Raw genomic sequence first — 57,339 nt, 5'->3', positions numbered from 1 at the left:
GAAATTCGGTCATCCAGGCACCGCCCTGCTTGCCCTTGCGCGGAAAGAAGTCGGCGTACAGCACGGCCAGATACGAGCCGTCACTGTCGGATACCTCATAGGCTTTCACGTCGGGATGATACACCGGGATGGCTTTGTTCTCCTTGAAGGTGATGCCGTACAGGCGGGTAGCCAGTCCGAAGACGCCCTTGATGACGTTCTCCAGCTTGAAGTAAGGGCGCAACATCTCTGCGTCAAGGTTGTATTTCTCCATCTGTAGTTGATGACTGTAATAGGCTGTGTCCCACGGCTCCATCACAAAGTCGGCTCCCTCCTGGCGCTTGGCAATCTCGCTGAGCGCCTCTTTCTCTTCCAGTGCCGTGGGCTTGTAGGCCGCTATCAGGTCGTTGAGCAGCTGGTATACATTCTCCACCTTGGATGCCATGCGGTGTTTCAGCACATAGTCGGCATACGTGTCGTAACCCAAGAGTTGGGCTATCTCGCGACGCAGGTTGATGAGGCGTTGGCAGATGGCCAGGTTGTTCTCATCATTTTGGTGCGTGCACACCGTGTTGCGGGCCATGTACATTTGGCGGCGCAGGTCTCTTTGGGTTGAGTAGGTCATGAACGGCGAGTAGCTGGGCATGTCGAGCGTGAACACCCAGCCGTCCAGATTCCGCTCTTTCGCCGTCATGGCGGCAGCCTCGCGCGCGGTGTCGGGCAGCCCGTCCAGTTGTTTCTCGTCGGTAATGTGCAGCGTGTACGCCTTGTTCTCTTTGAGCAGGTTTTGTGAGAACTGCAGTGACAGCACGCCAGCCTCTTCGGTTAGCTTGCGCAGGTGGTCCTTTCCTTCATCGTCGAGCAACGCACCACTGCGCACAAAGCCATCGTACGACTTCTCCAGCAGCATCTGCTCTTCGGGCGTCAGCTCGCGATGATGCTCGTAAACATGTTTCACGCGCTCGAACAACCGCTTGTTCAGCATCACGTCGTTCGCATGTTTGGTGAGGATGGGACTGAGCTTCTGTGCCAGCTCGTCCAACTGGTCATTGGTTTCGGCCGACAGCATACACGAGAAAACGGTTGACACGCGGTCCAGCAAGTCATAATAATGCTCGCCTTTCGAGGTGTCAACGCGCGCGATGGTGTTCTCGAACGTAGGCTCCTCGGGGTCGTTGATGGTCTTTTCGATGATTTCGTCATCGCGGCGTATGCCCTCCATGAACGCCTCCTCATAGTGTTCGAAGCGAATGCGGTTGAACGGCACGGTGTGGTGGGGCGTGTCGTATTCATTAAAAAAAACGTTGTCGTGTTTTGCTTTCTCTATGCTGTTTTCATCCATACTCGTACAATCTTCTTGATGTGTGATGCAAAAGTACGAAAAATATCAGATACACCTAATTATTATAGGGACATTTAACGAATATTAGACACGCATCCATGGGTTGAGGCACCGTCATAGGGCGTTTTTCCAATCTCATTGAGATTGATGCCCAAACTCATTGAGATTGGAGGTCAAAGTCAATGAGTTTGGTGGTCAAAGTCAATGAGATTGGTGTGGGTGCCGGGCCGGCTTCCGTTTTTGTCGTTATTTTATAGGTTTCATGCCCGTCATCCTTAGACTTTTTACGGATGCGCCATTGCTTGCCAAAGTTTATTTTTTCTTTCCGCTGATGTTCAGCTTGTACATCAGGTGCAGCATGACGTAATGGGGAATGGTGTTGAAGCGTGTCTCGGTCTTGCCTTGTCCGTTGACGTTGTACGACACGCTCTTAAGTTGTTGGAAAAGGTCGTAGGCTTCGAGTTTGGCGCTTAACTTCCCCTTGCAGAACGACTGACTGAGGTAGGCGTTGCACACCCAATCATCGGTGTTGAACGACGGGTCGTCGTATCCTCTGCGGCTGAACATCTTCAGATCCATGCCTGTTTCCAGTCCGAAGCCGAAATGATAAGAGCCCACGATGCCGTAGTTGAAATCGTAAGCGTTGATGGTGTGGAAGTTTTCCCGCCTACTATTGACGTTGCGCCAGCCCAAAGAGCCTACCAAACTGCAGGTGGCATCTTCTTTTTGGTAGTTCAGCGAGAGTTCGTTTCGCGTCCAGTGGTTGTTCACCTTGCTCAGTACGCTCTCGGTATGTCCCTCCACAGCCGTGAGGTCTACGTTGCGACTGTAACGGTATTCCAATTTATTGTCCAGTGTGAAGTATTTGGCACTGTCTAACGGGCAGTTGTAATAGATGTCTGCCGTGCCATCCCAGTTGCCTTTCACATTCTGCGGTTTGTAGGTGTAAACGCCCGTTGTAGGGTTGAAGGTGAAGCCGTTGGCCACGGCGTTTTGTTGCACATTAAGCGTAAAATCCAAGGTTGGCCACTTGAATCGTCTGTTGTGTTGGTCTGCAATGTGAATCATGGCAAAGTAGGTCGTGATGTTTTTGAGATTTGGGTTGCCCAACGAGATCGCCAAGGGGTTGGAGTCGTCGCGCCTGTCGATTTTCGAATACAGGTCAGGCATGTCGATTCTCATTTGGCCATAAGCCCAGATGCTGTATTGATTATAGGTGCCACTCATGTTCAGATTATATGATGTCTTCCATGTCTGTTGACTGATGTTGGTGTTGAGAGCAGTACTCCTGTAGTCTAAACGTTGCTTTTTGTGTTGAACGGGGATGTTGAGACCCATAAAGAATGAGTTCTTGCCACTTTGTTTACGGTAGTCGACGGTTAAAGACAATTCCTGTGTCTGTGTCTTCAAATATCCTTGATAACTGTTGTTGGAGTCCAATGCTCGCCTCAGAGCGTCGCGTGACGAGGGCAGGGTTCCCAATTCGTGTGCTTGCTGTTGCCACTCTTGCAGCTGATCCAGTCGGTATTTTGAGTTGTTGGTGTATTTCATTTGTTGGGTGAAGGCCAATCCCGGAAAGAAAGTCCAGCCACTTGGAAGTTGGTATGTATAGCCCACGAATGCGTTATACTCGTAGCTGTGCGAGGGCGTGTCATCGTATCTGTCGCGTTGATCTTTGGCTGTCGCACTCTGGAGATATTCTAATCGATATTGTTCGAATGCCGTTCGTTTGGTGTTGTCATAGCTGAAATAACCTTGGAAGAAGATGTCGTCTCCCGACTTCAATGGGTAGGAACCATATAGGCGATTGGATGTCTGGAACGAATGACCTTCTCCAAAGCTTTGATTTCGCTGTCTGTTGAGGGCTGCGTCTTGCACTCGACGGCTCCATGGCGTGGTGAACAAGGTGTCAAGAACGGCTTGAGTGTCGCCCCAGGGTGCCGGGTCTTGTTTGAAGGAGCCAGCACGTAGGTTGCTCCAGTTGTCACTTTTGCGGTATGTGAGGGCGTTCTCAACACGTAGCCAGAAGGGTTTACTCATCTGAAATTGGTGTTGGAGCTGGGTCTCGAAATCTTTCGATCTACTGTCTGACACGCTTCTTGAATAGCTGTTGTTGCCTGTGTTGAGGAACGATTCGGAGGCTGTTTGGCTCACATTGTGGCTGTTTTGCCAGGAAACACTGGTCGACACGTTGTCCGTAATCGTGTTTTTATCGTTGCTGGTTGCAAGGTTCAGTCCCACTGTCTTCTGCGTTACCTGTCCATTGGGCATCTTAGTTGGGTCCCAGTCGCCTTTCTCTCCGGGCTTGCGGTCTTCGTTCACGTTGTTGAGGTTGGCGAAGACAGACATCTGTAGTCGTGGGTTGAAATACAGACCGAATAGCTTTGTGGCGTATCGGCTGTTGGTACCTCCGGCTATGTCGGCGTTGGCGATGAAGTTTTTCTCATACTCTTTCTTCAGTTGGATGTCCATAACGTAGTCTTTCTTCTCCACATCCACGCCCAAGGCTTTGCTCTTCTCGGTGCTTTTCTCAAACACCTGCAAGTCTTTCACGGTGTAGCTGGGCAGGTTTTCTATCAGTGTTTTATTGTCTTTCTTGAAGAAATCTTTTCCGTTGAGCGTCAGATAATCCAGCTTTCGGCCATTGATGAAAATCTCTCCGTGGCTGTTGAGCGTGGCTCCCGGCAGCTGCCTAATCAGCGCGTCGAGCATACTTCCCTGTGGAAGGTTAAAGGCTTCGGCGTTGAAGACCAAGGTGTCACCTTTCATCACCATCTTGATTTTGGTGCTTTTCACCACCACTTCGTCCAGCGTATGCTCTTTGTCTTCCATGCGTTTGCGCTGGATGGGCATGTCATCCAGGGCTATGCTGCTCTGTCTACCTTTGAAAAGTAGTTCGTGGTTGATGTAGGTAGTTTGGTAATCGGGGTGCTCTATCTTGAAGATGTAGGTGTCTTCGCTCAGCTTCTTTCGTAGATAGAAGTAGGCATCGGGGTGTATGGCCTCTTTATTCCATGTGACGGTTCGGCAGGTGTCCACCATCACGCTGTCGGAAGTCATGATGGTAATCTTGGCGTCAAGCACGCAGAGATGGGTGAAAGAGTCGACCACACGACCGAGGATGCTTACGGTGCGCTCTTTCTTGTGGCGTGCTGTCTGTGGTAAGGCTTGTGTGAATAACAGCAACAAAGCCCAGCATAGGAGAGATGTTCTTTTCAGGTTCATATATGATTGATGTATATTTTTATTCGGTAGTTCGTTAGGTTAGTCGCTCCAGTGCTGGCACCGTGATGTGTCCTCTGGTGAGTTTTATCAGACCATCGGCCTGCATGGCGTTCAAAGCAATGGATATGTCCAGGCGACTGGCGTTGAGTTCGGTGGCCAGTCTTACCATCTTGATTTTGAAAACCTTTTCTCCCGCGGGTCGCAGCGAGCGGTCTTTGAAGAAGTGGATGATGCGTTGACGGAGGTCAGTAGGTTGAGGATGCCATGGCTGTCGCTGTAGGCGTTGGCTTTGGGTGGTGATGATGTTCAGCAAATTGAGGCGGAACACGATGAGTTGGTTGGTGAGTTGTACGACGTGGGCCTTGCTGATGGACATCGTGTTGCAAGGTGTTATGGCCGTGTAGGTGCGCATGAAATGTTGGTTGAGGCCAAAGAGATGTTCTGGTTCGATGACCTGTGGCGCCCTCAGAGGTTCCGTCAGCGTGTAGCCATGGTCATCGGCGTGTGTCGTGACGCTCATCATTCCATCCAGCAAAAAGGTCAACTGGTGGCATGGCATGTCCTCTCTCACCATCACATCCCCTGCCTGATGTTGCAGGAAAGCAAAAGGAATACTTTCCGCCATGGCCCATAAATCTTGCTGACTGAGTCCTTGGAAGAGGGGAAGGGTGAGGAGTTTGTCGTAGGAGGTCATTTGCTGATTTTGTTTTTCAGCGAGGGTGAGAACCAAACATCATAGCGTCCGTCGGCGTTGGTGTATATCAGATAGACCATCAGGTCAGGATGTCGTTGCAATACTTCTTTTGTCTTGTCCAGTCCTAGCACCATGAATGCCGTGGCATATGCGTCAGCTTTGGCGCATGTGTTGGCCAAGACGGTGGCCGAGAGGATGCTGTGCTGCACGGGATAACCTGTCTTTGGGTCGATGGTGTGTGCGTATTTCTTGCCGTTCTTGTAGTAGAATCGGCGGTAATTGCCGCTGGTCGCCATGGCCTTGTCGGTGACATTGAGCACCGTTTGCAGTTCGTTGTTCGTCTGAGTGGAGTCGTCTGTCGGCTTGGTGACGCCAATCTTCCACGGCAATCGCTTGTCGCTGTTGCCGCTGGTGATGACCTCACCCCCAATCTCCACCATGAAATTCTTCACGTCTTTCGACCGCAATAGTTGGGCAACAGCATCGCATCCGTAGCCTTTGGCAATGCCCGAGCAGTCGAGCATGATGCGTGAATCTTGCTTCTTTACGGTACTTCCCATGACAGATACTTTGTCATAACCTGTGAGAGCCAGCAAACTGTCTATGACTTGCTTGGTGGGTTGTATGCCAGACTTGAAGCCAAATCCCCATGCATTCACCAAAGGAGCCACGGTAATGTCGAAGGCTCCGTTGGTATCTTTCGACACTTGCTTGGCTAAGTCGAACACTTCGACGAACATTTGGTTGAGTTGAACGGGGATGTTGCGGTTGATTTTTGAGATGATGGACTGTTCTTCAAAGGTCGAGAAGGTCATGTCTACCTTGTGAAGTTGCGCCAATATCTCTTTGTGTAAGTCCTTGTTCGACTGGTAAGTAATATTGTATGTGGTGCCGAAGACTTGTCCTGAGTTGTGTTGGTACGGCATGCTCTGCTGTTGACGGATGATGATGACCGAACCAACGATGAGGAAAAGGAGGAAAAACAGCTTGAGCAACTTCTTCCAACGCAATGGGTTGGAAGGGACAGTTTTGCGCTGTTCGTCAAGTGGAGCGTTGCTGCGATCCCGCTGGTCTTTGTTTATTTCGTGTGAATTGCTTTGCCTATCATTCATACTTATACTGTCATTAAGTTCAAACTAACTTGTCATTCTTTCGGCCAGTGCCGCTTATTCGCTCTTCATTGCCTTGGAAGATGATGGAAGAAGCACGCTTCTCATCCCTTGTCTACCATTCAATGATTACGTTAAATGTTCCACCCAGAGGCGTTCCACTGTACTTTCCAAAGCCTGGAACGTACCAAGGATGACCCGCTTCGTTCTTGGTATTGGCAAGACGTCGCTTGTAACGAACGCTCCATCCCAAACGAAAAGGCCCCCAAATTTTGGCATCTACGCCTACAACCCCTTCCATCCAATGAAACTGGTTGTCGATGTCAGTCAGATCAAAAGGAATCTGTGTTTTCCAAACGGGGTCGTTGAGGCCCGGATGTGTTACCGAGTATTTGAACTTGCTGTAACCATATCGCACGCCAACATACAGTCGGTAGTCGTCGTTCTTGTTCTTCATCATGTTGAAGTCAACGCCTATTCTTCCGTATGGAGCTTTCGATGTGTAATGCAAGTGCGTGCTCGGATCTTCGCTGTCGGCTTGACCGTAACCCAACTCGACAATGGGGAAATATTTGTTGCGCAGGCTTACTCTTGCGGCTACTTCATACTGTCCGTAGTCGGAAAACTGCATTTGTGCGAGTCCCACCAGATCACCAGAAACGGCAATGTGCCTGAAAAAGGACAGCGTATCTTTGGGTTGGATGACGATGGCCTTGTGCCTTTGTGCCATAACGGCCACTTGTGCCACGAGCAAGAGGCTAATGCAGATAGCTCTTGAAATAGATATAGAAATGTGCTTTTGTAGCATCGTAGTTCACGTTTTCATTGTGTATGACCACAGAGTCGATGGTATGTTTGGAGTAATCCACTCGCTTGATTTGATGGAAGACGGCCGGTGGACAGTCAACCGACTCGAAATGCGGATGATCTTCCTTGGTGATGCGCAGCGTATCGATGAAACTTTGGTTCTGCTGAGTGGTCATCTTGAAATAAAGGATGTCCTCGGGTTGCGCATAACTCATGGGCAGTAGGAAGCTGTCTATGCCGATTGCTTTGTTCAGCAGCACCGTATCGCCGCTCGTAGTGCGTGGAGTGGTGATGGTAAGCGTGTCTTGCAGTTTGGCCACATCACCTTTGAGCTTGTACGAAGTGGTCACCGTGTTGTTCAGCGGACAATCGATTGTAGAGCACGAGGTGATGGCCAATACCATCAAAAGAACGTCAATTATTTTTCGCATCGTATGGTTTTTTCTATCTGGTAATCGTTCCTGCCGGGGTTAGAGCGGCTGATGAGGTCGCCTAAGAAGCCCGCTAAGAACAGTTGGGTGCCAATGAGCATGGTGGTGAGGGCGATGAAAAAGTAGGGCGAGTCGGTGATCAGGCGCATCGGGATGCCGTTCGACAGGGCGTAAACCTTCTCTGCTCCGAGGATAATCACGGCAATCAATCCCACCAAGAACATCAACGAGCCGAGGAAACCGAACACGTGCATCGGCTTTTTACCGAAGTTTGACAGAAACCAAAGGGTGATAAGGTCGAGGTAACCGTTGAAGAATCGGTTGAAACCAAACTTGGATGTACCGTATTTTCGCGCCTGGTGATGCACCACCTTCTCACCAATTTTATCGAAACCGGCACTCTTTGCCAGGTAGGGAATGTAGCGATGCATCTCGCCATACACCTCAATATTCTTTACAACTTCCCGTTTGTAGGCTTTCAGTCCACAGTTGAAGTCGTGCAAGTTCTTGATGCCGCTGATCTTACGGGCCGTGGCATTGAAGAGTTTGGTGGGCAAGGTCTTGCTCAATGGGTCGTAACGTTTTTGCTTATAACCCGAAACCAAGTCGTAGCCATCAACGGTAATCATGCGATACAGTTCTGGAATTTCGTCGGGAGAGTCTTGCAAGTCGGCATCCATCGTGATGACCACGTTGCCTTGAGCCTCCTTGAATCCACAGTAAAGTGCTGGACTCTTTCCGTAATTACGACGAAAGCAGATGCCTCGCACGTGCTCTGACTGACTGGCAAGGCGTTGGATGACGTTCCAAGAGCCGTCGGTAGAGCCATCGTTTACGAAGATAACTTCGTACGAATAGGCGTTTTGTTGCATGACACGCTCAATCCAAGCGTATAGTTCGGGTAGTGATTCTTCCTCGTTGAAGAGAGGGATGACAACGGATATGTCCATAGTATTCTGCAAAAATAACCAAGCATCTTTCCACCATGTGGTCCATCTGTTCACTCATCGTGATATGCTTTTGTGGCCCTTTGGTGTGGATGTTGAATTTGATGTTATGTATAAAATGTTTCGTATCACATGGAAGTAGAAGAACGTTGGCATCAAGACTTTCCGATATTTGTCATGCCGGATGCCGTTGATGCTTTATATTCTTGTATGATTTTTCACTCGTTTCATGCCAATGGCGGCCACGATGACACTCAGAAGGGCGCCAAGCAAGAGGTTTTGCGTCATGAAGACAAAGGCCAGTTCAATGGGTTTCAGCGTGCCCATGAGGTCAACTGTCTCCATGGCTTGCTTGACGTCAACGCCGTTTTGCTGATATACGCCCTCCATGGTCTGTAGGGCTTGATGCATAATCTGAACGAAATGTCCGCCGTCCAAGAACTGGAAATACGCCGTTTGAACCAAAGCAAAGAGCAGGGAAGCGTAGAAGATGCAGTAGCAACCGTATGTCAATCCTCGCGCAAAGGATATGACACCATCGAGTGCATAGTTGCGAAACTTGATGAATCGCCATAGCATGAAAGGGGGCGTGGCCAGCATCAGCAGGCCTCCCAATGCACTCTTGGGTATGTACATCATACTCATGAAACTGGCTGTCCATAACAGTGCCAGCCAAAGTCCGTCAATGCGGGCGAACGCCTTAAGCTGAATCAGTGAGGGTACGTTTATCATTCTATCTGCAAAAGTACGCATTTTATCTCATATATATTGTACGTACATGAGAGATTTTATAGATGGTTCCACGGCGTTGACGTTAAAAATTTCCAATATCTATGCCACGGTAGCCGGCAAAAGTGCGAGCATTGTCGTTCGCAGGGTTCATGTTGTTTGACGATGATTGTTTGACAAGGCATCTGTTGACGTGATTCCTAATATCTTATCCAGTATGTCAAACACCTCTTCGGGGCGTTCGTAAGCAAAGATGTGATAATAATTGTTACCCGTGAGCATGGCCGAGAGATGTGTACGACTCTTGTCGTAAAGGATGAAACAGGGCTTGTGATGACGTTCTGCGTATGCCAATTCATATCCCACGCCCAAGGAAGGTGAGGTGCATTCGGCAATGACCAAGTCGCAGACTCTCAACCACTCTGTGTCCTGAAGGTAGATTTTTTCATCCGCTTCACGACCCTTACTGGTGGTAGACAGTGAGCGGTTGCCGATGTGTTCGGTGAGAACTTTGTGACTTCTTTGGATGTACTCGATGATTTGTTTGTAGAGGTTGGCATCCTCACGCCCGCCTCGGATGGAACCTGCAAAATAGATTTTCTTCATGTTTGATTGATATAGGTCGCCTGTGCAAATATAATAAAAAGGAATGAAAGATTGCCATTGCGCGCTTACCTTTATCAAGTAAACCAAGCATTCGTGGTCACATTTTTTGCTGGCGTCAGCATCATCTGCCACAAAACAAAAGAGGGGGTATCATTATTCTGATACACCCTCGTTGATTTCTGAAATAAGTGAGCCTCTTGTCGGATTCGAACCAACGACCCCGAGATTACAAATCACGTGCTCTGGCCAACTGAGCTAAAGAGGCGGGTGGGCAAGCTACTCTTATCGCGCCGCTACAACCTAATACCCTTGCTGCGTTCCCACCCTGGGGGATTCAAAGGGAGCTGGCCGTAAAAGACTTGCCCGTTTCTTAGCGGTTGCAAAGGTAAGAAAAAGAATTGATTGACACAAGAAATGTGCAAAAAAATACTTTTTAGTAGATTTCAACTCCATAATGCTTGCCATATTTCTGCCAAGAGAAGACTTGTGCGGCTCGGCTGATGATCGTTCTATATTTAGTTGGTTAGTTCGTAATTTTCTTTTTACTTACTAACCTAACATATTCGTATCTATCACCATATAAATCTGGCATTGTTTGCTTGGGTCTTGATATCTTAACAGTAATGAGGTATTCATACCCCTCTTCATAGATGCTATCAAATCCTATGATGGTAGGGATAATTTCCTTTTCCATGTTTCTTTTTACTATAACGTATCCTTTATTCGTTGACTGGATGGAAGTACCTGGATAGAAATAGTATTCTTTATGTGATAATACGGTTATGGTATCTTTTTTGATGAATTTGTAAGTTACATCAAAGTCATCATCTTTTGTACAACCAGCAAAAAGAAATGAAATTAGTGTTATTACTATAAATGTGTATTTAGTCATCATGCTCTGAAAGTTTCAAATCTTTCTTCATTCCCACATTAGCTTGGTATATGTTTGCTTTGCACATTCATCACGGCTTTTTTCAATTTTACATAGAGCCTTGGTGGACAATCTTATTGTCTAAGTAGGGAAGTTAACTGAATTTTCCTAGATAAAGTGATTATTACTTTCAAAGATAATGAAATTTTAAGTTTATCCCAAACTTTTTTAATTGTTTTTTTTAATTTTACGGCACATTTTTCTCTGTTTCCAATCTCAATGACTTTACCCTCCAATCTCAATGACTTTGACCTCCAAACTCAATGACTTTGCCGCCCAATCTCCATGACTTTGGATTTAAGGCTTTATTCTTTATGTTTTTTGTTTGTTTTTGTAAGATAAAAAACTTATATTTGCATTGTAAGCGAACCCGTTTCAGTAAAGATTGAAGGTGGTTTTGAAAATGATTTTATGAAATAAAAAAGTGACGGTATGATTAAGATTTATGGTATGAAGTCGTGCCCCGATTGCGTGGCAGTTGGCAAACAGGTGGAAGGCGATAGCAGGTATCAGATGTTTGACATCGGTGAGCATGTATCGCTGTTGAAAGAGTTTTTGCGCCTACGTGACAACAATCCGGTCTTTGACGAGGCTAAGAAAAAAGGATATGCGGGCATTCCGTGCTTCGTTTTGGAAGATGGAACGGTGACGCTGAACCCTGAAGAAGCCGGACTGAAGTCGGGAAGGCCTGAACCCACCAGCTGTCGCATTGACGGTTCGGGGTGTTGAGCCAGTTTGCGCTGCCGCATGAAAATGAAAAAGCCACCTTCACAGGCAGCTTTGACATATTATACAAAAACATTATGAATACTTTATTTAGCGAACAAGATCTAAAAAAAAGTTTATTTTATATTTCATGAGGTTTCTTGCTTGATAGCGGTGTCGCACTCGGCGCACGTCCCATTACATTTTTTACATTTGCGTTGACAATACCGTTCGCATTGTAGGCGAATGTCGTAGCCTAACATGGCACCCAGGATGAAATCCTCTTCGGGTGTCAGCTTGTTGAGCGGTTTGTCAATCATGTGGCGAACGGCATCGATGCAAGCTGTTCTGCCAAAAAACAGATTCAGCGTATGGTTACCCGCCGGCTGAATGAAATAGTCGATGTTTTGGTTCTCCAAACGGTTCACCGCAAATTCCTCGTATTTTTTGTTGAAGGTATAGAGCACCATTTGTCGCACTCCCTTCTTGTACTCATAGATATGGTTCATGAGCACCTTCAACTCTCCTGGTATGGTTTCAGCGGTTTTCATGCTTGTCGAGCCAATGGGGTTATAGTTTCTTCGTCACGTTTACAGACTTCCCTTGATATCGTTAATCCATGCGTCGATGCGTTCATCGGTCTTGTCCTCTTCGTTGAGGTCGTCAAGTGCCAATCCAACGAACTTTCCATCCACCACGGCATCACTGTCATCGAAGGTGTATCCGTCGGTTGATACGGCACCTATGATGTTGGCGCCTTCCACGGCTTGATATAGCTCAGACATGCCGCTGCAAAATGTGTCGGAGTAAGATTCGCAGTCGCCGCATCCAAACAGGGCTACGGTCTTTCCTGACAGGCCTGCGCCTTTAAGTACCTCAACTCCTTCGTACCAATCGTCCTGCATGTCGCCAGAACCCCAAGTGGATGTTCCGAGAATAAGATTGTCGTGGCTGTTTACAATATCAGCTGTGAGGTCGGTTACGTCAACGGCTTCAACACCCAATTTCTTGGCAATTTTCTCTGCGATGGCCTGACAGGTTCCTGTCGATGAGCCATATATAACTACTGTTGGTTTCATGATTGTTCTATTTAATTTTACGTTTTTACTTTTGTTCGATGCAAAGGTATGAACAATTTGATGACCCGACAATACCTAAAAATAATGGTTTTTACAAAATACCTAATGATGGGGATGCTTTTTAAGGCTGATTCTATAAATTACCGCCGCATAAAGTCATTAAATTTTTATGAAATACGTTTTGTTATCTTTTGGCTTCTTTTGGGTTCAAAATGTAAGTTCGTTCAGTCGTGTAGCTCGCTACACTCCTTCACTCTCTTGCATTTTGACCTCAAAAATAAGTTCAAAATCTAACAAAGCTAATTTATAGAACCAGCCTTAAACGAAAAGCGAAGAATTTGTATCAAATGTCGACAAGTGGCTATCGGTGCATAGAATACCATGCGAGGGCCTGCCCAGCGCATCACCTCACGAACCTTTTGGCGCATTTCGGGTCTGTAACAATGCACGGGACAGTCTTTACATGCGGGCTTTTGCTCGCCAAACTTACATCGTTGCAGTCGTTCACAGGCATAATCGCCCAGCTGCCTGTATGCTTCGGGTACCTCATTTAAGTGTAGGCGATGCCGACAATAGAGGTTTATCATCAACCGGATGGTTTCTTGGTCGCGTTCTATCTTCGTCATCGTCGGATGAGTGTTGAGCCGGTCATGGATGCTGCGTGGCTGTTTACCTGCACCACATACACGCCTTTTGGCAAGGTTGATAAGTCCAGCGAGTAGGATGTTTGGCCTGCTGGAAAGGAAATTCGTTTTACCAACCCACCTGATACGGCGTATACCGATACCGAGAAATGATGAGAAGCCACATCGTGTAACCGCATTTGTACCAAGCCATCATGCTGTACGGAAAAACGGATTCCTCTGGGTTGATGCTGCGTGATGGTCTTGATGCCACTTACACCTAATATATATAGCAGACCTTTGTAGACATCTATCTGTCCATGTCCATACTTGTTGTTGGGGTAGGTGAGTGACGGGGCGGTATGCGAACAGGTGTGCGCCAGTACGTTCATAATCTCTTCTCTCGTCAGCGTAGGCTTGGCTTGTAGCCACAGGGCGATGGCACCCGCAACGACAGGGGTTGACATCGAGGTGCCTGAATTGCTGTTCCAAGCGTACTGCCGACCCTTGAAGTTGAAATGGGCTACATCAGACTGCACGTCAAAGGCGTTGGGATTGGCCTCCAGGTAATAGCTGCTGTATGATGAGATGATGTTGGTGCCGGGTGCCAACACATCAGGTTTCATGCGTCCGTCGTAGGTGGGACCTACCGAACTGTATTCGCCTCGTTGTCCATGTGTGCCCTGATCGTACACGCGTCGTTCGCCTTTGTAGTTGGTGATGGCCGTTCGGTAGGATGAGGCACCCACGCATATCACGGATGGCGCGCTGCCAGGTGAGAGGATGTTGTGTGATCGCTCGCCTGCGTTGAGTTGCGGAGCCAAGGTGTTATCGGTCCAATTGCCACTGCCGCGATAGGCTTCTATCTCACAGTCGGCCCCCACTACTTCGAATGAAAACGGTATGGACAGTCCCACCTCGTCATCCGTCTTCACCAAGACATCGTATGCGGTTTCTGTTGAATGGTAGCTGGACGCATAGCCCATGATGCGCAAGCGATAGGTCTTGCCGCCCAGTGTAACGGTGTCGGTGAAGAGTGAGTCGGCACAGGCCAACACTTGTGTCGTTGGTATGGTCAGCGTTTCGGTGTTCTGGCCATAGCTGGTCAGGCGGAGTGTGAAGGGTTGGGGTGATTTCAGCGTGAAATAAAGCGAGTTCCTGCTGTCGGAAACGAACGTGCCGGCCGATTTTTTCCCTATTGGTTTGCGGAAAAACGACTTCTTGGCTCCTTCGTTTCCGGCAGAGGCTACGATGATACGGCCAGGGCCTGACAAACTGTCCAGAATGGCGTAGTAGAGTTGGTCATCGCCATGGAAGTCTTGGTTGGAACCTTCGCTGAACGAAATGACGCAGGGTAGGTTGCGTTCCTGGGCATAGTCCATGATGTACTTAAAGCCAAGGGCGTCGGTGGCATAGGTATATTTATAGTAATCAGCCGAGTCGATGAACTGTTCATCGTCTGACACGGCATTGCTCACCAGGCAGATATCGCTTTCATAGGCCATGCCCCGATACGGACTGTCGTAACCGCTGCCGGTCGCAATGCCCAGCGTATGGGTGCCGTGTGTCTGTATTAGTCCGTCACGCGAATGCTGGTAGGCCAGCAAAGCGTCACGTCCTTCATAGGCAGCACCCACGTAGAGCGTGCTGCCCAGGGTGTCGGCCGACAACTGATCCCAGAACCGCTTGATGCGATAGTGGGTAGCTGTAGAATCGTAGAAGTTGGGGTGGGTGAGATCAAAGCCAACGTCTTGTACGCCTACCACCACATCTTTCCCTGTAAAGGCATGGGGCAGTGGGTCTGTTCCCTGATAGACTGGGGTGGCGTTGAGCCAAAAAGCCACTGAATCCATCTGAAGGGAGTTGCCTCGACTTGCCTCAATGCGCTGCACCTGCTTGAGTGATGACAGGTGTCCCAACCGCTGAAATGGCACGCTCACGATGTAGATGTCACCAAATTGAGCCAAGGCTCGACAGTCATTCTCCTTAAAAATACGTTGGGCATCACTTGTCACTCGAACAAAGGCACATAGTTCTGGCTGCTTGTCACGAGGCCTGTTCAGGGGTGATGGCAATTTCCTCACGGCTTGATGTCGTTGCTGCGTCTGCTCAATAGCCAGTTGCCTGACCAGCGAAGACATCTTCGCATAATCGGTACGCTGGCCATACAGGGAGGCTGCGCACCATATATATATAGATAGGATGAACAGGTATTTCTTCATTGTTTGCAAAATAAGCTAAAATAATCGACAACCACAAGTAAATAATCGTTGTTTTCCGGTCATCGATTGCGGATGGGTGCGTTACGATTTATTCACACTTTCTTTTGATCAATCAAAACATTATTCGTTTATTTTTAGCTACCTTTGCGCAAAATAGGCAGCGCCTCTGATATATCTGCCATGCTTGATGCCGTTAGCTTTGCATAAATAGCGGATAAGATAGGATTTGAGATGCGTCTGCCTACATGAATCTATTAGTCAAAAAAAACAATTTATGAAAAAACAAACTAATAAATTTATTGCCGTTTCTTACCAGCTGCATGCTGATGAAAACGAAGGAATGACGTTGGTTGAAGAAGCTACTGAAGCACAGCCATACCAGTTTATCAGCGGCTTTGGTCTGACACTCGATTTGTTCGAAGATGCCCTCATTAACTTACAGGCAGACCAAGAGTTTGAGGTGAAACTGGCTCCAGAGCAGGCTTATGGGCATTTTCAGCCAGAGCATGTGTTGGATCTCGAGCGGGAAGTTTTCACCGTTAATGGGACATTTGATGCAGAGAACATCTATGAAGGAGCGGTGGTACCCTTGCAAAACGAGGAGGGTACGCGCTTCATGGGACGCATTCTCGAGGTGAACGACAAGCAGGTGAAGGTGGATTTGAATCACCCCCTGGCTGGAAAAACGCTCAACTTTAAGGGAAAGGTCATCGAAAACCGCGAAGCTACCAACGAAGAAATTGCTGCAATGGTGAACCAAATGGCCGGTGGATGCGGTTGTGGTGGTCACAGTGAGGGCGGCTGTTGCTGCGGAGGCTGTGGTAGTTCAGATGACGGTGGATGTGGTTGCGGCCATTAAGTTAGGCACAACGCCTCCAAATTTTTCAACATTTCTTTCATAGATCGAACCTGACACACGATGATGCGGAATACATTTGGCCATATTTTCACGTTGACAACCTTTGGTGAAAGCCATGGAGAGGCAGTCGGTGGGGTTGTTGATGGCATGCCGCCGGGCATAGACATCGATGTGCAGTTCGTGCAAAACGAGCTTAACCGGCGGCGGCCGGGGCAAAGTAGCATCACCACCGATCGCAGGGAGGCTGATGAAGTGAGCTTCTTGAGTGGTATCTATGAAGGAAAATCTACTGGCGCACCCATCGTTTTCATGGTGACAAACACCAATCAGCATTCAAAAGATTACGACAGTCTACAGCATCTTTATCGTCCATCGCACGCCGACTTTACCTATCAACAGAAATATGGTTTGCGCGATTATCGTGGTGGAGGACGCTCATCGGCTCGCATCACATTGAGTAGATGTGTGGCTGGCGCATTGGCGAAGTTGGTGTTGCGACGGTTGGGAATTACCATTCAGGCGTATGTGTCACAAGTGGGTGACATTGCCTTGCAACGTGATTATCGTTTATACGACTTGTCCAAGACCGAAATCAACAGGGTACGCTGTCCCGATGAGGAAAAGGCCAAGCAGATGGAACAACTCATCCGACAGGTCAAGGTGGAAGGTGACACGGTGGGAGGAATCGTGACGTGTGTCATCAAGGGATGTCCCGTAGGACTGGGCGAGCCCGAGTTTGATAAGCTGCATGCGCAACTGGGGGCTGCTATGCTGTCCATCAATGCCGCTAAGGGCTTTGAATATGGCGAAGGTTTTGCGTGTGTCAGCCACCGAGGCAGTGAGATGAATGACCCGTTTGTCAACGACCAAGGGCGCATTCGCACCGCCACTAACCACAATGGAGGCATCCTGGCAGGCATCAGCAATGGCGAGGATATCTATTTTCGCGTAGCGTTCAAACCTGTGGCCACCATCTTGATGGAGCAACAAACGGTAGACGTTGAGGGCCATCCGGTTGCCTTCAAGGCCAACGGTCGACACGATTCGTGTGTCGTGCCACGCACCGTTCCCATCGTAGAGGCGATGGCAGCCATGGTAATCTTAGACAATTATCTTCTTGATTTAACCGTAAAAGAGTTCAAATAATAGGTACACGATTCTTCGATTGAAGAAAGGTTGTTTTTACCTATAAACGACCTCTGGGCATGATACTATGTGGATGTAGTTCAAGTAGACTACGGGCTGAAAGCCCAAAAGCCTATAGCCCAAGGCAACGCCTTGGGTAAGCGTGCGACGAGGTGTGCGCCCTACAGAGGCAATAGCAAGTGCAATGCAATGGCAGTCTGATGCTTTTGTCCTTACAGGACGCAGGCTCCTCAATGTTTCCCAATCCCAAGGTGTTGCCTTGGGCTATAATCTTTTGGGCTTACAGCCCGTGGGGATATCAAGTCATCCAGCCTACGGCTATTATTGAAGGGCATTTGTTGTGCAACACCTTTGCCCTTCAAAGATCGAGTTTGCATCTTTTTTTATAAAATATTCAACCTTTTTCTTGTTGGGTATCAAAAAACTATGTACCTTTGCAAAGTGTATAACTATTAACAAATGAGCAAATTAGCTACCATAACCCACCCACAACTCCATGACAACATAGGTCAGGGGTGTTGTGTTGCCCGAAGAAATTCATCTTTCTTCGGCACTTTTAACGTGGATTATTTGGTACATTCAAATAATTTGCTAACACACACACACACACACACACACATTTAGACGTACCGACCGTCTATCACCTCTTATTTTCGTTCGTATACGCGCGCGAGAAGCGTTGCGTCATATCTATTCAGAAAGGGGATGCTACAAAGTAGCCCTTTTGTTTTCGCATGCCCGTTTCCCAACATCAATATCCTAAAATTCATACCTTCACAGGTTCTATATATAGAGTTTTATAAACACGTAAAAACATTAAAAGACAGGAAATATGAAAAAAGAGTATCAAAAACCAAGTATGGACGTCACCTTCATGAAGGTGGACAACCAACTGCTCGCAGGAGTCAGTGCAGATACCAAAGACCCCGAATACGGTGGAGACCCAACTGAAGGTCAGAATGCTAAGGCTTGGCAGTTTGACGTAGAAGAAGAAGATTTTAAGATGTGGTAATAACCACACCAAGTAACAAACCCGTAAAAACAAATACAATGAATACAAAGATGAAATGGTTTACGGCAGTCAGCTGCGCAATGGTAGCGCTGTCCGTATGTACAGCATGTCAAGATGATGACATCGACAACGCATCTGGCACAACAGCCAACATGCACACCTACCGCCTGACTGTTGAGGCCACTGCTAATAATGACAATGCCACTGGTACACGCTCGTTGAGCGAGGGTGCTGACAATGCACTGCACTCAACATGGGAGGAAGCAGACAAGATTATTGCCTACAACCTAAGTGATAATGAAAAGAGTACAGCAAATCAATTCAGCTTGCTCAGTAATATGACATTGGGCAAGAGTGGACAATTTGAAGGGCAAATCAGTTCCGTCAATGCTATCAGTACAACAGACCAGCTGTGTTTCCTCTATCCCAGTCCGTCTGTGCTGGACGAATCTGAGACGGACGATGATGAAAAAGCTAACACGATACAATCCGTGAAAAAAGTAACAGAAAAAGTTTCACACGAGGGACAGGTGGGAAAAGAAGATTTTATTTACTATGCACCCGAGCAAACAATCAAACGCTATGTAGAACTTAATCTTAGCCAACAAGACGGTACAGTAGAGACCATTGGTAAGAAATTTGACTTCCAATGGGGTAAGGCCAATCCCACTTCGGTGAGCGGCAATACGGTGAAAGCCAATGCGGGTACCATGAAACGTCAAATTGCCATTTGGGGTTTTCAGTTTACCGATGAGAATGGTGCTGCACTCAAAGATATTGACGCTGTCTATATCAGTGGCGTGAAGTCTATCGACGTGTTTGATCTTGGCGAGGGAATCTTCATGGATGATGCCAATTCAGGTGACAATGACATCGTGTTACTGAAGCCTGGAGAAGGAAAACCAAAGTTCACCTCTGAAAGTAACAAATACACTTATGCAGCCATGTTACCAGGTACCTACGAGAAAGTACTCATCTCTGCCTATATCGGCAACAAGTGCTATGCCCGCGAATATGCCAACATAACACTGAATGCTGACAAGGTGTACCGTACCAAAGTGAAGAATATGAAAGAAGTGGTCGCCAATCCTTATGTTGAAGTGCAGGGTGTGAAATGGGCGACGGGCAACTTTATCCACTATGGCGAAGAAGGATCAGGCAACGACTATTGGGGTATCGCACCAACGCAATGGTGGATATCGCAATACGATATGACAGATCCAAATTTAGGAATAAAAACTACTTCTCAATTCACAAAAAAGGATATCGAGGGAGACCCCAACGATCTTGACTTGTTCCGCTTTGGCGATATAGAAAAAGCAACGACATTAAAACACAATAATTGTAAAGCAGGTGACGCTAAGATTGATATATGCAAGAGGTTTTTTAAACATAAAGGAGCCGCAGGCCTACAACAGGTAGAGATGACGCCATCTGAATTTGAAAATAATCCAGAACTTGCTGCCTGGGGTGATATTGTATGGTTTCATACAAGAAATGATAACCAGAAATATCGAATGCCAACATTTGATGATTTAACAACGCTATATGAGGTAGCAAATGTAATTCCTGCATATTGCATAGCTCCAACGGGCAAGCGTATTTATGGCGCATTCTTCTACACCAACACCACCAACAATTCCGCTCGTCGCAAGAAAAATTTCCCGACGGGTAAAAATACATTATATAAATATAATGATGTAACCGCTCTTGTTCGTGCCAACAAGGGACTTTTCTTACCCATCGCTGGCAGAAGAAGAGACAATGCAACCAAAATTGGTTACCGAAACCTGATTAATGGAAGATTAGCCTATGCACAATACATGTCTTCAACGGTAAAATCTTTGTATTTAAGTCAAGACTTTTTCTTCGGTTCTCATGAGTGGAACTTATCAGGAAACGGAGTTACACAAGCCAAGAGCATTCGCCCTGTATGGGATCCAAAGAGCAACAGTACGCCGAATCCTGTTTATCCTGCATTCAAGGATATTCAATAAATCAAAGCCTGACGGTTGAAGTCTGATGCCAGAAAGTTAACTGCGCATCAGACAAAGAACATCAAGCCTGCCTTTCCAGACAGCAACCTGAGTGGTTGCCAATGGAAAGTCAGGCATTTTTGTGTTTCCTTCGAAACGCGATTCATCCGTAGGGGCGTGATTTATCAGGTCCGCCTGACACACACCGCCATGTTTTATCACGTCCGCCTGACACACACCGTCTTGATGCGACATGATTCATCCCGCCGAATCGTCCTGATTTATCACGTCCGCCTGATACCCATCGGTGTAATTCATCATGTTAGCCAAACAAAAAATGTACCTCCATACAAAAGGAGGCACATTTTTCCCTTTAAATAATAGTTAGATACGGAATTATAGAGCATATTTTTGATATGCTCATATCACATTACAGCGCAAATTTGTAACCAACTGTAATCTGGAAAACACTATTCTTACTGCTGTCTTCGTCAATAATTTTGGTTACTCCCCAATTGTATCGTGCATCGATATTTATATTGCTGAACTCGTAGGAAACTCCAACGGGAATAGAGATATCAACCTTATTCAGTTTGGCATCAATTCCCGCAGCTTTAAGAGATTTCTCTAAATCAACCTCTGCGTTGACACCATTCTGTGAAACTTTGACTTTATTGTTGATTAAAAAGCCTGGTTGTACACCTAACTTCACGGCAAATCCATGAGCCACATAGACGTTAGCAAGAATTGGAACATTGATATAGTCTAACTTTACTGTTCCATCTACATTGCCTATCTTTCCCTTAGCTCCCTGCATAGAGTAAAGTAATCCACCCGAGAAACTAACCATGTCAGTAGCCTGCACTTCAACCTCGGCACCAACAACTGGCGCAAATCTTGAGTCGGCATCATTATCGTTTGTAATCGTAGCCATGTTTAAACCTACTTTAGGCTGTAAAGTAACCGTACCTTTTTCACGCTGTCCGTACGCTGCAATTGTTATAAACATAACGCATGCACTTAAAATAACTTTTTTCATAGAAGATAATTATTAAAAATAAATTAAACTTATGCAAAGATAAACAAACAACGTGACACTCCAAACGTTAACGATAGATTTTTGAGGAAGAGAGAAATATTTCTACTTGAGAATATACGATAGAAACACATACGAAATCATGCTATAATAATGAAATACCGAATACAAAAAAGTCGCCGATATTCAGCGACTTTTTATAATTGTATGTAAGTTGTTGTTGATTTGTTTCAACTTATCCAAAGTTATCAAACATGATAGATTCAGGATCAACGCCAAGGCTATCCAACATCTTTTGTACAGCAGCACTCATCGGACCAGGGCCACACATGTAGTACTCGATGTCTTCTGGCGCTTCATGATCCTTCAAGTAGGTCTCATACATTACTTGATGAACAAAACCAGCCGTGTATTTCACACCAGCTTCATCAGCTACAGGATCAGGTCTGTCCAATGCCAAATGGAAGTGGAAGTTGGGATATTCTTTCTCCAGTTCGTGGAAATCATCCAAGAAGAATGCTTCGTTCAGTGAGCGAGCACCATAGAAATAGTGCATTTCGCGATCGCGGGTGTGCAATGTCTTCAACATATACATGATTTGACTGCGCAACGGCGCCATACCAGCTCCACCGCCAACCCATATCATCTCTTTCTTTGAATCGAGGATGGGATGGAAGTCACCGTATGGTCCGCTCATCTTTACCTTATCACCAGGTTTCAAAGAGAAGATATAACTGGAGGCAATACCGGTTGGAACGTCTTGGAAGCCCACTTGTGGACGTGGCTTGAATGGTGTTGAGGCAATACGCACGGTCAGCATGATGATGTCGCCTTCCTCAGGATAGTTAGCCATGGAGTAAGCGCGTACGGTAGGCTCGGGGTTGTGAGCCTTGATAGAAAGAATGTTGAACTTCTTCCATGCGCCAATGTACTCTTCGCCAATGTCATCTTTGTCGAAATCTTTGTCGTAATCAATCACATCGTATGCGGGAATTGATATTTGAGCATACGAGCCTGGTATGAAGTCCATGTGCTCGCCAGGAGGCAACTGCACTTTGAACTCTTTGATAAAGCTCGACACGTTTTTATTGCTGATGACGGTGCATTCCCATTCTTTGACACCTAAAACGGTTTCAGGTATTTTGACTTTGAGGTCACCTTTCACCTTGCACTGACATCCTAAACGCCAATTATTCTTTATCTCTTTCCTTGTAAAGTGAGGACGCTCTGAATCCAAGATTTCGCCTCCTCCTTCAATCACTTGTAATTTGCATTGTCCACAACTGCCCTTTCCGCCACATGCAGAGGGGAGGTAAATTCCATTTTGTGTAAGGGTACTCATGATGGACGCACCTTGTGGAACGCTGAGAGTCTTATCTTCGTTGATGACGATATTGACGTTTCCGCTTGGCGAGAGATATTTTTTTGCGACCAACAGTATGATGACCAGCAAAAGAATGACGGTCAAGAATACGGCAATGCTCTGTAATATAAATGAAAATTCCATAATTGATGATTATATTTTTAAGCCAGAGAAGCACATCATGGCAATGGCCATAAGTCCTACGGTAATGAAGGTGATTCCAAGACCTTGAAGCGGTTTTGGCACATCACTATATTGTAATTTCTCACGAATAGCCCCCATGAGGACAATGGCAAGGGTCCATCCCAATCCACTTCCCACAGCGTAAGCAATCGCGTCAGCGATATTACCGATATACTGTGTGTTACTTGGATCCAGATTGATACGTTGCTGCATGAACATGGAACCACCCATGATGGCGCAGTTTACGGCAATCAGAGGAAGGAAGATTCCCAATGAGGCATAGAGTGACGGACTATATTTCTCGACCAACATTTCTACCAATTGCGTCATACCGGCGATGACAGCGATGAAGATAATGAAACTCAAATAACTTAATCCTAATGGATCCAGGACTTTGGTTTGAAGCAAGTAGTCTACCGGAACGGTGACAAACAGCACGAATGTCACTGCCATGCCTAAACCAAACGAGGTCTTTACATTCTTCGATACGGCCAAAAATGAACACATTCCAAGGAAGAATGCGAAGATCATGTTGTCGACAAATATCGATCTGAAAAATAATGATATGATATGTTCCATAATAATTCTAATTGATTAAAATTGCATGAATTACTTTTCTTCTTGATAGAAATAGGCACGGTGAATCCAAATGACACATCCAACAAGAATCAAAGCCATTGCCGGCGTGGCCATCATACCATTATTCATATAACCAAAGTCGTAGAAAGACGATGGAATAATCGTAAATCCTAATAAAGTACCTCTACCAAACAATTCACGAAGAGCTCCCACAATCACTAAAATCATTGCGTAACCTAAACCATTTCCCACTCCATCAAGGAAGGATGGCCAAGGTTTGTTCATCATCGCAAATGCTTCCAAGCGTCCCATCAAAATACAGTTGGTGATGATCAAGGCCACATATACTGAGAGTTGGACACTCACATCATACGCGTATGCCTTTAAGATTTGGCTCACGATGGTTACCAATGCGGCCACAACAACCAATTGTACGATGATACGAATTCGCATCGGAATGGTATTGCGAATAATCGAAATAATTACATTTGAAAATGCAGTAATAACCGTCACTGCCAATCCCATGACAATAGCTGGCTTTAATTGTGAAGTTACTGCCAAAGCCGAACAGATTCCCAAGACTTGAACCAAGATAGGATGATCCAAATTGAGAGGGCTTGTAAAGACTTTCTTATTTTGTGTTGAAAATAATGCCATAATACTAAATCAATTTCACTACTGTCCACGAAAACCCTTTAACATTTCAAAAAGTAACAAATTGATAGTTACCCATCAAAATTGAGGCAGAGCTGCAGGTTTTTTCCTTCAGTAAATTCTTCCTCTTTCTGTTCAATGAGCAAGTCACACAATGGCATTTTTGTCAACAATGCCGTGCTTAAAATTCTTAGAACATCATAGGTTTGAAGCTTTAGCCCCATACATTCTTGTACGATAACGACAAGACAATATGCAATGATAGCTGCATAGATTTGTATTTTTACAGCATTCTCCGAGGTTCCATAAAACTCTTTGATGCGCAGATGTTGCTTCAGCCATTTGAAGAACAGTTCTACTCTCCATCTGTATTTGTAAAGCATAGCAACCTGTTCCGCTGTAATTTCAAAATTGTTCGTGTAAAATACAAATGTCCTATTACCATCATAGTCATAGAATACCACTCGTCGAAGTTTATTTGGATATTGCTTCTTAGTCTTGTATCCCTTGAAACGTATAATTTGGTCAGCCATAATTCCAGATGAAGGGTTGTTGTATTCTTTATCCTCTATGACCTCAAACGGCATTTTATGCTTCTCTCTCACGACAAAGTAAGCTTCTGCTCCTTCTATTATATAAAGTTTCCTAGTTGCCATATACGCTCTGTCAAATATATAGAAACTCTCTTTCTCATAGGGAATTAGCTCCATCACTTGAGAATCGTGAACTGAAGCGTCTGTAATGACAGAAAATGTCGGAATGTCTGTCTTCACGTCATACAGTTCATGCAATTTCACTCCTCCTTTCCCATGATGCAGTTTAGTCCACCAGTATACAGAAAGGCACAATGATATTGTTGAGGAGTCAAACGCATAGACATTGTTCGATATGAAGAAGTCCTTGACGACTCCTCGTTTCTCTCTTGCTATGGAAACCATCTTGTCTGCAAACTCTTGGAATATCTTGACTTCGCGTATTTCATTGGCCTTGCTCAAATTGCTTCTACTGACATTCTTTCCAAAACCAAGATGGTGGAACGCTGACTTGAACGGAGTGATGGTTACAATAAGGTCTCGTAATCCCTCACGATTAGACAACTGACCAAATAGAAGAACCATCAGATGATTCCAACAAGTGAAACTCTTCACATATTTATTACCTTCATACTTTTTTATCAACCATTTGAAATGGTCTGTCGGCAGAAAGTCGCACAGCTGTGAAAATACGTATCGACCTTTGTTCATAAGTATCTGCTTTCAAATTGTAATTTGTGGCAAAGATACTCTTTTCAAAAGTAGGGAGTCTATTTTATCTCCTACAAGCTTGTATTTATAGGCGTTTCAAGAGATTATTAAAAGATTTTCGTGGACAGTAGTGAATCAATTTAATGAGCTTTCAAGAAATTCATATATGCACCTAAACAAGTCTGCAACATCTCGGTCACACCGTTGGAAGTGAGGGTAGCACCCGTTATGCCATCAACTTGTGTGGAAGGGTCTTCCACCTTCTTACTAACAGCCAGTGCGATTTGATGAGGATCTTGCGCAAATAGTTTCTTACCTTGAAACTGGTTTTGCCATGCGCGGTTGTCTTTAATTTCAGCTCCCAATCCAGCTGTTTCGCTATCATGGTCGAAGTAAGTTCCGAAGACAGTCGACTTATCTGCATTAATGGCAACATAACCATTGATAGCTCCCCATAGTCCCATGCCATAAACAGGTATCACATACTTAGTCTGTCCATTAACCTTACAAACGAAGAGTGCTAACTTTCCGTTCTTAAAGTCGGCAGAATTGAGTTTAAAACCGTTGTTTTCTCCACCCTGTTCACCTTTTTCAAGAACATTACCCTGCTCATCGATGATTTCATCAGCGAGTACAACTTCTTGATACTTTGCAGCAGCGTCTTCATTATTCAAATCTCTAATATTCAACGAATTTAATATCTGCTTCTTCTTGTCCAATGCCACATTGGCATCTTGCATGGGTTTCAAAGCCTGAAACACAAAAGCCAACAGGAATGCAACAAGAACAACGATAATGATTGAATATATGATCGTATAGGAGTTTGAATTGGTATTCAATCCTTTTTTATTTCCTTCAGCCATCGTCTTATTTATTATGAGCAGTTAAACGTTTCATTCTCTTGTTGATGTTGCCTTGAACGACGCAATAGTCAATCAATGGGGCGAACATATTCGCAAACAAAATCGACAACATCATACCTTCAGGATAACCAGGATTCATCACGCGGATGATGATTGTCATCACACCGATGAGGGCGCCATAGATATATTTACCCTTTTCAGTACGTGCGGAAGTTACTGGGTCGGTAGCCATGAATACGGCACCGAAACAGAATCCACCTAATATAAGATGCTCGTACCATGCTATAGATGTCATGCCGAGTGCACTGAAGAGTGCGGCCATGAGACCACCACTAACGAATACGCTCAACATCGTTTTCCATGAAGCGATGCCTGTAACCAACAGCAGCAAGGCACCTATGGCGATGGCGATGACACTGGTTTCTCCAACGGAACCTGGTATCAAACCAACCAACATGTCACAGGTAGAGTAGGGTATGTCTACATGGAGAGCCAGTTCACCAAGCGGAGTGGCCATGGTGGTTGCATCTGGCAAAGTGTTGCCCAAACCAAATATCTGATGACTGGCTACCCATATCGAATCACCCGTCATCTGTCCAGGATAGGAGAAGAAAAGGAATGCGCGGGCAGACAATGCCACATTAAAAATGTTCATGCCCGTTCCACCAAATATCTCTTTGCAAAAAATCACTGCGAATGCTACTGATAATGCCAGCATCCACAACGGACAGGTGATGGGGATGATAAGTGGCATTAAAATACCCGTTACCAAATAACCTTCCTGAATTTCTTCCTTCTTCCACTGTGCCCAGGCGAATTCGATGCCCAGACCTACGATGTAAGAAACAAGGATTTTAGGTAATACGGCCAGGAAACCATAAATGAACATCTCCCAAAAAGAGGCGTTGGCCAACTCACCGGCAGCTGCGAAATTCTGATATCCAATGTTGTACATTCCAAACAACAAGGCAGGTAGCAGAGCGATGACCACCAAACTCATGATTCTCTTCGAGTCAATGGCGTCATGGATGTGAGCTCCTGTCTTGGCTGTCGTGTTGGGAACATAAAGGAAACTCTCAAAACCATCATAGACACTCCAGAAAGCATGTAGCTTACCGCCCTCTTCGAAGTGTGGCTTGATTTTATTTAAATATTTTTTTAAACTCATGTCCTTATGCGTTTTCTTTTCTTAATATGTCCAGACCATTGCGTACAATCTTCTGAAGTTCCAACTTAGAAGAATCCACAAACTCGGCAACGGCGAAATCTTCCGGAGACACTTCATATATCCCCAGCTGTTCTTGCTTGTCGATGTCACCTGCAATCAAAGACTTGATGAGGTATTCGCCATAAATATCCATGGGCAACACCCGATCGTACTCGCCACTCATAATCATGTGGCGCTCTCCACCTTTGACGCGCGCATCCAGGTCGTATTGTTTTTCCTTTCCTGAAAGCCACGAGAAATAACTGCGTGAAACAGAGAACTGATTGGTGCGTGGCAAAATCCATCCCAGCAATTCGTCAGCCTGGTCACCTTCTGGAATCACGCAAACTTCCGAAGTGTGTGCGCCGAGAAAGTCGGTCAACTCACACTTGCGTCCTGTCAATGGATTACCATTGATGATGCGCAGATGTTCGTTTTCGCTCTCACTGCCTATCTGTCCTGCTAACAAGTCAGATATCGGTGTTCCAACCAAAGCATCCACATACTGAGGATTTTTCACTTTGCTGCCTGCGATGGCCACCGTCCGCGTGAGGTCTACCTTACCAGTAAGGAACAAACGACCCATGAAGATGACAGCCGTTGGTTCGACCGTCCATACCACCTCACCCTTGTTCACGGGTGACAGGTGATTGATTTGCACGCCTACATTGCTGGAGGGACAGGGACCGTCAAAAGCCGTAATCTCAACATCAGAAGCCTGTGTCAAGGCCTTGTCGGTTTGATTGACATGGATGTTCAAATATGTCTTAGCAATCTTCGACAACGCAGTCAAACCTGTTTGGAAAGCTTCTTCGTTGCCTTTCAGCTCGAACTCAAACTTGCCGGCCAAAGGCATGTTTCTGAAAGCAGAAACAAAAATACCCTTCGGTTTGCTCTGTGGTTGGGTCGAAACGGCATAAGGCAACTGATTGACATATCCAAAAAGACCTGCTTGCAACAGCGCCTCTACGACTTCGTCACCAGAAAGACTCCTCACGTCTTTCTTGCCAAAATCAACAAACTCCTGTTGTTGTGACGCCTCCACAATAACAGCCATCACTTTACGTCTATCACCGCGGACAATTGACTTCACTTTTCCACTGACCGGTGAGGCGAACCTGACTTCTGGAAACTTCTTGTTAACGAAAAGAGCCTCTCCAGCCTTCACGTCGTCCCCTTCATGCACACATAGCTTAGGGACTACGCCGGCAAAATCGTCAGGAACAAGAGCGTATTGATGACTCTGTTTTAAAGATGTTTTTTGTTCGTTTGCTCTACCCTTCAGATTAATGTCCAAGCCCTTACGTAACTTAATTACATTTACCATAGAATATATAAAATTAAACTTTTTTCCAACCAATGAGGGCATAAGATATTGTTCATATCCAAATGTTTGGCAAATTTAGTAACTTTTACTGATTTATAAAAGAAAAAGCAATCATTTATTTCAGCCGTGTCAAAAAATGATGTACTTTTGCATAAAACAAAGCTGAACGCTGTCTGAAGAAGTTTAAAAATATACTCAACATCATCATTTGGAGCATTGTAGGAATTTATCTTACAATCATCATTTTGTTGCGTATACCGTCCATCCAAGACGCCTGCGGTCAGCAAGTAGCATCCTTATTATCAAAGCGGCTTGGCACAGAGGTGAAAGTAGAACGCATTGACATAGGCTTTCTCAATCGCATCATCATTGACGGTCTTTATGTCACTGACCAACAAGGCAAGCCCATGCTACAAGCATCCAGGTTTTCTGTGAAACTGGATTTCATTCCTTTAACACGTGGAGAAATTTCCATTTCCTCGGCTCAGCTGTTCGGTATGCAGGCTAATCTTTACAAAAGCAGCAAGAACGCCAAGCCCAACTTTCAATTCGTCATCGACTCTTTAGCATCGAAAGACACCACAACACAGTCTAAGCCCATCCGCATCGCCTCTATCGTATTGAGGCACGGTGCTGTTAAATACGACCAACTGGACCTACCGCAGACAAGACAATTCTCACCAGCGCACCTCTTTTTGAAAGACATCAGTGCGCATGTCATTGTCAGCGAATTGTCAAAAGACTCGCTGAATGTCAAACTGAAAAATCTGAGCTTCAAGGAACGGTCAGGGCTTCAGGTAAAATCATTCTCATCCAAATTGCGGGCAAACACCAACCATGCCGTCCTGGAGAATTTCAAATTGGAGCTGCCAAACTCTAAACTGGTGTTAAACCATGTCTGGGCCAATTACCGGATGAGGGATGGCGCTCCCTACATGCCCTCGCTATCCTACCATGGACTCATCAACAACTCACACGTCACACCATCCGACTTGGCTTTCATCTCTTCAAAGCTCAGTCCATACCATACGCCTATCAACATCCAGGCATCGCTTTCCGGAACGGCATCGTCTTTGGCCATACATCGCATCCATTTGCTTGCCAAGAACGAACTGGAGCTTACCGCCAAGGCAACAATTCAAAGATGGAGCAAGTCTCCAAAATGGAATCTTGACCTGCAGACGCTCAACCTTCAACAAGCAGCCGTCAAAAAGTATCTGCCCAAGGAATATCAGAACACGCCACTGGCGAAATTTGACCACATCCGTCTGTCAGGCAACTTCCATGGAGAGGGGAAAGACATCTATTCCAAAGGAATCTTTTCATCCAATTTGGGTGACATCAAGTTTGATGCTACGGCCGCTCAAGGCACCTACAAGGGAATGATGGAAACCAGCGATTTTAAGTTGGCTCCCTTGTTGTCCGACCAAGATTGGGGGACGCTGACCGCTAAAATTCAGCTCAACGAATTTCGCAAACAAGGCAGCCAAGCCATGTTCAACATCAAAGGCGATGTCCCCAAAATAGAATACAAAGGATACCCATACAAAAACGTTTCAATCAACGGACGCGGCTCACTGGATGCACATTCTCGTTTGGACCACTTTGAGGGAACCGCTGCGCTCAACGATCCCAACGGCGTACTGAACATCCAGGGAAAGGTTAATAGAAACCAAGCACGTTACGCCGCCCTGTTCGACCTCACGGCAAAAGACGTAAACCTCTCGGCCTTGCGTCTCACACAAAAGTGGCCCAACCGAATGGTTAGCCTTCAAGCAAGTTCTCAACTGTCAGGTCACTCCCTGAAAGATATCACGGGTCGCATGCTCCTTTCGGATGTCATGATGCGCGATCCCAACCAAACCTATTCATTGTCAAGACTTGAGTTGAAAACTGGGTACGACCAGCGCCAAGAACATTTCATTTCTCTCGATGGCGATTTCGGCAACGCATTGGTGGTTGGCACATTCGACTACAATTCCATTCTACAGAACATCGAAAATGTTATCATTGACAAACTTCCAGGCATCCAACTGCTTACGCCTATGACAAGGCGCGTCACCCCACGCACAAACGTTCGCCTGTATGCTGATATCAGTAAGACCGATTGGGCAAACTATCTTTTTGACATCCCGCTCTCCCTGCAACAACCCCTGCAACTCAGCGGCACCATCAACAGCGTCAACAACCAACTGAACATCAATGTCAATGCGCCCGATTTTACTTACGACGGAAGCCGATACCAGGACAATCACCTACACTTGTCCACGCCAACCGACACGCTGCACTTCAGCGCAGAGGCCAACAAGCTGGATGCAGAGAACAAGCGATGGACCTGGCGGGTGCAGTCCTCCGCAGCCAACGACCACTTGCTCACCACCCTGTGGTTTAACAATCATGCCGTCCATCCGTTTCAAGGAACTCTGAACACCACGACACAGTTCTTCAAGAAAAAGAACGGTGAGCCGGCAGCCCATGTAATCATACATCCGTCGGAGATACTGATAGAAGACAGCATCTGGAACATCGAACCGTCGGACATCATGTACAGCAAAAACCACCTCACGGTGGATCATTTCTCCATCCATCACGACGACCAACACATCATCTTAGCAGGGCTGGCCACCAAAAATCCTACAGACACCCTGGTGGCCGACCTCAAGGGTATTGACGTAAACTATGTGCTGAACCTACTTCAATTCGATGCCGTAACATTCGGAGGGCGGTTGTCTGGACGCGCATTCGCATCGGGAGTCTTTGGAAAACCGCAGGGACATGCGAACGTACAGGTCAGTTCATTTGAATTTGAGACCGGACAAATGGGAGTCCTGGATGCCAACGTCAGCTGGAACGCTCCCTTGAAGCAGATTGACATCCAAGCTCAAACCAACGACCAAGGCCGGCAAACCTTAATCAACGGTTTTGTTTCGCCAAGCAAGCATTACATCGACTTGGCCATCCAAGCCCGGCAGACACGCTTGCAATTCCTCGAAGGCTTCTGTGGTTCGTTCATGCAAGACGTTGATGCCAGCGGAACAGGACAGCTGCGGCTTTATGGCGACTTGTCCTATCTCAACCTCACCGGACAGGTTGTCGCCGACGGCTCTCTGGGCATCACGCCCCTCAACACCCATTATACGCTCAGGCGGGGCATGATTGCCCTGACACCCGATGAGATTGTTTTCAAGAACGACACTATCTACGACCGAAATGAGAACATTGGCATTGTCAATGGCAGGCTGCGTCACGACAACCTGCGCAACTTGCGATACGACTTGCACATCGCTGCAGAGAACCTCTTGGCTTACGACACGCACACTTTTGGTGGAAATACCTTCTATGGAACGGCCTACATCAACGGCAACTGCGCCATCACTGGTAATGGTGACGATTTAAACATCGACGTTAACGCCATACCGCAAAAAGGCTCACAAATCGTGTACAACGTGGCCGGCCTGGATGCGGTAAGCACCCAGAACTTCATCAGATGGTCCACAAGAACCGATTCACTGCAACCAGATAGCATCGCACCACGTCAAGAAACAACTAATCTGGCCGCACAAAAGCTGCCCGAGGTATCTGGAGACTTACATCTGAATCTGCTCATTAACTGCACGCCCAACCTCACGCTCAAACTGCTCATGGACAACAAGACGGGTGACTACATCGCCCTGAACGGCAACGGCGTGCTGCGCGCCAGCTATTACGACAAGGGTGCGTTCGAAATGTTTGGCAACTATGTGGTCGATCATGGTATCTATGGACTGACCATTCAAAACGTTATCAAGAAGGACTTTCAATTTCAGCAGGGCAGCACCATCACCTTCGGGGGCGACCCTTATCATGCGGCACTCAACCTCAACGCCACACACACCGTCAATGGTGTGAGCTTGGCCGACTTGAACATCGGGCGGTCATTCACCAACAACAACGTTCGCATCAATTGCCTGATGAACATCACAGGCACGCCCCAGGCCCCTCGAGTGGATTTCAACCTCGACATGCCTACCTTGAGCAACGACGCCAAGCAGATGGTTTACAGCCTCATCAACAGCGAAGAGGAGATGAACCAACAAGTGCTTTACCTGCTCGCGGTAGGCCGATTCTATTCGCAAGGCACTAACAACAACGCCGGCACTGATGGCACGGCGCAACAAAGTCAGGCGAGCCTTGCTATGCAGAGTATCCTCAGTGGAACATTGAGCCAGCAAATCAACAACGTGCTGAATACCGTTATCGATAACGCCAACTGGAACATTGGCGCCAACATCTCCACCGGCACCGAAGGATTCAATAACGCCGAGTATGAAGGACTGCTCAGTGGACGACTATTGAATAACCGTCTGCTCATCAACGGACAGTTTGGTTACAGGGACAACCCCAATGCCACGACCACATTTATTGGTGATTTCGACATCCGATATCTGCTCTTGCCGAGTGGCAATCTGGCCATCAAGGTGTACAATCAGACCAATGACAGATACTTTACGCGCAACAGTCTTAACACGCAAGGAGTAGGCTTGATTTTGAAGAAAGACTTTACCAATCTCAAAGACTTGTTTGGACGTAGACGAGCGAAGAAGGCAAAACCGTCAAAATAAGTTTCCACCTCATCATTTGAAAAGAGCCGTTGTGCATTTAGTTGCCTGCCAAACGATTAAGGGCGTTTCTATAAATTAGCTTTGTCAGATTGCGAGGCTGTTTTTGGTGGTCAATTTGTTTGTGAGTGAAGGAGTATAGCGAGCTATACGACTGAACGAACAAGCAAATTGAACCCAAAAAAGACCGCAAGATGACAAAACGTAAACTGTCCAACATAAATAAAAATTACGGTGGTAATTTATAGAACCGCCCTTAACAAATGGGGTAGTGTCGATTCATTCATAAAAAGCAAACACTTCCAATTTAAAATCACAGCGTTATTGAAAGAGTAAAGCTATTTTTAAGGATGGGCAGAGTGAAAAAGTGAAACTTTTTGTCGAATTGCATCCGAATTTAAGATAAAAGTCTTACTTTTGCATCACCAAATAAGGAAAGGTGCTCGAGTGGCTGAAGAGGCACGCCTGGAAAGCGTGTAACCGCCTAAAGCGGTTCGGGGGTTCGAATCCCCCTCTCTCCGCTTTAGGTACTCTGAAATGAACATCAGAGGGAAACCTAAGAAAATCGTAAGTATCATAGCTACAAGTAGTTATGATACTTTTCTTTTATACCCATCCCAAATTTCAGAGTATGCACGGAGGGGGCAGAAACTCCCAAAATACTCTAAAAAGGCTACAATCAGGCTACACATTTTCAAGGCAAAATAAAAATGTAGCCAAGAGTACATACAGAGTACATAAGGAGTATGCGTAAATTACTGCTATTCAAACAAATATGTTGAACTTTGCAGCGTGATTACAGAGGTGTTTTTGTTACCATACACCACTTCGGGCAACAATGTGTCCGACAAGCTACGGCTACAGATGGCAGGTGTTAGGACAAGACCTCTATTCAGGCTACAACTAAAAGCAGTAAAATGTATGAAAGCTATTTTCAGAGCAGTCTTCTATCTCAGAAGCAATTATGTGAACAAGGAGGGCAAGACCCCTGTCATGCTGAGAATCTATCTCAACAACGAACGCCTTTCCATCGGCTCGACGGGCATTGCTGTCCAACAGTCTCAATGGGACAGGGAGAAGGAACGATTGAAGGGAAGGACAACTGAAGCACTTTCCACCAACCTCGAACTTGACAACATTCAGAGCGGACTCCAGACCATCTTCAAGAAAGTCGAGATGACGGACGAGGTGTCCTTGGAGCGTATCAAGTCGGAGTATCTTGGTAAGAAGGAGGATGTGGACACCCTAATGAGCCTCTTCAACAAGCACAATAGTGACGTTGCACGGCAGGTAGGCGTGTCGGTCGAAGCTGCAACCTTACAGAAATACAACGTCTGCAAGAAACACTTCTCAAATTTCCTTCGTGATAAATACGGTCGGTCTGACATCCGCCTGTCCGAACTCGGCTATATCGTGATACACGACTTCGACATTTATCTTCGAACGGTTGTCGGGCAGAATCCCAACACAGCCACGAGGATGATGAAAACCTTCAAGACGATTACCATTCTGGGCAGGAAACTAGGTGTCCTGCACCATGATCCGTTCCTCAACATCCGTTTTCACATGGAACCGGTCAATCGTGGATTCCTCACAGACGAGGAAATCCTTAAAATTGCCAACAAAGATTTCGGCATCGGTCGTTTGGAACTTGTAAGGGACGTGTTCGTGTTCTCGTGCTTCACGGGACTTGCGTACATAGACGTGTACAACCTCGCTCCTGAAAACATCGTCACGCTCAACGGCAAGCAGTGGATAATGACCAAGCGGCAGAAGACGAGCGTGGAAACCAACGTTCTTTTACTCGATATACCCAAGAGCATCATTGCAAAATATAGTGGCAAGACCTATCGTGATGGCAAACTTTTCCCCATGCTGACGAATCAAAAACTGAACAGTTATCTGAAAGAAATTGCCGATATTTGCGGTATCAAGAAGAACCTGACATTCCACCTCGCCCGGCACACATTTGCCACGATGTCCCTATCCAAGGGAGTTCCCATCGAATCCGTAAGTAAGATGTTAGGACACACCAACATCAAGACAACGCAAATCTATGCCCGTATTACCAATAAGAAGATAGAACACGATATGGATGAGCTGGCTGACAAGTTGGGTACTTTCAATACGGCATTAGGCATTTCCAAAAAATAATGTATATAACCCTAAAATTTTGAATTTATGACAACGACAAAGAAAGAACTTTCCTACTTCCATCTGAAGTTGGAAGCGTATCTCGGAGAGCATTTCCCTGAGAGAGAGAATGACAATGCGTTTATAACCGCTCGCGCAGACGAGGCATTGACGGCTTACTGCGATGCCGTGGCGCAAGGTTTCTCACATCCCGAAGCAGAGACGATGGCAAGCGAGGTGCTGTACCACAACCTACACTTCTCAAAGTATGATACCCTTGTTTCCGTACTGGAGCAGGAGTTTGAGAAGGAACTGCCAAGTCCGCTTCCCGAAAGGTTAGCACTAATTTTGCTGAACAACAAGGCAATTCAAGCGGTATTTGCCAAGTACGAACTCACGGACGACTTTGCGGCAGGTACAGAATACGACAAACTGTACACCGAGCTGACTGGTACAATCGTGCTGCTCATTAAGGTCAATGGTCTGCCAACGATAGGCGGTGAGAACATGGCTTGATACTTCACCATCGGGGGCTTTTGTAGTGTCAAGAGCCAAGATAAACGCTCCACTCCACACGTCAAGAGTTTTCCAAACACTTGTCTTTGGGTCGTTAGAGGATCTTGTTATCGCTCTTGAACTATTAAAAGCCCCGATTATGAAAACAATCATCATGAATCAAGATATTCATCAGCCCGCCTTCATCAAGGCAGACGCATCGTATAAAACCGAGAGGAACAGGCAGCCGCCGACTTCTCCCAAGCAAGTCCGCCGCTTCGGTTGGACACGCTTCATCGAACTCGCCGTTCTGCTTTCCATCGTTATCGGTGCAGTTTACCTTATCTCGAAGATAGTTACGCCGCAAGTCGTAACCGCCGTTTCGATTATTCTCGGTTTCCTGATACTACGCTTCATTGTTAAAGTTATTCTGCAAGTAACCTTTACAATCCTGCGTTGGCTGTTCTGGCTTGCCGTCATCTTGGCAATCCTGCTCTGTGTACTCTAAGGCACAAGGAAAGATATTCTTCGATTCATTCTTCTTTATGGGTGGTTATCTCGGTTGAGGTAGCCACCTTTTTCATTTTCCATACCGGCGTTGCACTTTCGCTTCTTAAGTCCATCTATTCCACTTTGATGTGCCATAAGTCGGTGCTGATTTCTTTTTATTCGCAAAGGTAGTAAGGGCTACGGCTTGCACAAGGTCTGTGCCTTTGGTTTGTACGGAAAATCTCCACACCTACATTTCATTCCGGGTAGTATTTTCCTGCAAAACCTTGTGCCGGCTGCGCCCCCTACCTTGTTCTTGCTACAAAAAGGAATCAGCATACTCCGATCTTTGGACGCATAAAAAAAATGTCATTATGGAACAGCAGAAAGTAAATATCACATCTTCGATGAAGAAAAAAGGATATAGCTCCTCCTCTCATTACCGCATAAGTTCGGTGGTTGATGAAAGTGAGCAAGTGTTGGCAACTAAGTTTGTGCAGTGGGAAGTTGAACCGTTGGAGAGCCTTTGTAATAGCAAGGTGTATCTTCTCCGTGTGAAACTCAATCGTGGTGAGCGAATGAGCCGTGAGGAAAAGAATTGGCTTGCCGAAGCGGTGAACACAAACACCTACTTCCGTACAGCCGTACCCCTTATGGGTTATCGGTTTGACTTTATGGACGTATTGAAGAAGTATTTGGTCAATCAATACGGACATTGGGCAGAGTATTACGCACCCGACCGCACCAGCCTAAGAGCCTATTTGTATGGTAGTGTCAATCAAATAGTAGAAATCCCCAAACATTAAACGACTATGAAAGGAACAGAACATTTTACGCGAGCAATAGCCGAGTATCTCAATCAGCGTGCAGCGACAGACCATTTGTTTGCACCCAACTTGATGAAGCCTAACAAGAGCATCGAGGAGTGTGTAACCTACATCTTGAACCAAGTGCAGGCGAATGGCTGCAATGGCTTTGAGGACGATGAAATCTACTCAATGGCGGTACACTACTATGACGAGGATGAAATTGAAGTAGGAAAGGAAATCACTTGCAGAGTGGCAGTAAATCATATTGTGGAACTCACAGAGGAGGAGAAAGCCGAAGCAAGGCAAGAAGCCATCAAGCAGTACCAACGTGAGGAACTTGCCAAGATACAGAGCCGTAACGCACGAGTGAAGAAAACCGAAAGCGCAGCACCCCAAACACAACCGTCACTATTTGATTTTTAAGCCTATGAAACCAAGAAACAAATATGAGAAGGCAGTCCTTGCCGAGAGTAAGCACCTTCGCCCGATAACCAAGACACAGAGCAAATGGGCATTCCGTGAATGTATAGACCATTTCGCCTACCGACTGCCCAAAGGTCGCACAACGTGTATGGATTGTGGGCATAGTTGGACAATAGAAAAGCCTACGGACACTTGCATCTGCCCCCATTGCGGGGCAAGGTTGCAGGTCAAGGAAACCTTTGAACGCAAGATTAGGCAGAAGCAGTACTTTACAATACTTACCACTTGCGGAGAATACCAAATACTAAGAATGTTCCTCCTTTCTGTGGAAATGGAGAAAGGTTGCAAGGCATCTTCATATACCTTTGAAATCGGTCAGTATTGGTGGAACGCACAAGGAAGAAAAACGATTATTGCCGTTCAACGAACATTAGGCAGATACATTGACACCTTTTCTTTCTGTTCGCCAATGGCAGTACGCAACGACAACGAAGCCTACCGCCATATATCGTACTCACCGATATATCCCAAGTTCAAGGTTACGGACACACTCCGCAGAAATGGTTTTGAGGGAAACTTCCACAATATAGTGCCTACCGAACTTATACCGGCACTGCTTTCCGATAGCCGTGTGGAAACCTTGTTGAAGTCGGGGCAAATCCCGCTACTCAAATTCTTCATGCACAATGGTCGAAGAAGCATTGATAGCTATTGGGCATCTATCCGCATCTGTTTGCGAAACGGCTACCATATAGAGGACGGAAGTCTATGGTGTGATATGGTGGATATGCTCAATCAATTAGGCAAGGATATTCACAATGCCAAGTATGTTTGCCCCACCGACCTAAGAGCAGCGCACGACCATTACCAAGCCAAGAGCAGAGCGATGAAAGAGCGTGAGAACATTATCAAGAAGCGTAAGGAAGCAATAGAAGCCGAACAAGAGTACAAGCAACTCAAAGCAAAATTCTTTGGCATAGAGTTTACTGACGGCATTATCCGTATCCACGTTTTGGAGAGTGTGCAAGAGCATTTAGAGGAAGGCACGGCAATGCACCATTGCGTATATGACGCACACTATTACAGCAAACCGCAGTCGCTTATCTTCTCTGCCACAAAGGACGGAGAGCGCATCGAAACCATTGAGGTATCATTGGAAACGATGAAAGTGGTACAAAGTCGTGGAGTGTGCAACAAGAACACCGAGTATCACGAACAGATACTCGCCTTGATGCAGAAGAATATGAGAATGATAGCACAGAGAGCAACCGCATAACAATCCTATAATAACAACGATTATGGCGACATACAAGACAATAGAGAAAATTCCAACGTGGAGTTTAGGCTACCTTATCAATGGAGATAGTACAGGACTGACAGACGAAGAAATCGCACTCGCAGACCAATGGAGTAAGGACACCAAAGCGGAGGTTATATCGCCCCACACAGACATAGAGGGGAATATGCAACCTTATTTTACCCACGTTCCAGCCTTTGGACTACCAACCGAAGTAGAGGACTGCACCCTTATTTGCAGAGAGTAAATAAAAACATCAACCTATAAACGACAACAATATGAAAGTACAAGTAGAAGGCATTATTCATAATTTTTCGAGCAAAGCTCTCAACAACTCGTGGGCAGATGAAATACCCATCATCATCGTGAGAGTTATCAATGCCATAAGCATAGCCGAGAACAAGGAGGAGTTGCAGACCGCACTCCTCCAAATCTCCCAAGAAACGGAACTTGACAAGTTTTTTGTCTATGGTTACGGTGCACATCATTTTTGGCTAACCCACCGTTGGCTATCGAATGGTGAACCAATGGAACACAGATTACTAATCGCTGAGTTTTGAAAATATGGAAAGGAAAGTTTACAGAGTATGCACCCAATACGTTTTTGAAGGTGTGTTTGAGGTTGTAGCCACAGACCGAGAAGAAGCCGAGCGCAAAATCCTTGAAGATTGTGGAATGGTGATGGGCAGAGGAATACACAGCACACTACCCGATGAACAAATCAACTGGGCTTTTAATACCCACCCCGAAGAGCGGATAATTGAAACAACCGAAAATCTCTAACACAATGAGCCACGCAACCTTAAAAAATTGCGTGGCTTCTTTTCTTTTTCTTTGAACGAGCAGGCGACCAAAGAAAAGAAGCAAAAGAAAGTCGCAATAATTGCATTATAATTTAATTACATACAAAAAGTCTGACAATTTCCATTTTTTGCAAAGTTACTCAATCATAACGAAGAAGGCGACTAAAACGACAAGAAAACGCCCCTTACGGAGCATAAAAATGTCGCAAGGGGTGTATTTGATAATCAGGGTATGTAAAACAGGGCAAACTCCACCTTTCGTCGTTTGACAAGTCCTCGTAGCACCTTTCCTTTGTATCGGCAGAAAGAGACAAATTCACGATAATAGTTCCTGTCGCCCAACTCTATCTTTCGTATTAGTCGGCTTTTGGGATGATTACCATAACCGATCAAACGACCTACTCCTACATTGTAGGCAAGCAAAGTAAGTAGTAGTGCATCCTTACCATATCCTTTGAAGTGTTCAAAGCATTTCCAAAGATCGGCACGCAGGAGAGAGTCTGCCTGCCGCTCTGACATATTAGGAGAAAAATGCTCGTGTGGCTGCAACCGATGACCGTATCCTACATAGGGATAACAATCCTTTCTATGTAGTCCCTCGAAGTATTTTACGACCACTACGACACGCTCAAAAGGTGATAAGTCTGCCAATCGCACCCCACGCTGAGCCGGGAGTGATTGACAGAACAAACATATTATACAGAATAAAGCAAAGCGTTTAGCTGTTCGCATCGTTCAAGGCTTTGGTTACTACTGCGCCGGACTTTCCTTTGTCCTCCGCCTTCTCATTGTTGAAGTTGAACGACAGTTTGGCGATTTGCTTGAAGTTGTCCTCCACATACACATCAATGGTTTGTCGGTCTGTCGAAGCGGAGGTGTAGTAGAGTCGAAACACATCTTTTGTGAGTGGATAGCGGTCGTTGGGCTTAAAGACTAATCCATTATCCATTCTTAGCGTTCCTTTCCCGTCCAGCTGGAAATATCTGATGGTGTAGCGAGTGTCGGCAAAGTAGCCTTCACGTTTGAGTGTACACCTGATTTCTGCCGTCTGTCCCTTGACGATGTTCTTCTGAACGGGCATCGTCTCGACAGTGAACGGGTAAGACTGCTGAACATCCAACTCCCTATCACAAGCAGATAAACAAAACACGGCAAGGGCAAGTACTCCCATTACCCATATACTATTAAAAATTTTCTTTTTCATTGTTCCCTACATTTATAGATTAAACCTGATTCCTGCCGATACAGCAGGGCGAAAATGATGAACATCCGTACCAAAGAGTATGCGTCCCTGTCCTTTGAGTAGCAACAGCACATTGTCCGATAAGAAACATTCTATGGATAGATGCACCGCTCCACCATAGACGAAGTGAGAGTCATCGAGTAGTTTTGCGCCATCAAGAAGTAGTTTCTTATCTTCGTTAAGTTCCTCATAGCCACCCAAAGCGGATATTCCAGCATAGGCAAATACATTTTTACCATTGTCAGAAACAATAGGCTGCATATAACCCAAATGCACGAAGGCATCTTTGAGTTTCACATCATAGCTGCGATACGGCATATTTTGTTGCTCATATTCTACCGTAAGAAATGAATAATTCTCACGCTTCAGATAGCGAGTGAGCAAAATACCTATGCCAAAATTGTCTTTGGCAAACAAATTCTCGCCTTTGATAATTGGCACGTTACCTACTATTTCCAAGCCTTTTTGCTTTGGAATCAGCCGTTGTGCCTGTGTGGGCAGCGCAATGGCCACCGCACACATAAGAAGGAAAAGATACTTCTTCATTACCATTTAAGTTTGAGGTTATCAATCTTCTGAGCCAAAAGTAAATCTTGCGGCTCGACATAGAAGGTAAGCGTTCGTCCACCATTATGCTCATAAAGCGTCACTTCAAGCTGTTTATCCTCTGATAGTGAGAACTGTTCCAAGGCAAACACTGAACTTTCGGTGTGCTTTCCCTTGATATAGTTCACCTGATGATAGGCACGGAGTGGTTGTTGCACTCTCTCCTGAATGGCAGTGCGTTTAGCTACTTTCTTATCCACAACCTTGAAGGTGATAAAGTCCACCGAATACGGCATGTTGGTCATATTGTCTATTCGGGTATGAAAATATAGCAAGCCATTGTGCGCATACAATCCCCTAAGCAGGAATTTCATACCGAACATTTGGGCGCCGATATGCCTAAATACACGTTTATCATTTTGATAAATGGTCTTCATCATCAGCTTGACGAGTACGGGCGACTCGTTGCCGAGTTCCTTGAAGTAGATGTCCGCACGATTGCTCGGCAAACGTCCCTCGACGGGCGACAGAAAGTCCTTCATCTCCACGCTCAGCTTCTCTGGCTCATCGGCATACTTCACGTTAAAAGCGTAGAATGAGCCGTCCTCGCAAATCACGCTCATGTTGGTCTCCGTCTCAAAATCCTTGACGGCAGCCTTCACACGCAGCACGTTCTCCGCATCCTCCGCCTTGCCGGCAATGATGTTCTGTGAACCCAAATCCACATAGCGGACAGGCGCAGGGAAAATCAGATGCACCGTCTTTTCAAAAGTAACCTCCAAGCCGTAAGGCAGGACGATGCGTCCGTTTGGGATTGCCTTGCTCATCCCTTGAAAGAGTTCTCCCGATGAGAGCGGATGGTCGGGCGTGAGCGTTGAAGTCGTTGTCTGTGCAGTGGCTGACGCTCCCATCGTGGCAAGCAGGACAGCCGAAAAAATCCATTTTTTCATTGTTGTTATTATTTTGTTATTGCTATTTTTATTGATTGATATGCTTATTTTGACTGAACCAAGAACATGCGGTAGCCGCCTTTAAGTGTTACCTTGACGGTGCGGAGTTTCTTTTGGAGCAGCTGGCTTGCGCCCTGCATCACCCCACGTGCCGCCTCCGAGATAATCTGGTCTTTGGCGGAGGAAGCAAAAGTGAAGGAAGTCCCCATCGAACCACCGATGTTCGCACCCACCTCTTTGAGGGCGTTGATGTCCTCCGAACCGGGAATGAACACACCCTCCTGTCCGTCGGTGTCGTATGCCGAGAGCTTCACGGCAATAATCCGTCCCTTTACTTCAATGCTCTTAACGAGCAGGTGCAGACGGTTGCCCTCAATCTTAGCCCTCGCAATGAGTCGGCTTTGGCGGGGAATGCGCAAGCCCTGCACTTGGGCAGTTTCGAGCATGCGCAACGCCACATTATCGCCCTCCTTGAGTGTCGCTGTCCTGTCCACCACCACGCTGAGCGTGTTGCGGGACACGGCAGCAACCGCACTCGTGAGCGAATGAAAGCCCATATTGCGTGGCTTCGTGCCGTATTGCTGAACAAAGTCGGCATCTGTCATCGGCTGGTCGAGCGAAGACACCACCTGCTTACGTTCTGCCAATACCTCCATTGCAGGAAGAGAACCGGCTACCGATACTTGTTTTGTTGCCGATGTTTCCAAAACTCCCTTTTCCTTTGCGGGTGTAAAAGCGTTGGCAGCATTGGTAGTTGAAGAAGATTGTGGCAGATACTTCGCCGCCATTTGGTAACTCTTTTCCATCAGAGCGAGCTGTCGCTTCTCCTCCGCATCCTCATTCTCATTCTTTGATGCCAATTCCTTTTTGAGGTTGTCCAACTCCGAGCGCAGTGCCTCACGCTCCTGCTCGTGCGGATCGGGTGCATAAAAAGAGTTCAACAGGCGGTTGTTCTCCTCATAGCGGTGCATTGAGCTTTCAATCTTTGCCGTCGAAGCGGCTGTTTCCGCACGCTCGCTTTCCGAGGGGGCGGTATTACTATCAAAGTAATCCGAAAGCCTGCCCATCTCCTCGCGTGTCTGTTCGTCCTGACGGCTCTTGTCGCCCAATTCGTAGGCTTTGAGTTTGTTGCCCGTCAGCTGTTCGGTGGTCGCCTGCGGTATGCTGTCGTTCAGTCCCTGCTGCGCCGCACTCTTCTCCTTGCCCGACGGGGCAAATATGAACCACATCGAGAGGGCGAAAAGCAATCCCAGCCCACCGAAGACCAGTCCTTTCTTGAGATATTCTTTCTGTTTATTATCCATTTTCATTACTATTAGTTGAATATTGTTGATAAAGTCGTATAAATACGCTATCTGTATGGATGTCGCTGTCTATTATCGTTCCCTTGGGGATAGGTAGTCTTTCCTCCTTATCGTGCGGCAGGAAAAACTGCGCTATCATCACTAAAGAACAGACGAGATAGACAAAACTTAATCCGAATACAATCAGCTTGCGCTGCTTTGCCGTGAGCCTGTCGCACCGATGGCGAAGCCACAAGTGCGCCCTCAAATAGTGCCGTGCGAATGAAAATCCCCTTGTTCTTTTCATCGTGCTATCGTTTATAGGTTTGGAGGTCTTGATTCTGTCGCACCATAAACTGCTCCATGAGGAAGCCCTGCGGATTGTTGTCCGAGCGGACGGAGTTCTGCAAGGTGCAGGTCGTAATCAGGTTACGCTCCGTGATGTTACTCGGTCGCACGATGAACTGACGGGCGTAGGTCGTTACCTCGTAGGGATAGACCTCAAAGTTGCAGCGGATAGAGTCCACCTCGATACGCTGATTGACATTGCCCGAAATGGCACGGTTGTAATAACCCTTTTCCGCCAAGTCCTTGTAATAATTGAAAGCCGACTTGTCACACAGCACAAAGGCACGCTCCATGTTCTTCTCGATGGCATCCTTATCGGGCGCGATGGTGAAGAACAGTTCATGGAAACGACGGACGTGTTCCCTCGCTTCCACAGGTCGGTTCTTGCTTGCATCCTGACTCAGTGCGAGCATCAAGGACTTTCCTTGGTCAAGCACATAGATTTTCTCCCTCTGCTCTTTGGCAAAGCCATACGAGGCATAGACGGCATAGCCGCTGACCGCCACGCAGACGATGGCAAAGACAAAGGCATAGAGCCTGATCTGACGGAATGAGGTCTCGATATTGGTGAGTGATTTGAATTCCATTGTTTTTTACGTTTTTTGTTATTTACCTTTGAGTAATGCACCCTTGATACGTCCGATGGCATTGCCTGCAACGGCTCCGGCTCCACCTGCCAAATACTTGCCTCCGGTGTATGCGCCCTGCGCTCCACGCTGAGCCGTCTGGTTGACGTTGCGACCGTAAGAGCCGATGCCACCACCAGCCTCAATAATCCAGCCTGCTACCGTAGGCACACAGAAGTAGCCCACGATACCGATGAGGAAGAAGACAATGTGATACCAACTGCCCGCATCGGGGAGAAAATTCGGGTCGCTAAGGGTTTCAATATCTTTCTGCACCATCAGCACTTGTATCTTTGTCAGAAGGGCGGTCAAGATGCTGCTCACCGGTAACCATAGATACACCGATATATAGCGAGAAAACCAAGCCGTCATCGACCCCGACAGTCCGTCCCATACGGCAATGCCGAAAACGACGGGTCCAAGAATGGAGAGCACAATCAGAATGAAAGTGCGCAGCGTGTCAATAATCAATCCCGCAGCGTGGAAGAGTATTTCCATGATGTCGTGAACACACTTTAAAATCCATTGTTTCATTTGGTAGGCAGAGCGTTCCGCATACATTCCCGCAATGGTTATGGCATCCTCCGGACCGACGATGCCCATCTCTTCAATCTTTTGGTCAAAGGCTTCATTCGATACCAAAAATGCCGTTTCGGGGTTGCGCAGATAGGCTTCCTCCTGCAACTTATCCCTTTGTGCTATAAGTTTGGCAAGTGTCCCCTCCTGCTTGTCCACCATCATTTCCGTACCCTTGACGATTGGGGAGAGTACGCCATTCATTGTGCCAAGCACTATCGTAGGGAAAAACATAATGCAAAAACCAATCACAAAGGGACGTAGGAGCGGAAACACGTCGATTGCCTCGGCACGGGCAAGCGAAGCCCATACCCTCAGTGCGATATAGAAGAGCGCACCCAAGCCCGCAATCCCCTTTGCCACACCTGTCATATCCGAACAAAGCGGCATCATCTCGTCATAGGTCGAGCGGAGCAAATCGTGTAAACTGGCAAAATCCATAAGTTTGTCCTTTCCTTACTTGATTACCAATAGCGGCTTGCCGTATTACCGTAGAGGGATTTTACCTCGCTCAGTTCTCCCTTCTCTCTGGCACGCACGAAGCTCACCGATATGTTCTTACGGGTATAGTAAGATACCAGCGAACGATATTCACGCAGCGTGGTATAGATATGGTCTATCTGCTGCATACGTTCGTGGTCGTTCATCGAGAACACATTGCTTTTGGCAACCGATTTGAGTTCTTTCAGGCTCTCGCCGCTCAATTCCAATAACTTGGTATAGCCGGAAGCCATTGCAGCAAGTTCCGAAGGACGGAAGTTCTTGTCTGAAAGCATCTTCTTGTACGAGGTAACGTAAATCTCCGAGATGTCGCCCACCATCAGGATACATTCTTTTACTTTATAGGCATCACCGATTAAGTTCTTGATCTTACGCAAATCGTCGTAATACTTCTTCGTGTCGTTGTAGAGTTTCTCTACCTCTTTGAAGCCGTCCAAGGTGTTCTTCACCGTCTTCGAGGCGGTGGCGATTTCCTTGACGGAATTGGCGATGTTACCCGCAAAGTTGCCCGGGTCGGTTACTACCCATTGTGCGTGTGCCTGACCACCGCAGAATAAAGTCAAAGCGGTAAGTAGCATAAAAACTTGTTTTTTCATTGTTGTTGTCATATTTAAGTTGTTGAAAAATTACTTTCTTTTCTCCCGTTTTTCACTTGCCAACTGCCTGATAGCCGTTTCGATGTCGCCACCCAGCTGTTCCGCACGTTGCATCACCTCCACCTTTTCCGTCTCCTCGGTGGTATAGGTAAGGTATTCCTCCATGCTCACCTCCGTGGCATAGACGGCACTCTGCATACCGCCTAAACCTATCCACACCTCTTTATATAGTCGGTTGGTATCGTTGTTCTGGTTGATGGAAAGTATCTGACTCTTCTCCTTTTCGGAGAGTCCGAGCATGGCTTGTATGCCGTCAAACTTGGTCATGTACTTGCGCTGGTCAAGCAGGATTTTGCAGTCGGAGTTGTTGATGATACTCTCTTTGACAATGGGCGACTGAATGATGTCGTCCACCTCCTGTGTCACGACGATGGCTTCCCCGAAATACTTTCTGACCGTCTTATATAAATATTTTATATAGTCTGCCATATTAGCGGATGCAATCGCCTTCCATGCTTCCTCGATGAGAATCATCTTGCGGATGCCTTTTAATCGGCGCATCTTGTTAATGAAAGCTTCCATGATGATAATCGTTACGACAGGAAACAAATCCTTGTTGTCCTTCACTTGGTCGATTTCAAAGACGATGAAACGTTTCGAGAGCAGGTCGATGTTCTTGTCCGAGTTCAGCAGGAAGTCATACCTGCCACCTTTATAATACTGCTTGAGTGTCGTTAGGAGGTTATTGATATTGAAGTCAGAGAGCGTTACCTTAATGTCCCGATGCTCCATATCCTCCCGATACACATCACGAAGATACTCATAGAAGGTGTTGAAGCAGGGAACGATGGTGTGATCCGTCCTGATAAGTTCGATGTAGGTGTTGACGGCAGAACCAAGTTCGCCTGCTTCTGTCTTGGTAATATGTTCATCGGCACTCTTCCAAAGCGTAAGCAATAAGGTGCAGATACTTTCTCTTTTCTCCACGTCAAAGAAGTAATCATCGGTGAAGAAAGGATTAAAAGAGATAGGATGCTCATCGGTATAGGTGAAATAAACACCGTCCTCGCCCTTGGTCTTGCGGTGGATAAGCTCGCACAAGCCTTGATAGCTGTTACCCGTATCGACCAAAAGCACGTGCGCCCCTTGCTCGTAATACTGGCGTACCATGTGGTTGGTAAAGAAAGACTTGCCACTACCTGAAGGACCGAGAATGAACTTGTTGCGGTTGGTAATGATACCTTTCTTCATCGGCAGGTCGGAAATGTCCAAGTGGATTGGCTTGCCCGAAAGTCGGTCAGCCATTTTGATGCCGAAGGGAGAGAGCGAGTCCTTGTAGTTGGTCTCTGCCGTGAAGAAACAGAGAGCCGGCTCGATAAAGGTATAGAAACTCTCCTCACTTGGAAAGTCGGCGGCATTGCCGGGAATACCCGCCCAATAGAGGGTAGCCGTATCAACGGTGTTGTGGCGTGGCTTGCACTCCATCAGTGCCAACGCGCTGCCCACATCGTTCTTGATGTTACGGAGTTCTTCCTTGTCATCGCTCCATGCCAGCACGTTGAAGTGGGCACGAATGGAGGTCAAGCCCTGTGAGTGGGCGACGTTGAGATACTCTTGTATCCACTCTTCGTTAATCTGATTGCTTCTGCTGTATCTTGCAAGCGAGTGCATGTTGCGTGCCTGCTTCTCAAACCTTTGCAGGTTATCGTCGCTATCCTCGATGAAGATGTACTGATTATAGATATGGTTGCAGGGCAGCATCAAACCTACGGGAGCGGCAAAGGAAAGTCGGCAGTCGCTGCGGTCGGTCGATAGTCGTTCATAGCGTGTGTCGGTGGAAACACTTGTGGGCAGGTCGTCCGTATCTGACAGCGTATGCAGGCAAAGGCGGTTGTCCCCCACACGCACAAGGTCTGCTCCTAATCGTATGTCTTCCAAAGAGGCGTGTCCCTCTTCAGAAAGGGAGAAGTAGCGGTCTAAGAGTCCGCTTTTCTCAGCTGTACCCACCAAACCCTCCTCCGTCATACGGCTGAGCTGGATTTGCTCCGTGTCGTTGATGATACGCTCGAACTGGTCCACCGCTTCCATAAACTTGATCACTTCCTCCTTGTCGGTAATCTCCTTGGGAAGTAAGTGTCCACGGCAGAGCGACGAGAAGTTGCTCTGTCGCTGCATACGCTGCTTGTTGGTCTTTGTCAGGAAGAGATAGACCGAATGGTGCAGGTAGGGTCGCTCGTTGAAATGTCGCTCAGACGCACGGGACAGGAAGCTCAGTCCTATCTCTGTGGATTTGGGCTGATAGCATTCTTTGATAAACCAGTCCTGCTTATGCACGATGGTATAGTTGGGCAGCACCTTGATTGCCTTGTGCCATGCGGAGTGCATCGCCTCATATTCGGCGGAGGTGACGGTGAAGAGTTCGGGCAGCTCCACACGGAAAGCCACCGAGATGTCGGCATCCTTGCTCACCATACAACCCTGCTCGATGGAGAGTAGCGGGAACTTCGCTTCCAAGGTCGTGATTTTACTGTTGTTTCTCATTATGCCTTGCGTTTTGGTTTGAGGTTACGAATCAGGTGAAAGACGGTACGGCGGTTCAATAGGTAGCGAGGGTGCATCTTAATGGCTCCCTGCTTCATCAGTCCGTATCTGCCGTACTTGCGGTTCATGGCGAACGTTTGCCACACAACGAGTGTTGCACCCACTAAGCCAAGACCAAGGCAGACCAACTGGTCAATGCCGCAGAGATAGAGCACCACCACGAGAAAGAAGACCGCCAACAGTCCTCCCGCAAATAGGAAGAGATATTGCGCCTTCAAACCCTTGAACTCTACCGTCCGACCTACACCTTTATTGATTTCCCACTGTGCCATCGTTTACAGGAAGAAGGAACGTAAGATGGTGGCAGCCACAATCAGGAAGATACACGCACCGAACCAAGAAGCGGCTGTCTTGCTCGTATCGGGGTCGCCACTTGAGAACTTGTTGTATACTTTTATTCCTCCGATAAGACCCACTACGGCACCGATGGCATAGATGAGTTTTGTACCCGGGTCGAAGTAGGAGGTTACCATTTTTGTGGCTTCGTTGATACCTGCCATACCGTTTCCCTGTGCGTACGCTGCTGCGGTGGTCAGTGCCGTCAGGAGCAGCATCATTGTGATTTTTTTGTTGTTCATTTTGCTGTTTATTTTAAGTTGTTAAACGAATTGTCTTCTTGTGGAGGTGTCAGGGGTGGCTCGGTTTTATCGTATGATAGATATTGGCTGATTATTTTACTTTTGAGCCACCCCTGCATTCCTCCGAAATATGAAAATCAAGAAACCATTTTTACAGATAATAGGACAGCGGTCTGTCGTCCGCCGTGTTTTCTTTGTCGTCTCCTCTTTCGTCCGCTTCGGACTCGGAAGAGGATGCTGTTTCTTTTTCCTGCTGTTCCGCCTCCTCAGCTTTGCGAATGGCGGCAAGAAGTCGTTGATGGTCGTGTTCTTGCTTGAGCGTGCTCTCTTTGAGGTGTTCCATCAACTCCGTGCCTCGTATGGCTTGAAGGGTCTCATGGATGGTTTCCTCATTTTCTGTCTGAAGCGCATCGTCATTCTTGTGCCAGCCACTGACACGGGCGATGTCCCGTGAGAGGATTGAAGTCGGTGAAACTTCGGGCATGGCTTCATCGGCAATCAGCAGGTCTTCCTTTAAAATGGAATCCTCGTCAGGTTCGTCCATTGTGTAGGCGACCTGCATTTCATTGTCCTTCTCCCGTTCGTCGGTATGCTCCGATGGCGATTGAGGTGGGATTGGCGACTCCGTTTCATCTTCTTTGCGTACATTTTGCGCTGCAAAGGTATCGGGATTATCGGCTGAATTTTCAGACGGGGAAACGGCGGGAACTTCGGGGACAGACGGGGAAACGAAGGGTTTACTTCTGCCCACCAGAACATGGCGAGCTTGTGCTATCTGCTCATTTGTTACGGCAGGTCGCTTTTTGGCTTTTTCTGCCGGTTGTGGTGCTGTGTGTCGGAATATTCTCCAAAGGTATGCGATGCCCAAAAGCATCCATACAATTCCAAGCAGCAACAAGATATTCATAAGTAATTCCATCATCATAAGTTTATGGTTTTATTGCGCCTGCGCTGTGAGGCGGTGTGGTTCAACATATCCTGATAGGTCTTCAGGTGGTCAAGAAGAATGTTTTCTATATATCCTGTAATGGAAGCCTCCGAGCGAAGGTCGCTCAACACATCACGCAGAATTTGCAGGATTTCGGTGTGAATGCTGAAACCTGACTTGTTGCGCCCGTTGCGCACACTTGTGAGAAAACGCTGCTCGTATTCTGCAAAGTCCATTGGCATGGAAGGAGTAGTTATACCTTTGCCTGCTTTCTTGCGTTTAGGAGATAGAGCAATCAATTCGGTAGAAACCTCGTTGGTCTTTTCCTCTTTTTCCACACCCCCAGAGACTGGGGCTTCCGAAATGATCTCTTCGTCCAAGTCGATAGGCTCATCAAAATCAGGAGTGTTTTCTGCCGTGCGTTTCTTGACACCAATATCCGCCATCTCCTTCATTTTTTTCTGAAGCAGCTGTTCTCGTTGTTCCTTTAATGAACTCATACACTATCCTCCGTTTACAGTTTGATTTTCCGCATGACTTCCGCCACCCATTCATCCACTCCCGTCTGCGGACGGAGGGAAATTGCAGGAGGAAGGTAAGAGCATCGGAACACGCCTCTTGTTCCTCCCTGTGCCAGTTCTCGACTAATCCTAACAGAATGGTAGATACGTGAATCAAGGATGGTCAGTCCTTGTTCTTTTGCGTTTTCAGTGAACAAATCAATGACCGTGGTACTCGCACTGCGATTGATCTTGTTCCAAAGCAGGAAGAAGTCCTGAATACGTGAACCTTCAAAGCCAATCCCCAACTCACAGATGGTTTTGGCATAGGCGAAACTCGATGCTAGCGACTGAGGGTCGGCTTCTATCGGAGAGATAATGTAGTCCATCGTAATGGACAAGTCCATCAAGGCACTTGTAACAGCATGACCGGGAAAGTCAAAAATAACGAGTTGCGGAGGGGATGCTTTCTTTTTAATATATTTCTCAATATCACCGACGGCACTCTCCGGTTTACTTCGGATGATTGGGTATGACTTTTTGCCATAGCAAGCCAGACGCTCGTGAAGTTCCTTGCCCAGTTCGGGGGAGGACTCGATAAGGTCTCTGTCCCGTTCGCGTAGCTTGAAGAACGATTCCTGTGTGCCATCGCAGTCCACGACGGCAAGAGGGATATTCTTTTCGTAGTATAAGATAGCCGCCAAGATTTCCGCAAGGCTGCTTTTGCCCACTCCGCCCTTCTGTGAGGCGAAGCCCAGATAGATGGGTGTTTCGTTTTTCTTTTTCATAATCTTGAATGGTCGTTAGTTGTGTTATAAATTATTTTTTAACTTGACTGATAAGTCTGATTACGTCCAAAGTTGAAACCTTATTCTTGACCCGACTCAAAAGTCGAATTTTGACTTAGATTAAAATTGACTCAGCTCAAAGGATTAAAATTGACTATATCCTGAATTTCATTCGGATAAGAATCACAGAGGTTGAAACTATCTTCTTGCACTCTTCATTCAAATGAATTTTAAGTTGACTTTTCACTGAATTCGGTTGCAAAATAACAAGGTTTTATCCTAACTTTCAACCACCGATGAAGTGCAGGGAAATGCGAGGAAAAAGAGTGAATACCACTGATAATGAGATATTTGAAAACTCGCCGTAACTTTGCAGGCGAGAATAATACATGGAGGTAAAATCCCGAAGCAGACACCCCACAAGGGTGGATACTTCAATCGTATCATTTCTTGATATTGGCAAGGTGTGTCTTTGTAACACAAACCGCAGTTTGTACCACAAAGAACCTTGCCTCGGTGCGAGGGGATAATCACTCCAAAGTCGTAATTAGAAACCAAAACGGAAATGGAAAAGGAAACGAAACATAGTTTAGAACCGAAACAAGCAGAAAAGCCCCGTTGGGATAATTGGCATGTACGGTTGCCTAACCCAAAAGACCAGCAAAGGGCAATTGATTTGTTTCAGCGTTCGGGTGCACAGACCAAGTCGGATTTTGTGCGTAGTCGCATTCTTGGGGAGAGTTTCAAGGTGATAACGGTGGATAAATCCGCCGTGGAATACTACCGTAAACTCTCCGAACTGACGGCACAAATCCATAAAATTGGCGTGCTGTATAACCAATCCGTGCGTGCCATCAACAGCTATCATTCGGTCAAGACCGCACAGATTCTGCTTGAAAAGTTGGAGAAACTGTCGGCTCAAATCATAGCTTTGCAAGAACAGGCTATCCGTTTAACCATTGACTACCGCAAGAGATGATAGCCAAGATTTCTGCAACGGAGAACCTTGGAGGAGCACTCGGCTATAACTTCAAAAAGGTAGAGAAAGAGGAAGCAAGCATTCTTCTTACTCAAGGCTTGTATCAAAACAAAGAGGAACGATATACGATGGCAGAGGTGTTTGCCGATATGCAAGTACTTATCCCTGAGAAATGCCGAACAAAGAAGATGATATTCCATTGCTCGCTCAATCCACATCCGGACGAGAAACTATCTGATGAAACGCTCACGCAGATTGCCAAAGAGTATATGGAAGCACTTGGCTATGGCAAGCAGCCCTATATCGTGTTCAAGCACAGCGACATCGCTCGTGAGCATATACACATCGTGTCGCTTCGGGTGGACAGTCGTGGAAAGAAAATCAACGATAAATTTGAAAAGCGGAGAAGTAAGAAGATTACTGATACCTTGGAAAAGAAATACAATCTTATCCCAAGCTCAAAGATCGCTGACAAGGTGATGAATGAAACACCTAAGATTGACACTACTAGAGGAAATATCAAGGAGCAAATGGCAAGTGTCCTCCGCATGGTGCTAAAACATTATAAGTTCTGTTCATTGGGCGAACTAAACGCCATTTTGGGCAAATATAACCTTGCCGTAGAAGAAGTAAAGACGGAGTTTCGGGGAAAGAAATATGACGGACTGGTTTATGTTCCGACTGATGATAAGGGCGACAAGGTAAGCACACCCATCAACGCATCGGACATCGGTCGTGGTGTGGGCTATACTGCTGTGCAGAACAGGATGCAGAAATCAAGACAAGCTGTCAAACCACTGATACCAACCATAAGGAACAAGGTGTTACAAACAATGCGTACCTCTCCAAAGACAGAGGAAAACCTGCTACAACGATTGGAGGAACAGGGCTTGAGGGTGGTTATCCGAAAGAACGAAAGCGGTCGTATCTATGGCATTACCTTTATTGACGATAAAGAGGGAATTGCGCTTAACGGCTCCCGATTGGGCAAGGGATATGCTGCTAATGTATTCAATGCGTATCTATCCAATCCAACACACAATCCATTCTTGGATGTAGCGTTGTATGGCAGTCCTTCAGAACACTTGGAGCAGACATCTACAAATGAATCTTTGCACCCAAATACAGAAGACGGCGACAACCTTGTTGATGAACTCATCGAGGATATGGCGGATGGTTCGTTCACACCTACGGGCAACGATGATTGGAAGGAGGCGGCATGGCAGCGCAAACTCCGCAGACAAAGTAAGGTAAAACTTAGACGAAGAAAACATTAAATACACGAGCATTTCCAACTCCCCTCCTTAGGAGGGGTTGGGGGAGGCTCCAAAAACAATACGATTATGGCACAAGAAGATGATTTAAGGGCATTGGGTAAAGTCATGGACTTTATGCGGGGCATATCCGTGATATTCCTCCTGATTAACTGTTATTGGTTCTGTTACGAGGCTTTTCAAGAGTGGCACTTCACGCTCGGTATCATCAACAAGATACTCATGAATTTTCAGCGCACGACAGGATTGTTTTCGTCTATCTTATGGACAAAACTTTTTTGCGTGGTATTTCTTGCCTTGTCCTGCCTTGGGACAAAGGGCGTGAAAGAAGAGAAAATCACATGGCCAAAGATTTGGACGGTGCTTTTCTCCGGCTTTGTCTTTTTCTTTCTCAACTGGTGGCTGTTGGCATTGCCCATAGGAAAAATTGGAGCGGCTTCGCTCTATATCTTCACGCTCTCCATTGGCTATATCTTCCTGCTGATGGGAGGTGTATGGATGAGCCGACTACTCAAAAATAACCTGATGGACGATGTTTTCAATACAGAGAACGAGAGTTTCATGCAAGAAACCCGATTGATGGAAAATGAATACTCGGTAAACCTTCCTACACGCTTCTACCATAAGAAGAAATGGAACAAGGGTTGGATTAACGTAGTCAATCCGTTCCGTGCCTCAATGGTGCTCGGTACACCGGGTTCTGGTAAGTCCTACGCTATCGTGAACAATTACATCAAGCAGCAGATAGAGAAAGGCTTTGCCATGTACATCTACGACTATAAATTTCCCGACCTTTCCGAGATTGCTTATAATCACCTGCTAAATCACTTGGATGCCTACAAGATAAAGCCGCAGTTCTATGTAATCAATTTCGATGATCCGAGAAAGTCGCATCGCTGCAATCCTATCAATCCTGCCTTTATGACAGATATATCGGACGCTTACGAGAGTGCCTATACGATTATGCTCAATCTCAACCGCTCGTGGATTCAGAAGCAGGGTGATTTCTTTGTGGAATCGCCGATTATTTTGCTCGCTGCTATTATCTGGTTTCTGAAGATATATGAGAATGGGAAGTTTTGCACCTTTCCGCACGCCATAGAGTTCCTGAACCGACCCTATGCGCAGATATTCCCGATACTCACTTCCTACGATGAACTTGCCAATTACCTTTCACCCTTTATGGACGCTTGGGAGGGCGGAGCACAAGACCAGCTGCAAGGGCAGATTGCCAGTGCCAAGATACCACTTTCCCGTATGATTTCACCAGCCCTTTATTGGGTGATGACGGGTGATGACTTTTCACTCGACATCAACAATCCCAATGAGCCGAAAGTACTCGTGGTCGGCAACAATCCCGACCGCCAGAATATCTATTCGGCAGCACTTGGTCTGTATAATAGCCGTATCGTGAAGCTCATCAATAAGAAGAAGCAGCTCAAATCGTCTGTGATAATCGACGAGTTGCCGACTATCTACTTTCGTGGGTTGGATAACCTTATTGCTACTGCACGAAGTAACAAGGTGGCGGTATGTTTAGGTTTTCAAGACTTCTCACAGCTTACTCGTGACTATGGGGACAAGGAGAGTAAGGTAATTCAGAACACGGTGGGTAATGTGTTCTCCGGGCAAGTAGTTGGGGAAACTGCCAAGACACTTTCCGAAAGATTCGGCAAGGTGCTTCAGCAACGGCAGTCCATGACCATCAATCGAAGCGATAAGTCTACTTCCATTTCCACACAGATGGACAGCCTTATCCCTGCATCAAAAATCAGCAACCTCACCCAAGGTATGTTTGTAGGTGCAGTTTCCGATAACTTTGACGAACGTATTGACCAAAAGATTTTCCATGCGGAGATTGTGGTGGATAGTGGCAAGGTCTCAGCCGAGATGAAAGCCTATCAGCCCATACCTGTGATAGCGAACTTCATAAACGAAGATGGCTCCGATAATCTCAAAGAGACCATCGAAGCCAACTATCGTAAGATAAAACAAGAGATACTAACGCTTGTTGATTCGGAAATAGAAAGAATTAAAAATGATCCTTCATTGCAGCATCTGATAAAAGAATAATCTTACCGTAACTATGCGGAAAAAATTAGCCCTATATTAGGGCACATTAATATGATGACATTAGTAATCTTTATGTAGTTTTTGTAATCAAGAAAGTAAAAGACCAATTAAATTGCTAAAGTAGGAATGAGTCTATTACTCCATAACAATATGGCTAAAATAATATATCCGAATGTACATAATATATACATTATAGATAAGACATTCCACACCACTTCATGAGGTTCTTCCTCAACTTCCTTTATCATTTCCTCGAATAATCCTTCTTTGCACATCGTCATTTTGCGAAGTTTTTCTATAATCAAAGCTCCTCCTATCAATAAAGATGCGTAAAGATACTTATGCATAGGTAATAATGGATAACCTAAAAAGCCATCAATAAAAGTAATTGTGCCCCAATACCACAAACAGTCTAAAGATGCGATAAACAACATTGCGGTATATTCCTCGCCAAGTGTCTTACCTACTATATGTCTACGACATTTATAGAATTTAATATAGATATATTTCCAAATATTCATATTAATACCGTTTATAGCCTTGTCTGAATTCAGGTATTATTCTTGGCATTATTTTTCTTTTTATTGGTGGTAAAACCATGGGCGATTTTACATATGTCTTATCGCGCAATTGGACATAAGGATTGTTTGCATATGGGGATAAAGTTCTAAAATGTTTACCTTCAAATGCGCCAAATAGATCTAAGAATAAATAAACTCCCCCCACAAACCATCCTGGAGGACCTCCGTAAGTAGCAATAACTCCAATCACTATATCTACTCCAGATTTAGCTATACCTATTTTATCCTTTTCTGAAAAAGCAATGCCGGCTTGTGCAACAGAAATGACTGTTCCGATCCAAAATAATCCTTCACCAAATTTTTTGTATTTTGTTGCTTTACTGATAATATCTCTTCTAGCCCCTGTATATTGATTTCCGAAAAAGTCCACCTTTCCTTCCACCTTCTCCATATACCATTTATCATTTTTCCCTTTCCACCTTGCAACCCCATTATTCCAGTCT

General features: G+C 46.2%; 58 protein-coding genes and 2 tRNA genes (2 of these 60 cut by a window edge). 19 read left to right on the top strand and 41 right to left on the bottom strand.

Going from position 1 to position 57,339, the window contains the following annotated elements:
• From NQ518_RS06100 to NQ518_RS06050, 11 genes are all read right to left on the bottom strand, one after another.
• Positions 1-1,321 carry the 5' portion of a M3 family metallopeptidase gene (locus NQ518_RS06100; RefSeq protein WP_227960463.1) on the bottom strand. Its footprint begins 782 nt before the window's first position, so the window shows 1,321 of its 2,103 coding nt (coding positions 1-1,321); it begins with the start codon at positions 1,319-1,321; the stop codon falls past the left edge of the window.
• 312 nt (positions 1,322-1,633) lie between these two features.
• Positions 1,634-4,546 carry an outer membrane beta-barrel family protein gene (locus NQ518_RS06095; RefSeq protein ID WP_227960464.1) on the bottom strand — a complete coding sequence of 971 codons (2,913 nt, stop codon included), beginning with the start codon at positions 4,544-4,546 and terminating at the stop codon, positions 1,634-1,636.
• A 34-nt stretch (positions 4,547-4,580) separates the two neighbouring features.
• Complete coding sequence (locus NQ518_RS06090; protein WP_227206867.1) at positions 4,581-5,240, bottom strand: Crp/Fnr family transcriptional regulator; 660 nt, start codon at positions 5,238-5,240, stop codon at positions 4,581-4,583.
• A complete protein-coding gene (locus tag NQ518_RS06085; protein WP_227206934.1) occupies positions 5,237-6,250 on the bottom strand; it encodes an FAD:protein FMN transferase in 1,014 nt (337 codons plus the stop codon). The genes NQ518_RS06090 and NQ518_RS06085 overlap by 4 nt, the downstream gene beginning before the upstream one ends.
• 214 nt (positions 6,251-6,464) lie before the next feature.
• Positions 6,465-7,079, bottom strand: coding sequence for a DUF6048 family protein (locus NQ518_RS06080; RefSeq protein ID WP_309565878.1), 615 nt, complete (start codon positions 7,077-7,079; stop codon positions 6,465-6,467).
• A 28-nt stretch (positions 7,080-7,107) separates the two neighbouring features.
• Positions 7,108-7,587 carry a DUF6452 family protein gene (locus NQ518_RS06075; RefSeq protein WP_227206863.1) on the bottom strand — a complete coding sequence of 160 codons (480 nt, stop codon included), beginning with the start codon at positions 7,585-7,587 and terminating at the stop codon, positions 7,108-7,110.
• Positions 7,575-8,537: a glycosyltransferase family 2 protein gene (locus NQ518_RS06070; RefSeq protein WP_227206861.1), complete on the bottom strand. Its 963-nt coding sequence runs from the start codon at positions 8,535-8,537 to the stop codon at positions 7,575-7,577. Before NQ518_RS06070 ends, NQ518_RS06075 begins: the two co-directional genes overlap by 13 nt.
• A 195-nt stretch (positions 8,538-8,732) precedes the next feature.
• Complete coding sequence (locus tag NQ518_RS06065; RefSeq protein WP_227206858.1) at positions 8,733-9,266, bottom strand: DUF4199 domain-containing protein; 534 nt, start codon at positions 9,264-9,266, stop codon at positions 8,733-8,735.
• Between the two features lie 147 nt (positions 9,267-9,413).
• Positions 9,414-9,869, bottom strand: coding sequence for a nucleoside 2-deoxyribosyltransferase (locus NQ518_RS06060; RefSeq protein WP_227960466.1), 456 nt, complete (start codon positions 9,867-9,869; stop codon positions 9,414-9,416).
• 191 nt (positions 9,870-10,060) lie between these two features.
• A tRNA-Thr gene (locus tag NQ518_RS06055) sits at positions 10,061-10,134 on the bottom strand.
• Positions 10,135-10,392: 258 nt separating this feature from the next.
• Positions 10,393-10,764 carry a hypothetical protein gene (locus NQ518_RS06050; protein ID WP_227960468.1) on the bottom strand — a complete coding sequence of 124 codons (372 nt, stop codon included), beginning with the start codon at positions 10,762-10,764 and terminating at the stop codon, positions 10,393-10,395.
• Between the two features lie 468 nt (positions 10,765-11,232).
• On the opposite strand from NQ518_RS06050, the gene NQ518_RS06045 reads away from it, so the two are divergent.
• Entirely contained in the window at positions 11,233-11,529 is a 297-nt protein-coding gene (locus tag NQ518_RS06045) for a glutaredoxin-related protein (protein WP_227960470.1), read from the top strand.
• A 125-nt stretch (positions 11,530-11,654) separates the two neighbouring features.
• Here NQ518_RS06045 and NQ518_RS06040 read toward each other — a convergent pair whose 3' ends face one another.
• The 4 genes from NQ518_RS06040 to NQ518_RS06025 form a co-directional block, all read right to left on the bottom strand.
• On the bottom strand, positions 11,655-12,056 hold the full coding sequence (locus tag NQ518_RS06040) for a DUF2023 family protein (protein ID WP_227960472.1): 402 nt from the start codon (positions 12,054-12,056) through the stop codon (positions 11,655-11,657).
• Positions 12,057-12,095: 39 nt separating this feature from the next.
• Positions 12,096-12,584, bottom strand: a complete 489-nt coding sequence (gene fldA, locus NQ518_RS06035) for a flavodoxin FldA (RefSeq protein WP_227960473.1) — start codon at positions 12,582-12,584, stop codon at positions 12,096-12,098.
• 299 nt (positions 12,585-12,883) lie between these two features.
• On the bottom strand, positions 12,884-13,210 hold the full coding sequence (locus tag NQ518_RS06030) for a nitrous oxide-stimulated promoter family protein (RefSeq protein ID WP_227960475.1): 327 nt from the start codon (positions 13,208-13,210) through the stop codon (positions 12,884-12,886).
• Positions 13,207-15,429: a S8 family serine peptidase gene (locus NQ518_RS06025; protein ID WP_227960477.1), complete on the bottom strand. Its 2,223-nt coding sequence runs from the start codon at positions 15,427-15,429 to the stop codon at positions 13,207-13,209. Before NQ518_RS06025 ends, NQ518_RS06030 begins: the two co-directional genes overlap by 4 nt.
• A 274-nt stretch (positions 15,430-15,703) precedes the next feature.
• On the opposite strand from NQ518_RS06025, the gene NQ518_RS06020 reads away from it, so the two are divergent.
• The 4 genes from NQ518_RS06020 (at position 15,704) to NQ518_RS06005 (ending at position 20,443) form a co-directional block, all read left to right on the top strand.
• Positions 15,704-16,288 carry an FKBP-type peptidyl-prolyl cis-trans isomerase gene (locus NQ518_RS06020; protein ID WP_227960479.1) on the top strand — a complete coding sequence of 195 codons (585 nt, stop codon included), beginning with the start codon at positions 15,704-15,706 and terminating at the stop codon, positions 16,286-16,288.
• A gap of 63 nt (positions 16,289-16,351) precedes the next feature.
• On the top strand, positions 16,352-17,434 hold the full coding sequence (aroC, locus tag NQ518_RS06015) for a chorismate synthase (RefSeq protein WP_227962417.1): 1,083 nt from the start codon (positions 16,352-16,354) through the stop codon (positions 17,432-17,434).
• Positions 17,435-18,266: 832 nt separating this feature from the next.
• Positions 18,267-18,446: an aminotransferase gene (locus tag NQ518_RS06010; RefSeq protein ID WP_227960481.1), complete on the top strand. Its 180-nt coding sequence runs from the start codon at positions 18,267-18,269 to the stop codon at positions 18,444-18,446.
• Positions 18,447-18,484: 38 nt separating this feature from the next.
• On the top strand, positions 18,485-20,443 hold the full coding sequence (locus NQ518_RS06005) for a hypothetical protein (RefSeq protein ID WP_227960482.1): 1,959 nt from the start codon (positions 18,485-18,487) through the stop codon (positions 20,441-20,443).
• A gap of 36 nt (positions 20,444-20,479) precedes the next feature.
• On the opposite strand, the gene NQ518_RS06000 is transcribed toward NQ518_RS06005, so the two are convergent.
• From NQ518_RS06000 to NQ518_RS05960, 9 genes are all read right to left on the bottom strand, one after another.
• The gene (locus tag NQ518_RS06000) at positions 20,480-20,677 is read right to left on the bottom strand and encodes a hypothetical protein (protein ID WP_227960485.1); all 198 of its coding nucleotides are present in this window, start codon (positions 20,675-20,677) and stop codon (positions 20,480-20,482) included.
• 175 nt (positions 20,678-20,852) lie between these two features.
• Positions 20,853-21,461 (bottom strand): porin family protein, encoded by a 609-nt coding sequence (locus NQ518_RS05995; protein WP_227960487.1) that lies wholly within the window; start codon positions 21,459-21,461, stop codon positions 20,853-20,855.
• Positions 21,462-21,693: 232 nt separating this feature from the next.
• On the bottom strand, positions 21,694-22,965 hold the full coding sequence (gene nqrF, locus NQ518_RS05990) for an NADH:ubiquinone reductase (Na(+)-transporting) subunit F (protein ID WP_227960489.1): 1,272 nt from the start codon (positions 22,963-22,965) through the stop codon (positions 21,694-21,696).
• A gap of 9 nt (positions 22,966-22,974) precedes the next feature.
• Complete coding sequence (gene nqrE, locus NQ518_RS05985) at positions 22,975-23,583, bottom strand: NADH:ubiquinone reductase (Na(+)-transporting) subunit E (protein ID WP_023056914.1); 609 nt, start codon at positions 23,581-23,583, stop codon at positions 22,975-22,977.
• Positions 23,584-23,613: 30 nt separating this feature from the next.
• On the bottom strand, positions 23,614-24,240 hold the full coding sequence (locus tag NQ518_RS05980) for an NADH:ubiquinone reductase (Na(+)-transporting) subunit D (RefSeq protein ID WP_004348157.1): 627 nt from the start codon (positions 24,238-24,240) through the stop codon (positions 23,614-23,616).
• A gap of 68 nt (positions 24,241-24,308) precedes the next feature.
• Positions 24,309-25,481, bottom strand: a complete 1,173-nt coding sequence (locus NQ518_RS05975) for an IS4 family transposase (RefSeq protein WP_227208630.1) — start codon at positions 25,479-25,481, stop codon at positions 24,309-24,311.
• Between the two features lie 140 nt (positions 25,482-25,621).
• On the bottom strand, positions 25,622-26,344 hold the full coding sequence (gene nqrC, locus NQ518_RS05970; protein WP_102696742.1) for an NADH:ubiquinone reductase (Na(+)-transporting) subunit C: 723 nt from the start codon (positions 26,342-26,344) through the stop codon (positions 25,622-25,624).
• 4 nt (positions 26,345-26,348) lie between these two features.
• Positions 26,349-27,512: an NADH:ubiquinone reductase (Na(+)-transporting) subunit B gene (locus NQ518_RS05965; RefSeq protein WP_227960492.1), complete on the bottom strand. Its 1,164-nt coding sequence runs from the start codon at positions 27,510-27,512 to the stop codon at positions 26,349-26,351.
• A 4-nt stretch (positions 27,513-27,516) separates the two neighbouring features.
• On the bottom strand, positions 27,517-28,878 hold the full coding sequence (locus NQ518_RS05960) for a Na(+)-translocating NADH-quinone reductase subunit A (protein ID WP_227960494.1): 1,362 nt from the start codon (positions 28,876-28,878) through the stop codon (positions 27,517-27,519).
• Between the two features lie 245 nt (positions 28,879-29,123).
• Here NQ518_RS05960 and NQ518_RS05955 point away from each other — a divergent pair, with 245 nt between their 5' ends.
• The 11 genes from NQ518_RS05955 to NQ518_RS05905 all read left to right on the top strand — a co-directional run bounded on the left by NQ518_RS05955 (position 29,124) and on the right by NQ518_RS05905 (position 39,905).
• Positions 29,124-33,479 (top strand): translocation/assembly module TamB domain-containing protein, encoded by a 4,356-nt coding sequence (locus NQ518_RS05955; protein WP_227960496.1) that lies wholly within the window; start codon positions 29,124-29,126, stop codon positions 33,477-33,479.
• Positions 33,480-33,909: 430 nt separating this feature from the next.
• Positions 33,910-33,997, top strand: a tRNA-Ser gene (locus tag NQ518_RS05950).
• A gap of 400 nt (positions 33,998-34,397) precedes the next feature.
• Positions 34,398-35,630, top strand: a complete 1,233-nt coding sequence (locus NQ518_RS05945; protein WP_004339662.1) for a site-specific integrase — start codon at positions 34,398-34,400, stop codon at positions 35,628-35,630.
• A gap of 27 nt (positions 35,631-35,657) precedes the next feature.
• Positions 35,658-36,125, top strand: coding sequence for a DUF1896 domain-containing protein (locus tag NQ518_RS05940; RefSeq protein ID WP_025064765.1), 468 nt, complete (start codon positions 35,658-35,660; stop codon positions 36,123-36,125).
• 139 nt (positions 36,126-36,264) lie between these two features.
• On the top strand, positions 36,265-36,612 hold the full coding sequence (locus tag NQ518_RS05935; protein ID WP_024992821.1) for a hypothetical protein: 348 nt from the start codon (positions 36,265-36,267) through the stop codon (positions 36,610-36,612).
• Positions 36,613-36,967: 355 nt separating this feature from the next.
• Positions 36,968-37,399, top strand: a complete 432-nt coding sequence (locus NQ518_RS05930) for a hypothetical protein (RefSeq protein WP_004338373.1) — start codon at positions 36,968-36,970, stop codon at positions 37,397-37,399.
• Between the two features lie 6 nt (positions 37,400-37,405).
• The gene (locus NQ518_RS05925) at positions 37,406-37,825 is read left to right on the top strand and encodes a PcfK-like family protein (protein ID WP_036927959.1); all 420 of its coding nucleotides are present in this window, start codon (positions 37,406-37,408) and stop codon (positions 37,823-37,825) included.
• A gap of 4 nt (positions 37,826-37,829) precedes the next feature.
• Positions 37,830-39,101 (top strand): PcfJ domain-containing protein, encoded by a 1,272-nt coding sequence (locus tag NQ518_RS05920; protein WP_036869724.1) that lies wholly within the window; start codon positions 37,830-37,832, stop codon positions 39,099-39,101.
• 22 nt (positions 39,102-39,123) lie between these two features.
• Complete coding sequence (locus tag NQ518_RS05915) at positions 39,124-39,369, top strand: DUF6926 domain-containing protein (RefSeq protein WP_004338370.1); 246 nt, start codon at positions 39,124-39,126, stop codon at positions 39,367-39,369.
• Between the two features lie 31 nt (positions 39,370-39,400).
• Positions 39,401-39,682, top strand: coding sequence for a hypothetical protein (locus NQ518_RS05910; protein ID WP_021668301.1), 282 nt, complete (start codon positions 39,401-39,403; stop codon positions 39,680-39,682).
• Between the two features lie 4 nt (positions 39,683-39,686).
• Entirely contained in the window at positions 39,687-39,905 is a 219-nt protein-coding gene (locus tag NQ518_RS05905; RefSeq protein ID WP_021668302.1) for a hypothetical protein, read from the top strand.
• Between the two features lie 245 nt (positions 39,906-40,150).
• Here NQ518_RS05905 and NQ518_RS05900 read toward each other — a convergent pair whose 3' ends face one another.
• The 15 genes from NQ518_RS05900 to NQ518_RS05830 form a co-directional block, all read right to left on the bottom strand.
• The gene (locus NQ518_RS05900) at positions 40,151-40,657 is read right to left on the bottom strand and encodes a glycoside hydrolase family protein (protein WP_021668738.1); all 507 of its coding nucleotides are present in this window, start codon (positions 40,655-40,657) and stop codon (positions 40,151-40,153) included.
• Entirely contained in the window at positions 40,644-41,129 is a 486-nt protein-coding gene (locus NQ518_RS05895; RefSeq protein WP_025064881.1) for a DUF3872 domain-containing protein, read from the bottom strand. The genes NQ518_RS05900 and NQ518_RS05895 overlap by 14 nt, the downstream gene beginning before the upstream one ends.
• A 12-nt stretch (positions 41,130-41,141) precedes the next feature.
• Positions 41,142-41,720, bottom strand: a complete 579-nt coding sequence (locus tag NQ518_RS05890) for a conjugal transfer protein TraO (RefSeq protein ID WP_004339670.1) — start codon at positions 41,718-41,720, stop codon at positions 41,142-41,144.
• Complete coding sequence (gene traN / locus NQ518_RS05885; RefSeq protein ID WP_036886690.1) at positions 41,714-42,664, bottom strand: conjugative transposon protein TraN; 951 nt, start codon at positions 42,662-42,664, stop codon at positions 41,714-41,716. Before traN ends, NQ518_RS05890 begins: the two co-directional genes overlap by 7 nt.
• Before the next feature lie 44 nt (positions 42,665-42,708).
• Positions 42,709-43,968 carry a conjugative transposon protein TraM gene (traM, locus tag NQ518_RS05880; protein WP_036886724.1) on the bottom strand — a complete coding sequence of 420 codons (1,260 nt, stop codon included), beginning with the start codon at positions 43,966-43,968 and terminating at the stop codon, positions 42,709-42,711.
• Positions 43,961-44,254 (bottom strand): hypothetical protein, encoded by a 294-nt coding sequence (locus NQ518_RS05875; RefSeq protein ID WP_024992812.1) that lies wholly within the window; start codon positions 44,252-44,254, stop codon positions 43,961-43,963. Before NQ518_RS05875 ends, traM begins: the two co-directional genes overlap by 8 nt.
• A gap of 4 nt (positions 44,255-44,258) precedes the next feature.
• On the bottom strand, positions 44,259-44,882 hold the full coding sequence (gene traK / locus NQ518_RS05870; protein WP_036895233.1) for a conjugative transposon protein TraK: 624 nt from the start codon (positions 44,880-44,882) through the stop codon (positions 44,259-44,261).
• 18 nt (positions 44,883-44,900) lie between these two features.
• Positions 44,901-45,938 carry a conjugative transposon protein TraJ gene (gene traJ, locus NQ518_RS05865; RefSeq protein WP_008448442.1) on the bottom strand — a complete coding sequence of 346 codons (1,038 nt, stop codon included), beginning with the start codon at positions 45,936-45,938 and terminating at the stop codon, positions 44,901-44,903.
• Between the two features lie 23 nt (positions 45,939-45,961).
• The gene (locus NQ518_RS05860) at positions 45,962-46,594 is read right to left on the bottom strand and encodes a DUF4141 domain-containing protein (RefSeq protein WP_036886686.1); all 633 of its coding nucleotides are present in this window, start codon (positions 46,592-46,594) and stop codon (positions 45,962-45,964) included.
• 30 nt (positions 46,595-46,624) lie between these two features.
• Positions 46,625-49,135, bottom strand: coding sequence for a TraG family conjugative transposon ATPase (locus NQ518_RS05855; protein ID WP_025064685.1), 2,511 nt, complete (start codon positions 49,133-49,135; stop codon positions 46,625-46,627).
• Positions 49,135-49,467, bottom strand: a complete 333-nt coding sequence (locus NQ518_RS05850) for a DUF4133 domain-containing protein (RefSeq protein WP_025064686.1) — start codon at positions 49,465-49,467, stop codon at positions 49,135-49,137. Before NQ518_RS05850 ends, NQ518_RS05855 begins: the two co-directional genes overlap by 1 nt.
• A gap of 3 nt (positions 49,468-49,470) precedes the next feature.
• Positions 49,471-49,773 (bottom strand): DUF4134 domain-containing protein, encoded by a 303-nt coding sequence (locus NQ518_RS05845; protein ID WP_008448479.1) that lies wholly within the window; start codon positions 49,771-49,773, stop codon positions 49,471-49,473.
• A gap of 151 nt (positions 49,774-49,924) precedes the next feature.
• On the bottom strand, positions 49,925-50,695 hold the full coding sequence (locus tag NQ518_RS05840; RefSeq protein ID WP_025064687.1) for a hypothetical protein: 771 nt from the start codon (positions 50,693-50,695) through the stop codon (positions 49,925-49,927).
• A complete protein-coding gene (locus tag NQ518_RS05835) occupies positions 50,695-51,201 on the bottom strand; it encodes a DUF3408 domain-containing protein (RefSeq protein ID WP_021668235.1) in 507 nt (168 codons plus the stop codon). The genes NQ518_RS05840 and NQ518_RS05835 overlap by 1 nt, the downstream gene beginning before the upstream one ends.
• A gap of 14 nt (positions 51,202-51,215) precedes the next feature.
• On the bottom strand, positions 51,216-51,989 hold the full coding sequence (locus NQ518_RS05830; protein ID WP_115367965.1) for a ParA family protein: 774 nt from the start codon (positions 51,987-51,989) through the stop codon (positions 51,216-51,218).
• 565 nt (positions 51,990-52,554) lie between these two features.
• On the opposite strand from NQ518_RS05830, the gene NQ518_RS05825 reads away from it, so the two are divergent.
• The 3 genes from NQ518_RS05825 to mobC all read left to right on the top strand — a co-directional run bounded on the left by NQ518_RS05825 (position 52,555) and on the right by mobC (position 56,315).
• Positions 52,555-52,968, top strand: coding sequence for a plasmid mobilization protein (locus tag NQ518_RS05825; RefSeq protein ID WP_227960498.1), 414 nt, complete (start codon positions 52,555-52,557; stop codon positions 52,966-52,968).
• A complete protein-coding gene (gene mobB, locus NQ518_RS05820; RefSeq protein ID WP_227960500.1) occupies positions 52,965-54,245 on the top strand; it encodes a conjugal transfer protein MobB in 1,281 nt (426 codons plus the stop codon). The genes NQ518_RS05825 and mobB overlap by 4 nt, the downstream gene beginning before the upstream one ends.
• Before the next feature lie 66 nt (positions 54,246-54,311).
• On the top strand, positions 54,312-56,315 hold the full coding sequence (gene mobC, locus NQ518_RS05815; protein ID WP_227960502.1) for a conjugal transfer protein MobC: 2,004 nt from the start codon (positions 54,312-54,314) through the stop codon (positions 56,313-56,315).
• Between the two features lie 107 nt (positions 56,316-56,422).
• On the opposite strand, the gene NQ518_RS05810 is transcribed toward mobC, so the two are convergent.
• A complete protein-coding gene (locus NQ518_RS05810; protein WP_227207511.1) occupies positions 56,423-56,836 on the bottom strand; it encodes a hypothetical protein in 414 nt (137 codons plus the stop codon).
• A 1-nt stretch (position 56,837) separates the two neighbouring features.
• Positions 56,838-57,339: the 3' portion of a hypothetical protein gene (locus tag NQ518_RS05805; protein WP_227207513.1), read on the bottom strand. It continues 353 nt past the right edge of the window; the window shows 502 of its 855 coding nt (coding positions 354-855); its start codon lies off the right edge, out of view — the gene reads right to left on this strand; its stop codon occupies positions 56,838-56,840.

This window comes from Hoylesella buccalis ATCC 35310 (genome assembly GCF_025151385.1).
Lineage (GTDB): Bacteria > Bacteroidota > Bacteroidia > Bacteroidales > Bacteroidaceae > Prevotella > Prevotella buccalis.
This window is presented reverse-complemented; position numbering and strand designations above follow the sequence as displayed.

Excerpts from the sequence above, each read along its gene's own strand:
- mobC (WP_227960502.1), top strand. The coding sequence starts at position 54,312 with ATGGCACAAGAAGATGATTTAAGGGCATTGGGTAAAGTCATGGACTTT.
- mobB (WP_227960500.1), top strand. The coding sequence starts at position 52,965 with ATGATAGCCAAGATTTCTGCAACGGAGAACCTTGGAGGAGCACTCGGC.
- NQ518_RS05980 (WP_004348157.1), bottom strand. The coding sequence starts at position 24,240 with ATGGCATTATTTTCAACACAAAATAAGAAAGTCTTTACAAGCCCTCTC.
- aroC (WP_227962417.1), top strand. The coding sequence starts at position 16,352 with ATGCGGAATACATTTGGCCATATTTTCACGTTGACAACCTTTGGTGAA.
- NQ518_RS06010 (WP_227960481.1), top strand. The coding sequence starts at position 18,267 with ATGAAAAAAGAGTATCAAAAACCAAGTATGGACGTCACCTTCATGAAG.
- NQ518_RS05840 (WP_025064687.1), bottom strand. The coding sequence starts at position 50,695 with ATGATGGAATTACTTATGAATATCTTGTTGCTGCTTGGAATTGTATGG.
- NQ518_RS06070 (WP_227206861.1), bottom strand. The coding sequence starts at position 8,537 with ATGGACATATCCGTTGTCATCCCTCTCTTCAACGAGGAAGAATCACTA.
- NQ518_RS06075 (WP_227206863.1), bottom strand. The coding sequence starts at position 7,587 with ATGCGAAAAATAATTGACGTTCTTTTGATGGTATTGGCCATCACCTCG.
- NQ518_RS06020 (WP_227960479.1), top strand. The coding sequence starts at position 15,704 with ATGAAAAAACAAACTAATAAATTTATTGCCGTTTCTTACCAGCTGCAT.
- NQ518_RS05925 (WP_036927959.1), top strand. The coding sequence starts at position 37,406 with ATGAAAGGAACAGAACATTTTACGCGAGCAATAGCCGAGTATCTCAAT.
- NQ518_RS05875 (WP_024992812.1), bottom strand. The coding sequence starts at position 44,254 with ATGAAAAGAACAAGGGGATTTTCATTCGCACGGCACTATTTGAGGGCG.
- traJ (WP_008448442.1), bottom strand. The coding sequence starts at position 45,938 with ATGGATTTTGCCAGTTTACACGATTTGCTCCGCTCGACCTATGACGAG.
- NQ518_RS06065 (WP_227206858.1), bottom strand. The coding sequence starts at position 9,266 with ATGATAAACGTACCCTCACTGATTCAGCTTAAGGCGTTCGCCCGCATT.
- nqrC (WP_102696742.1), bottom strand. The coding sequence starts at position 26,344 with ATGGCTGAAGGAAATAAAAAAGGATTGAATACCAATTCAAACTCCTAT.
- NQ518_RS05855 (WP_025064685.1), bottom strand. The coding sequence starts at position 49,135 with ATGAGAAACAACAGTAAAATCACGACCTTGGAAGCGAAGTTCCCGCTA.
- NQ518_RS06060 (WP_227960466.1), bottom strand. The coding sequence starts at position 9,869 with ATGAAGAAAATCTATTTTGCAGGTTCCATCCGAGGCGGGCGTGAGGAT.
- NQ518_RS05810 (WP_227207511.1), bottom strand. The coding sequence starts at position 56,836 with ATGAATATTTGGAAATATATCTATATTAAATTCTATAAATGTCGTAGA.
- NQ518_RS05905 (WP_021668302.1), top strand. The coding sequence starts at position 39,687 with ATGGAAAGGAAAGTTTACAGAGTATGCACCCAATACGTTTTTGAAGGT.
- NQ518_RS06040 (WP_227960472.1), bottom strand. The coding sequence starts at position 12,056 with ATGAAAACCGCTGAAACCATACCAGGAGAGTTGAAGGTGCTCATGAAC.
- NQ518_RS05835 (WP_021668235.1), bottom strand. The coding sequence starts at position 51,201 with ATGAGTTCATTAAAGGAACAACGAGAACAGCTGCTTCAGAAAAAAATG.
- NQ518_RS06030 (WP_227960475.1), bottom strand. The coding sequence starts at position 13,210 with ATGACGAAGATAGAACGCGACCAAGAAACCATCCGGTTGATGATAAAC.
- NQ518_RS05850 (WP_025064686.1), bottom strand. The coding sequence starts at position 49,467 with ATGGCACAGTGGGAAATCAATAAAGGTGTAGGTCGGACGGTAGAGTTC.
- NQ518_RS05825 (WP_227960498.1), top strand. The coding sequence starts at position 52,555 with ATGGAAAAGGAAACGAAACATAGTTTAGAACCGAAACAAGCAGAAAAG.
- NQ518_RS06080 (WP_309565878.1), bottom strand. The coding sequence starts at position 7,079 with ATGGCACAAAGGCACAAGGCCATCGTCATCCAACCCAAAGATACGCTG.
- NQ518_RS06050 (WP_227960468.1), bottom strand. The coding sequence starts at position 10,764 with ATGATGACTAAATACACATTTATAGTAATAACACTAATTTCATTTCTT.
- NQ518_RS05995 (WP_227960487.1), bottom strand. The coding sequence starts at position 21,461 with ATGAAAAAAGTTATTTTAAGTGCATGCGTTATGTTTATAACAATTGCA.
- NQ518_RS05945 (WP_004339662.1), top strand. The coding sequence starts at position 34,398 with ATGAAAGCTATTTTCAGAGCAGTCTTCTATCTCAGAAGCAATTATGTG.
- NQ518_RS05965 (WP_227960492.1), bottom strand. The coding sequence starts at position 27,512 with ATGAGTTTAAAAAAATATTTAAATAAAATCAAGCCACACTTCGAAGAG.
- nqrE (WP_023056914.1), bottom strand. The coding sequence starts at position 23,583 with ATGGAACATATCATATCATTATTTTTCAGATCGATATTTGTCGACAAC.
- NQ518_RS05915 (WP_004338370.1), top strand. The coding sequence starts at position 39,124 with ATGGCGACATACAAGACAATAGAGAAAATTCCAACGTGGAGTTTAGGC.
- fldA (WP_227960473.1), bottom strand. The coding sequence starts at position 12,584 with ATGAAACCAACAGTAGTTATATATGGCTCATCGACAGGAACCTGTCAG.
- NQ518_RS05935 (WP_024992821.1), top strand. The coding sequence starts at position 36,265 with ATGAAAACAATCATCATGAATCAAGATATTCATCAGCCCGCCTTCATC.
- NQ518_RS05860 (WP_036886686.1), bottom strand. The coding sequence starts at position 46,594 with ATGAAAAAACAAGTTTTTATGCTACTTACCGCTTTGACTTTATTCTGC.
- NQ518_RS06090 (WP_227206867.1), bottom strand. The coding sequence starts at position 5,240 with ATGACCTCCTACGACAAACTCCTCACCCTTCCCCTCTTCCAAGGACTC.
- NQ518_RS05940 (WP_025064765.1), top strand. The coding sequence starts at position 35,658 with ATGACAACGACAAAGAAAGAACTTTCCTACTTCCATCTGAAGTTGGAA.
- NQ518_RS05895 (WP_025064881.1), bottom strand. The coding sequence starts at position 41,129 with ATGAAAAAGAAAATTTTTAATAGTATATGGGTAATGGGAGTACTTGCC.
- NQ518_RS05910 (WP_021668301.1), top strand. The coding sequence starts at position 39,401 with ATGAAAGTACAAGTAGAAGGCATTATTCATAATTTTTCGAGCAAAGCT.
- NQ518_RS05830 (WP_115367965.1), bottom strand. The coding sequence starts at position 51,989 with ATGAAAAAGAAAAACGAAACACCCATCTATCTGGGCTTCGCCTCACAG.
- NQ518_RS06000 (WP_227960485.1), bottom strand. The coding sequence starts at position 20,677 with ATGTCGCATCAAGACGGTGTGTGTCAGGCGGACGTGATAAAACATGGC.
- NQ518_RS05960 (WP_227960494.1), bottom strand. The coding sequence starts at position 28,878 with ATGGTAAATGTAATTAAGTTACGTAAGGGCTTGGACATTAATCTGAAG.
- traM (WP_036886724.1), bottom strand. The coding sequence starts at position 43,968 with ATGGATAATAAACAGAAAGAATATCTCAAGAAAGGACTGGTCTTCGGT.
- nqrF (WP_227960489.1), bottom strand. The coding sequence starts at position 22,965 with ATGGAATTTTCATTTATATTACAGAGCATTGCCGTATTCTTGACCGTC.
- NQ518_RS05900 (WP_021668738.1), bottom strand. The coding sequence starts at position 40,657 with ATGCGAACAGCTAAACGCTTTGCTTTATTCTGTATAATATGTTTGTTC.
- traN (WP_036886690.1), bottom strand. The coding sequence starts at position 42,664 with ATGAAAAAATGGATTTTTTCGGCTGTCCTGCTTGCCACGATGGGAGCG.
- NQ518_RS06025 (WP_227960477.1), bottom strand. The coding sequence starts at position 15,429 with ATGAAGAAATACCTGTTCATCCTATCTATATATATATGGTGCGCAGCC.
- NQ518_RS05845 (WP_008448479.1), bottom strand. The coding sequence starts at position 49,773 with ATGAACAACAAAAAAATCACAATGATGCTGCTCCTGACGGCACTGACC.
- NQ518_RS05920 (WP_036869724.1), top strand. The coding sequence starts at position 37,830 with ATGAAACCAAGAAACAAATATGAGAAGGCAGTCCTTGCCGAGAGTAAG.
- NQ518_RS06005 (WP_227960482.1), top strand. The coding sequence starts at position 18,485 with ATGAATACAAAGATGAAATGGTTTACGGCAGTCAGCTGCGCAATGGTA.
- NQ518_RS06045 (WP_227960470.1), top strand. The coding sequence starts at position 11,233 with ATGATTAAGATTTATGGTATGAAGTCGTGCCCCGATTGCGTGGCAGTT.
- NQ518_RS05890 (WP_004339670.1), bottom strand. The coding sequence starts at position 41,720 with ATGGTAATGAAGAAGTATCTTTTCCTTCTTATGTGTGCGGTGGCCATT.
- NQ518_RS06095 (WP_227960464.1), bottom strand. The coding sequence starts at position 4,546 with ATGAACCTGAAAAGAACATCTCTCCTATGCTGGGCTTTGTTGCTGTTA.
- traK (WP_036895233.1), bottom strand. The coding sequence starts at position 44,882 with ATGGAATTCAAATCACTCACCAATATCGAGACCTCATTCCGTCAGATC.
- NQ518_RS05975 (WP_227208630.1), bottom strand. The coding sequence starts at position 25,481 with ATGAACAAAGGTCGATACGTATTTTCACAGCTGTGCGACTTTCTGCCG.
- NQ518_RS05930 (WP_004338373.1), top strand. The coding sequence starts at position 36,968 with ATGGAACAGCAGAAAGTAAATATCACATCTTCGATGAAGAAAAAAGGA.